The following is a 56,661-nucleotide window of genomic DNA, read 5'->3' as shown; positions in this document are numbered from 1 at the left end:
GCGCCGCCGACCACCGCGAGCAGCTGCAGCTGATCCCCGAGCACCGGCCGGGCCCGCCGCAAGGCGTCCCGTACGGCGGCACACTTGCGCATCCACGCGAGGTCGTCGATGGCCCGCCCGCCCCGCCCGGTGACCACGGACGCGTCGGTCCCGCACAGCGCCGCGACCAGCACGGCCGCCACGGTGGTCCCGCCGACGCTCACATCGCCGAGCACCACCAGATCCGTACCGGAGTCCGCCTCCTCGTCCGCGACGGCGACCCCCGCCAGGAATGCCGCCTCCGCCTCCTCCGGGGTGAGCGCGTCCTCGACGTCGATCCGCCCCGACCCGCGCCGCACCCGGTGCCGTACGACGTCCTCCGGCAGCCCCGCCGGATCGCAGTCCAGCGCCATGTCGACCACGCGCACCGGCACACCCAGCCGGCGCGCCAGCACCGCCGCCGGGCTCGCGCCCTCCAGGACGGCCCGCACCAACTGCTCGGCGCTGCCCGCGGGCCGCGCCGACACGCCGAGTTCGGCGACCCCGTGGTCGCCCGCGAACAGCACCACACGCGGGTGCTCGATCGGCCGCACCGGCACCGCGGACTGCGCCGCCGCCAGCCACTCACCCAGGTCGTCGAGGCGGCCCAGTGCTCCGGGCGGCACGATCTGGCGCTCCCTGCGCGCCTCGGCGTTCCGGCGCACGCCTCCGTCGGGGCGCTCGATCAGATCGGTGAAGTCGTCGAGATTAAGCGAGCTCATTCGCCGAACAGTACCGGCAGCGATCGAACACGTCCGCGCCACGTCGTTGCGCCCCGGATCACGATCCACTACGTACCGTTTGTGTCGGATTGTCGTACGGTCCGGTCGTCCGTCCCACCGTCCCCCCACCCCGCCGTCCCCCGGAGCGCCCATGCCCCCCACACCACCCCCGATCGCCGCACGCCGCGCCGCCTACGCGGCCGAACTCGCGCGGGGCACCGACCGGTTCCACGAGCCGCGCCGGGGGGACTGCCCCTGGTGCGGCTCGACACGGCTGCGCACCCGGCTGCGTACGCCGGACCTGGTGCAGCGCAAGCCCGGTACGTTCGTCGTCGACGAGTGCGAGGACTGCGCCCACGCCTTCCAGAACCCCCGGCTCACGGCGGAGGGCCTGGCCTTCTACCACCGGGACTTCCACGAAGGACTCGACGGCCTCACCGACCGGCTCCTGGGTGACCGCGGCAGCCGGGGACGCCACCGGTCCGCCGCCCGCGCACTGCTGCCGCACGCCGACCCGGAGAGCTGGCTCGACGTCGGCACCGGACACGGGCACTTCCCGGCCGTCGCCAAGGAGGTCCACCCGTACACGGCCTTCGACGGGCTCGACCCCACTCGGCGGGTCGAGAAGGCGCGGGCGGCCGGGCGGGTCGAGGAGGCGCACCGCGGCCGGCTCACCGACCCCCGGATCGCCGGGCGGCTGCGCGCCCGCTATGACGTGGTGAGCATGTTCCACCATCTGGAGCACACCCCCGACCCGCGCGAGGAGCTGCGCGCCGCCCTGGTGGTCCTGCGGCCCGGCGGGCACCTCCTCGTCGAAGTCCCCGACCCCGACTGCGCGTTCGGGGCGCTGCTGGGCAAGTGGTGGGTGTCGTACGGCCAGCCGCGCCACCTCCACCTCATGCCGCTGCCCAACCTGCTGGGCGAACTGGAGTCCCTGGGCTGCGAGATCGTCGCGACGGACCGCCGCGAACCGCACATCCCCTACGACCTCGCGGGCGCCCTCGCGCTGGCCCTCGGCCGTGTCCTGCCCGACCCCGACGCCCCCTGGCGGCCGACCCCGCCGACGCCCGTCCGGCGCACCCTGCACACGGTGCTGACCCGGGCGTCCGTCCCGCTGCTCGCCTCGGCCTGCGCCCTGGACCAAGCGCTGGCCCCGGTCTTGCGCCGCACCCGTTTCTCGAACGCGTACCGCATCATCGCCCGCAGACAGGTGTGAGCCGGGGCTGAGTCGGAGTTGAGCCAGGGCCGAACCGGAGTTGATCCAGGGCTGAGCCGGAGTCAGCCCCGCAGCGCCAGCGCCTGCCCCGCCACCACCAGCAACACCTGCTCGCACTCCGCCGCGAACCCCGCGTTCAGCCGGCCGAGTTCGTCGCGGTAGCGGCGGCCGGAGGCGGTGGCGGGGACGATGCCGGAGCCGACCTCGTTGGAGACGGCGACGAGGGTGCGGCGGGTGCCGCGGACGGCGGAGGTGAGTTCCTCGGCGCGGGCCCGCAGCGCGCGTTCGCCGCCGCCGGCCCACTCCGCGTCGTCCCAGGCGTTCACGGAGTCCATCGCGTCCGTGAGCCACAGGGAGAGGCAGTCGATGAGGAGGGGAGGGCCGGACTCCTCCAGGAGCGGCACCAGGTCGCAGGTCTCGACGGTGCGCCAGGAACCGGGCCGCCGCTCACGGTGGGCGTGCACACGCGATGCCCACTCGTTGTCCCCGCCCCGGGACCCGCCCGTCGCGACGTACAGCACCTCGGGGAAGGCCTCCAGACGCCGTTCCGCCTCCACCGACTTGCCCGAACGCGCCCCGCCGAGCACGAGCGTGCGCCGCGGCACGTCCGGTACGTCCTCGTACACGCCCACGTCGAGCGTCGTCCCGTCCGGCACCGCCCGCGCGCCCGCCGCCGCGAGCCGCCGCCGCAGTTCGGGGCCCGGCGGCACATCGTGGTCGAGGTGGACCGCGATCACGTCCGTCGCCGGCCCGACGGCCCCGACCGCGCGCAGCTTCGCCAGGGCGTCCGGGCGCCCCACCACATCGGCGACCACCATGTTGTACGAGTCGCCGTTCTGCTCCAGCCCGGCGGGCGCCGCGCCCGGCGGCAGATACAGCAGCCGCTGCCCGTCCGGCCCGGTCACCGCGTATCCCGTGCCGGGCGCGTCCATAGGCACCGCCCGCACCCGGTGCCCGGTCAGCAGCGCCAGCTCGCTGCCGTCCGGAACCCGCACGGGCTGCGGCAGCCCCGCCGGCACCTCGACCGGGGGCCCGCCGTGCGGATGCGAGAGCAGTACCTGCCGTACGCCGCCCAGCGAGTGCCCCGCGCGGGCCGCGGCGAACGCGGCACCGGGCGTGAGGTCGAGCAGCAGCGTGCCGTCCACGAGCAGCGCGGTGGCCGCCCGCGCGTCCTCGCCGAGCGCGGTCGCGCAGGCCGCGCAGGGACAGTCGGGGCGGGGCAGGCCCTCGGGGGCGCCGGTGCCGAGCAGAGTCAGTTCCACGCCCTGATTTTCCCGTGCTGACGTAGGCGGCGCGCGTTCGGGTGCAGCGCCGGCCCCACGACCCGCAACTTGTCCCACGACTCGCGATCTTCTGTCCCCCGCCCAGCGGAGCGCCTACGCTTCGGGCAGGAGCCGGATCTTGTCGGGCTTTCGCTGTGCAGTGTGTTCATACCTGGGAGGCGTACATGACGGCATGGACGTGGCGGTTCGAGAAGTCCGACGGGACAGAGGTCCAACCCGCGGTGCAGCCCGAGGAGTTCACCACGCAGGGGGACGCGGAGTCCTGGATCGGCGAGGTGTGGAAGGACCTCCTGGAGGGTGGCGCGGACCAGGTGTTCCTCTTCGAGGACAGCACGCAGATCTACGGGCCGATGAGCCTGCACGCCGAGCCTGAGTAGGCCGGTGGGGGTTGCCGGGACCGCTTCCGGCAACCCCGTTACACGTTCACGTACGGACAGGGGCCGATCAGCCGCGTACCCCGCAGAGATGCAGCAGGGCCGCCACTCGGCGATAGGGGTCCGTCCGCCCGGCCCGCTCCTCCGCCGCCAGGAGGGTCTTGATGTCCTCCGGGTTCTCCGGAATCGCCGCCCCGTCGGGCGCGGTGTCCGTGAAGACCCGCACGCCGTACCAGGCGTGCAACGACGCCCCGATCCCCGCGAGCGTCGACGTCAGCGTGGCGAGCCGGTCGGCGCGGACGGCGAGGCCGAGCCGGTTGACGTACGCGTCGGTGTCGAACGCGGCCAGCGCCGACGTCCAGTCACCGGACAGCCCGGGCCGCATCGCCAGCGCGTCGGCGTTGCGGACCAGCAGCGAGAGCAGCCCGCCCGGGGCCAGCATCCGCGCCAGTCCCGCGAGCAGCGGGTCCGGCTCCTCGACGTACATCAGTACGCCGTGGCACAGCACCACGTCGAAGCTGCCCGGCAGAAAGTGCACGCCCGTCTCGCGCCCGTCGCCCTCGATGAGCCGTACCCGGCTTCGGATGCCCTCGGGCTCGGCGGCCAGCGCCTCCCGGGCCACGGCGAGCATCTTCGCGTCCTGCTCCAGGCCGGTCACCTGATGCCCGGCGCGGGCCAGCCGCAGCGCCTGTGTGCCCTGGCCCATCCCGACGTCGAGCACCCGCAGCCGCTGTCCGACCGGGAAGCGGCCGGCTATCTGCTCGTCGAGCTGCCGGGCCACCAGCTCCTGCCGTACGACATCACGCAGCCCGCCCAGCTTGCTCAGCCAGGCATCCGCCGCGCCACCTGAGAAAGACGTCGTGCTCAGGGCCGCTCTCCGCGCTTGACCTGCGGCTTCGGGAGCCGGAGTCGACGCATCTGGAGGGTGCGCATCAGCGCGTAGGCGACCGCGCCCTTCTTGGGCACGTCGGGGAAGCGGGCGGCCAGCTGCTTCTTCAGGCGGATCGCGATACCGATCGAGTCGGCCACGATCATCACGATCACCACGAGCCACAACAGCAGCGCGATGTTCTGCAGCGAGCCCACCCGCACCATGCTCAGCACGAGGATGACCACGGCCATCGGCAGGAAGAACTCCGCGATGCAGAAGCGCGAGTCCACGAAGTCGCGTGCGAACTTCCGCACCGGCCCCTTGTCACGGGCGGGCAGATAGCGCTCGTCGCCGTTGGCCAGCGCCTGGCGCTGGCGCTCCATCTGGCTACGGCGCTCGTCGCGCTGCCGCTTGGCCGCCTCCTTGCGCGTCGTCGGCGTCTGGGCGACGCTGCGGCGCTGGGTCTGGGCCTCACTGCGCTTGGGCGTGGGGCGGCCCTTAGGGGCCTGCGGGTCACGGGTCTGCTTGGAGTCGGTCACCGCCGCCTTGTCGGCGGGGGCCTTCTCTTCCTTGGCACGGCTACGGAACACAAAACCCAAGGGTACGGGGTGCGGCGGCATGGACGTCGTTCGAGTGGGGAACGATCCGGCAACACCGTGCGTCTGTAGTGGGACAGAGGGGACGTTGTGTACGGGCGGACCCCGAGTCCCACCTACTCCCTACGCCGGAGCGGTGCCGTACTCAGTCGTCCTTGGGGATGAGCGCATCAGTCCCCGAACAGTGCGGTAATGGATGCAGGGCCCGTACTGTGGGTTCTGTTGCAGTACCTGGAGCTGGAGTCCGTCAGAAGGGGGCGCGCGAAGCCCATGAGCGGTGTCATGAAGCGTATGGGGATGATCTTCCGCGCGAAGGCGAACAAGGCCCTTGACCGGGCCGAGGACCCGCGCGAAACCCTCGACTACTCGTACCAGAAGCAGCTGGAGCTGTTGCAGAAGGTGCGCCGCGGCGTCGCGGATGTGGCGACCAGCCGCAAGCGCCTCGAACTGCAGCTGAACCAGCTCCAGAACCAGTCCACCAAGCTGGAGGACCAGGGCCGCAAGGCGCTGGCGCTCGGCCGCGAGGACCTGGCCCGCGAGGCGCTCTCCCGCCGCGCCGCGCTCCAGCAGCAGGTGACGGACCTGGAGACACAGCACCAGACCCTGCAGGGCGAGGAGGAGAAGCTCACCCTCGCCGCGCAGCGCCTCCAGGCGAAGGTGGACGCCTTCCGCACCAAGAAGGAAACGATCAAGGCGACCTACACGGCGGCCCAGGCGCAGACCCGCATCGGAGAGGCCTTCTCCGGCATCTCCGAGGAGATGGGCGACGTCGGCATGGCGATCCAGCGTGCCGAGGACAAGACCGCGCAGCTGCAGGCCCGCGCCGGCGCGATCGACGAACTGCTCGCCTCCGGTGCGCTCGACGACCAGTCCGGTCTGGCCAAGGACGACATCCAGAGCGAGCTGGACCGGCTCTCCGGTGGTACGGATGTAGAGCTGGAGCTGCAGCGCATGAAGGCCGAGCTCGCTGGTGGCTCCTCGCCACAGCAGGCGATCGAGGGCGGTACGGGACAGTCCCAGTCACAGTCCCAGCCGCAGGACACCCCGCGCTTCGACAAGCAGTGACCCACGCCTAGGCGCCTGAGGAGGGCGACATGATCGTACGGATCATGGGGGAGGGGCAGGTGAGGCTGGACGACGGCCACCTCACCGAGCTGAACAAGCTGGACGACGAACTGCTCGCCGAGATGGAGAGCGGTGACGAGGCGGGCTTCCGTCGCACCCTGACCACCCTCCTGGACCAGGTCCGCCGCTTCGGCGCTCGGCTCCCCGACGACGCCCTCGAACCTTCGGAACTCATCCTCCCGTCTCCCGACGCGACCCTCGAAGAGGTCCGCGAGATGCTGAGCGGCGAGGGCCTGATCCCCGGCTGACGCCCTTCCCGCCGGGGGCCGCCGCGCGGGTGGGTTCTTTTGCGGCTGGGGGCCAGGGGGCGCGGCGCCCCTGGAGGCCCGGTTGGAGGCCCGGTGGGGCAACCGTTCCGCCCCCCGCAAGGGCCCCGTACCGTAAACCGGGTGAGCACCCTAGAGCGCACGAAGTGCAGACTCCGCGCGTACCCGATGGCCCTGGACGCCACCCTGGCGACCGGCGTACTGGTCTCCATGATGGCCAGCTCCTTCATCGACCCCCACGGCGAGAACGGAGCGACCTGGGGTGCCCACACCCCGAACACCCTCAGCCTCACCCTCATGGTGCTCAGCGCGGCCGCCCTCGTCCTGCGCCGCCGCGCCCCCAGGACGATCCTCGTCACCACAGGCGCCCTCTCCGCCGTGGAACTGGTGGCCAGCGACCCCAGGGCCCCGGTGGTGATGTCCGCCGTCGTGGCCCTCTACACCGTCGCCTCGGCCACGGACCGCCCCACCACCTGGCGCGTCGGCCTGCTCACGATGACGGTGCTGACGGCCTGCGCGATGCTCGTCGGCCCCCTGCCCTGGTACGCGCAGGAAAACCTCGCGATCTTCGCCTGGACGGGCATGGCCGCCGCCGCGGGCGACGCGGTACGCAGCCGCCGCGCCTTCGTCCAAGCCATCCGTGAACGCGCCGACCGGGCCGAACGAACCCGTGAGGAGGAGGCCCGCCGCCGGGTCGCCGAGGAACGCCTGCGCATCGCCCGCGACCTGCACGACGTCGTCGCCCACCACATAGCCCTCGTCAACGTCCAGGCCGGTGTCGCGGCCCACGTCATGGACAAGCGCCCGGACCAGGCGAAGGAAGCCCTCGCGCACGTCCGCGACGCCAGCCGCTCGGCGCTGAACGAACTGCGCGCCACCGTCGGCCTGCTGCGCCAGTCCGGCGACCCCGAGGCCCCCACCGAACCCGCCCCGGGCCTCGCCCGCCTCGACGAACTCGCCGACACCTTCCGCAACGCGGGCCTCCCCGTCGAAGTCGCCCGCGCCGACCACGGCACCACCCTCCCCGCCGCCGTCGACCTCGCCGCGTACCGCGTCATCCAGGAAGCCCTCACCAATGTGCGCAAACACGCGGGCCCGGAGGCGAAGGCCGAGGTCAGCGTCGTACGCGTGGGGCCGAACGTGGAAGTGACCGTCCTCGACAACGGGCCCGGGCAGGACGACGGACCGGAAGAGGGCGGCGGGCACGGGCTGCTCGGGATGCGTGAGCGGGTCACCGCGCTCGGCGGTACCTGTACCACCGGTCCCCGCTACGGAGGCGGCTTCCGGGTCCATGCCATCCTTCCCGTCAAGAACCGCACGCCTGCCCTGGGGGACTCCGCATGACCATCCGTGTCCTGCTCGCCGACGACCAGGCGCTGCTGCGCAGTGCGTTCCGTGTCCTCGTCGACTCCGAGCCCGACATGGAGGTCGTCGGCGAGGCGTCCGACGGCGCGGAGGCACTGCGGCTCACCCGGGAGGCGCGTGCCGACGTCGTCCTGATGGACATCCGGATGCCCGGCACCGACGGGCTCGCCGCCACCCGGCTGATCAGCGCCGATCCCGGGCTCGCGCACGTACGGGTGGTCATGCTGACGACCTTCGAGGTCGACGAGTACGTGGTGCAGTCGCTGCGGGCCGGGGCGTCCGGCTTCCTCGGGAAGGGCGCGGAACCGGAGGAACTGCTGAACGCCATCCGGATCGCGGCGGGCGGCGAGGCGCTCCTGTCCCCGGCGGCCACCAAGGGGCTGATCGCCAAGTTCCTCGCGCAGGGCGACGGTTCGGACGAGGCGCGGGACCCCGCCCGCGCCGAGCGGCTCGAAGCGCTCACCGGCCGCGAGCGCGAGGTGCTCGTCCAGGTCGCGGGAGGGCACTCCAACGACGAGATCGCCGAGCGGCTCGAAGTCAGTCCGCTCACCGTGAAGACACACGTCAACCGGGCCATGGCGAAGCTCGGCGCGCGCGACCGGGCCCAACTCGTCGTCATCGCGTACGAGTCGGGGCTGGTACGGCCAAGGGTGGAGTGAACTCCACCGGGTCGTACCGCGCCCGCAGTGGGTTCCGCGTAAGGGAATGGACCCAGGGGCTACGGATCGGCTCCGGGTGATGTTCATCGCCCAGCCGCTCGCGGTGGTCGTCATCGGCGGCCTGACCGCAAGGAGCGCGGGCGAAGAAGCGGGCGGCGAAGGCCGGCACGCCCGCGCGGCCGACGGAGGCCGGGGCTGGGGCCGGGGCCGGGGAGCCGGAAACCGGCAAGGTCCGAGTCGTGGCCGTGAGAACGACAGGGTGCCCCCTCGGCGGAAGGGGCACCCCATCGGCGTACTCGCAGAGCGCGGGCGCGGGCGCGGGTTACGGCAGCGCCAGCATCCGCTCCAGTGCCAGCTTCGCGAAGGCCTCCGTCTCCTTGTCCACCTCGATGCGGTTGACGAGGTTGCCCTCGGCGAGGGACTCCAGGGTCCAGACCAGGTGGGGGAGGTCGATGCGGTTCATCGTCGAGCAGAAGCAGACCGTCTTGTCGAGGAAGACGATCTCCTTGTCCTCGGCAGCGAAACGGTTCGCCAGGCGGCGGACGAGGTTCAGCTCCGTGCCGATGGCCCACTTGGAGCCGGCGGGAGCGGCCTCCAGGGCCTTGATGATGTACTCCGTGGAGCCGACGTAGTCCGCCGCCGACACGACCTCGTGCTTGCACTCGGGGTGGACGAGGACGTTCACGCCGGGGATGCGCTCCCGGACGTCGTTCACCGAGTCCAGCGAGAAGCGGCCGTGGACCGAGCAGTGGCCGCGCCACAGGATCATCTTGGCGTCGCGCAGCTGCTCCGCGGTGAGGCCGCCGTTCGGCTTGTGGGGGTTGTAGAGGACGCAGTCCTCCAGGCTCATCCCCATGTCACGGACGGCGGTGTTGCGGCCGAGGTGCTGGTCGGGGAGGAACAGGACCTTCTCGCCCTGCTCGAACGCCCACTCAAGGGCCCGCTGGGCGTTGGAGGAGGTGCAGATCGTGCCGCCGTGCTTGCCGGTGAACGCCTTGATGTCGGCGGACGAGTTCATGTACGAGACGGGCACGACCTGCTCGGCCACCCCGGCCTCGGTCAGCACGTCCCAGCACTCGGCGACCTGCTCGGCGGTGGCCATGTCGGCCATGGAGCAGCCGGCGGCCAGGTCGGGGAGGACGACCTTCTGGTCGTCGGAGGTGAGGATGTCCGCGGACTCCGCCATGAAGTGCACGCCGCAGAAGACGATGTACTCGGCCTCGGGGCGTGCGGCGGCGTCCCGGGCCAGCTTGAACGAGTCGCCCGTGACGTCCGCGAACTGGATGACCTCGTCGCGCTGGTAATGGTGGCCGAGTACGAAGACCTTGTCCCCGAGCTTTTCCTTGGCCGCGCGGGCGCGCTCCACCAGGTCCGGGTCGGACGGCGAGGGCAGGTCGCCGGGACACTCGACGCCGCGCTCACTCCTCGGGTCGGCCTCACGGCCGAGCAGCAGCAGGGCGAGGGGCGTCGGCTGTACGTCGAGCTCCTGGGTCTGGGCGGTGGTCACGACACGCACCCTTTCTGTTCTGCGGCTCGCTTGGATCACGGGGGCGATCCAGCGGGACATGCCTTTTCGTCGAATTGACGCTATCTATCATAACCGGTTCACGTCACTTTGACGACGTCCATAGCGTCGATGTGACGTGAATCCCGGACGGTTGCCCGACGGTTGTCCACAGGCCGCTGTTCGCGTTCTTGCGCATGTGCGAGCATGAGAGGAGAGAACGGAAAGACAACGGCAAAGACAGACTCTCGGCCCGGAATGAATCCGCGGCCCCGCCGGTTGCAACCGTCGGCAAGCAGTCTCCGTACAACCCGGGAGAGAAGCAGATGTCCGTATCGGACGAGACCACCACCGTGAGCGACGGCATCATCCTGTCCGACGCCGCCGCGGACAAGGTCAAGGCCCTGCTCGACCAGGAAGGCCGCGACGATCTGGCGCTGCGCGTCGCCGTTCAGCCCGGCGGCTGCTCCGGCCTGCGGTACCAGCTCTTCTTCGACGAGCGCTCCCTCGACGGCGATGTCGTCAAGGACTTCGGTGGCGTCAAGGTCGTCACCGACCGCATGAGCGCTCCGTACCTGGGCGGCGCGTCCATCGACTTCGTTGACACCATCGAGAAGCAGGGCTTCACGATCGACAACCCGAACGCGACGGGCTCCTGCGCCTGCGGCGACTCCTTCAGCTGAGCCCGGCCCGGCCGGGTCCGTAGCCGTCATGGCTCACGACTCATGGCTCACGACTCGTGGCACACGGCTGAACGTGTACGAAGGCGGCGTCCCCCTCCGACAGGGACGCCGCCTTCGCGTATCCGCGGCCGCTACTGCACCTGGGGCGACTTCGGCATCTTCGGCGTGTCCAGCGAGGCGCCCCGCGCCTTCCCTTCCGGGATCTGCTTGCCGTCCGATCCGACGACCTCACGGTCGCCGAGCGGCTTGTCCAGGTGCACCGTCTTCTCGTAGACCTTGGCGATCATGATGCAGATCTTGCCCTGCCAGGGGGTCTCGGTCACCGTGACCGTCACCTTGTCCGAGGTCTCGCTCGCCGAGGCGGAGTAGTCCGCGCACACCCCGCCCGTGAAGCTCACGGTCAGGTCCTTGCCGTCGGCGGTGTAGCCCTGCACCTTGACGGCACGGGACGTCGGCGCCGCGCTCGGCCGCGGGCTGGGAGTGACGGTCGGCGTCGGCGTCGCGGTGGGCTCCGGCGAGGTCAGATACTTCGGGTCGACCGCCGGATGCGTCACCGTGAAGGCGGAGGCCGTGCCCGTCGGCCGTACCTCGAACAGCCAGGACGGCACCAGCGTCTGGTGCCCGGACACGAAGTGCGAGGCCAGCCCGAAGACGGCCTTCTCGACCGCCACCGACTCCCGCTTCGGCAGTGCGGTCGACGCCTCGCACGGCATCTCGTCACGGTCCTTCACCGGTACGGCGCTGGCGCAGCCCCCGGGTCCCTTGCGCCCGCCGCCCGGTGCCGACACCGAACCCGACCCGTTCATCAGGTCCAGGGTCTTCTGCGCGCTGATCACGGGGTACGTGTCCCCTTTCTCCGGTGCCTTCAGCAGGCCGCTGCCGCCCACCACCTGGCCGTCCGTGGCGACCTGGATGCCGGTGGTCCAGCCGTACGTGGGCAGGCCGCCGACCTCGGGGTCCGCGTTCACCACCCGTACGGCGCCCATGAGCCCGCTCGCGTCCAGCTTCGCGTCGTCCTGACCCAGCGCCTTCAGTACGGGAGCGGCGGCCTTCTTCGCGGCGGCCTCGCTCACCGCGTGGCTGCTCGGGGAGCCGGGGTCGCTCGTGCAGACGGCGCCCTTGCAGTTGTCGGTGCCGGGCGCGTACCGGCTGAACGTCCAGGTACCGGGAGCCCGCTGGTTGACCTGGAGGCTCGGCCCCGAGCCGTCCTTGTCCTGGCCGACCTGCCAGGTCTCGCCGGTGAGCTTCGGGGTGCCCGTGAGGTCGAGGGCCTTCGCGAGCCGGGCCACCTCGGCCGCCGTGACCTTCCCGTTCGCCGCGTAGACGGGCGCGGAGTCCGGGCCGCCGGGGAGCTTGCCGTCCGCGTGGTAGGTCGCGCCGTAGGGGTTGGGCTCGCCGGGCGCGATGCCGCCCGTGCCACCCGTACCGCCCTTGGTGTAGCCGTCGAGAGCGAGCGGCGGGGGAGTGCCGTCGCCGCCGGGGGCCGCGGAGCCGGTGCGGCCGCCCCCGCCGCCGGAAGCGGTCGCGGCGAAATACGCCCCGCCGCCCCCGACGAGCAGAACCGCGGCCGCGACCGAGGCGACGGCCACCGGGGAATGCCGCCTGCGCGGCTTGGCCGGCTCGGCACCACCCTCGGCGGGTTCGGTCGCTTCGTCGTCGGGTCGCTCGGTGCTCACCGCATCGCTCCTTCTGGTCGTACACCGCATCCCCTCTACGGGGGACGGCGATGGGACGCAGCGGGGGAGCGCACGGTTCCCTGCGGACGCGCTGTCGGGCGCGCCCTTTCGCTTGTCGCGTTCGCTTGTCGCGTTCGCCTGTCTCTTCCGCCGCCCTCTCAGTCGCCGTAGTCGGACATGGCGTCCAGCAGGCGGGCGGAGGCGGGCGGCACGGTCACACCGTGGATGCGCGACGGGGACACGGGGAAGTCGGGGCGGGAGGTGATCGGGTCCGGTGCCGCCCAGTGCCGGGCCGTCCGGGCGCCGTCGCCGCGCAGTGACGCCAGACCGCCTTCGAGGTCGTGCGGAGCGGAGCCGTGGACCTTGAGGTTCGTCATAACGGAACCGTATGCATGCCGGGCATCACGAAGAAAGATCTACTATCGGGTAGTTTTGGCCGCTTCAGTGGGCACGTGTCGACCGGGTAGCGTGAACTGTCAATCCCCTCCCCCCGCAGGAGCGTGTCCTCGCCGTGCGTATCGCAGTCACCGGCTCCATCGCCACCGACCACCTCATGACCTTCCCCGGCCGTTTCGCCGACCAGCTGGTCGCGGACCAGCTGCACACGGTCTCCCTGTCCTTCCTGGTCGACAACCTCGACGTACGCCGGGGTGGTGTCGGCGCGAACATCGCCTTCGGCATGGGACAGCTGGACACCCGGCCGATCCTGGTCGGGGCCGCGGGTTCCGACTTCGACGAGTACCGGGCGTGGCTGGACCGCCACGGCGTCGACACCGACTCCGTACGGATCTCCGAGGTGCTGCACACCGCGCGCTTCGTGTGCACCACGGACTCCGACCACAACCAGATCGGCTCCTTCTACACGGGCGCGATGAGCGAGGCCCGGCTGATCGAGCTCAAGGCCGTCGCGGACCGGGTGGGCGGGCTCGACCTCGTCCTCATCGGTGCGGACGACCCGGAGGCGATGCTGCGCCACACGGAGGAGTGCCGTTCGCGGTCCATCCCCTTCGCCGCCGACTTCTCGCAGCAGATCGCCCGGATGAACGGCGACGAGATCCGGATTCTGCTGGACGGGGCGACCTACCTCTTCTCGAACGAGTACGAGAAGGGGCTCATCGAGTCGAAGACCGGCTGGAGTGACGAGGACATCCTGTCGAAGGTCGGCCACCGGGTGACGACCCTCGGGGCGCAGGGCGTGCGCATCGAGCGGGCCGGCGAGGAGCCGATCGAGGTCGGCTGCCCGGAGGAGGAGCGCAAGGCCGACCCGACGGGCGTCGGCGACGCGTTCCGCGCCGGGTTCCTCTCCGGCCTGGCCTGGGGCGTCTCCCTGGAGCGTGCCGCCCAGGTCGGCTGCATGCTCGCCACGCTGGTCATCGAGACGGTCGGCACCCAGGAGTACCAGCTCCGCCGCGCCCACTTCATGGACCGCTTCACCAAGGCGTACGGCGACGAGGCGGCGACGGAGATCCAGGCCCACCTGGCCTAGGCGCCCACCTGTCCTGGGCGACCGTCGGGAGTGCAGGGTGCTCCGCCCCCTGCACTCCGGGTCCCCGGGAACGTCCCCCTCCCTACACCGCCCGCCTCACCACATAAGCCACCCCGCGCTCCGCGGCCTCCTCCCCCACGAACTCCTGGCCCCGCATCTCGCACCATGCCGGAATGTCCAGCCGGGCCGCCTCGTCGTCGGAGAGGACGCGGACGGTGCCGCCCACGGGCACGTCCCCGATGACCTTGGCCAGTTCGATGACCGGGATGGGGCAGAGCTTGCCGAGGGCGTTCACGACGAGGGCGTCGGAGGGGGAGGGGAAAGAGAGAGGTGAGGGGGAGGCCGGCGTCGGGGCTGTCGGGGCGCCGAGTTTCTCGCGCACGTCCGAGACCGCACCCGGCAGCACCGACAGGAACCGGTCGACGTCCTCGGACGGCGTACCCGGGGGCAGCGACACGCGGACGTTGCCCTCGCTCAGAACGCCCATCGCCTTCAGGACATGGCTGGGGGTGAGTGTGCTGCTCGTGCAGGAGGAGCCGGAGGAGACCGAGAAGCCCGCGCGGTCCAGTTCGTGGAGGAGGGTCTCACCGTCGACGTACAGGCAGGAGAAGGTGACGATTCCCGGCAGCCGCCTCATTCCGTCCCCGACCACCTCCACGTCCGGGACCAGCTCCGGCACTCGTACGCGGATTCGTTCCGTCAGTTCCCTTAGGCGCGCGGCCTCCACGGCCGCCTGCGTGCGAACGGCGCGCAGCGAGGCGGCCGCGGCCACGATGGCCGGGATGTTCTCGAAGCCGGGCGCCCGGCCCGACTCCCGCTCGTCCACGGGACCTTGAGGCGCGAACCGCACCCCCTTGCGTACGGCGAGGAGACCGACACCCGATGGGCCGCCCCACTTGTGGGCACTTGCCGTCAGCAGCGACCAGTCACCCTCCACTCGGCCCCAGGGCAGCGACTGCGCCGCGTCCACCAGCAGGGGTACCCCGGCCGCCCGGCACGCCTCCGCGACCGCCGCCACCGGCTGCTCCGTACCCACCTCGTGGTTGGCCGACTGGAGGCAGGCGAGCGCGGTGTCGGGGCGCAGGGCGGTGGCGTAGGAAGAAGGCGAGACCGCGGCCGTACGGTCGACCGGGATCGTCGTCACCGAGCCGCCCGCCGCCTCGTGGACCTCTGCCGAATGGAGTACCGACGAGTGTTCGACGGCTGACACGATCAGGTGGCGTCCGACACGCCGACGGCCCGCCAGGGCGCCCTCGATCCCGGAGTGCACCGCGCGGGTGCCGGACGAGGTGAAGGTCAGCTCGTCCGGGCGACAGCCCACCGCCTCGGCCGCCGCCTCGCGGGCCGCGTCGAGAAGGAGCCGGGCCCGCCGTCCCTCGCGGTAGAGACGGGCAGGATCGGCCCAGCCCTCGTCGAGCGAGGCCTGCAGGGCCTGCCGGGCCACGGGATGGAGAGGGACGGCGGAAGCGGCATCGAAGTAGGACACACAGCAACGCTAAAGCCCCGGTCAGGGCAGCGCCTCAAAGGGGCGCGGGGAACGGCGCGACAAGCCACGACGAAGCCGCAGTCGCCGAGGGACCTGGCCGACCGAGCTGCGTGGCGCCCGAACCCCCCGTCAGAAAGCGACCCAGGGCGGGGCATCCCACCCCTTCGGAGTGACCCGCGGCGCGTTGGGCACCCTCCCCGCGCGACCCCAAATAGCGTCCAGTAGGGTTTGGTCCGCATAAACATCCAAACCCCTGCCCGTCGCAGGGCGGCGACCGACCAGCGAGAAGGCCGCAGCCAACAGCGCGGGCGAGACTCTCGGGAAGGCGCTACGTGAGTCCCAACGGCTCCGACCGCTCGCCGCGGCGCCCGATGCGGCGGAAGCTGCTGCAGGCACTGACTGCGGGCCTGGTCCTGGCGACCGCCACCGGTTGCACATACAAGGACTTCCCCCGCCTTGGTATGCCCACCCCGGCCACGGAAGAGGCTCCGCGGATCCTCTCTCTGTGGCAGGGGTCCTGGGCGGCCGCGCTCGCCGTCGGCGTGCTGGTGTGGGGCCTGATCCTGTGGAGTGTGTTCTTCCACCGGCGCAGCCGCACCAAGGTCGAAGTTCCTCCGCAGACCCGGTACAACATGCCCATCGAGGCGCTGTACACGGTGGTCCCCCTCATCATCGTCTCGGTGCTGTTCTACTTCACCGCCCGCGACGAGACGAAGCTCCTCAGCCTCAAGCAGAAGCCCGACGTCACGGTCAACGTGGTCGGCTATCAGTGGAGCTGGGGCTTCAACTACATCGCGGACGTTCCCGGTGTCACCGGCAACGCCAAGATCGACCCGAACCTGAAGGCCATTCCGGACCGGTTCAAGAAGGACTTCCCGGCGAACGCCGGCGGTGTCTATGAGGTCGGTACGCCGGGTGAGCGGAACCCGCAGACGGGCAACCCCGGTCCGACGCTCTGGCTGCCCAAGGGCAAGACGGTCCGCTTCGTCCTGACTTCGCGTGACGTCATCCACTCCTTCTGGGTGGTGCCGTTCCTGATGAAGATGGACGTCATCCCGGGCCACACCAACTCCTTCCAGGTGACCCCCAACAAGGAGGGCACCTTCCTGGGCAAGTGCGCCGAGTTGTGCGGCGTCGACCACTCCCGGATGCTCTTCAACGTGAAGGTCGTCTCCCCCGAGCGCTACGAGGCCCACCTCAAGCAGCTCGCGGCGCAGGGACAGACCGGTTACGTCCCGGCCGGCATTGAGCAGACGGGCCACGAGAAGAACCGGGAGACGAACAACCTGTGAGCATCCTCAACGAACCTCAGGGTGCCGGGGCAGCCGAAGACTCGTACGAGAACGAGCTGCCGGTGCGGCGCAAGCAGCCGGGCAACGTCGTGATCAAGTGGCTCACCACCACTGACCACAAGACGATCGGCACGCTCTATCTGGTCACGTCGTTCGCGTTCTTCTGCATCGGCGGCGTCATGGCGCTGCTGATGCGTGCCGAACTGGCGCGCCCCGGCACGCAGATCATGTCGAACGAGCAGTTCAACCAGGCGTTCACGATGCACGGCACGATCATGCTGCTGATGTTCGCGACGCCGCTGTTCGCCGGTTTCACGAACTGGATCATGCCGCTGCAGATCGGCGCGCCCGACGTGGCGTTCCCGCGGCTGAACATGTTCGCCTACTGGCTCTACCTGTTCGGCTCGCTCATCGCGGTCGGTGGCTTCCTCACCCCGCAGGGCGCGGCCGACTTCGGCTGGTTCGCCTACAGCCCGCTGTCGGACGCGGTCCGCTCGCCGGGTGTCGGCGCCGACATGTGGATCATGGGTCTGGCCTTCTCCGGCTTCGGCACGATCCTCGGTGCGGTCAACTTCATCACCACCATCATCTGCATGCGCGCTCCCGGCATGACGATGTTCCGCATGCCGATCTTCGTGTGGAACGTGCTGCTCACCGCGGTGCTCGTGCTGCTGGCCTTCCCCGTGCTGGCCGCCGCGCTGTTCGCCCTGGAGGCGGACCGCAAGTTCGGTGCGCATGTGTTCGACGCCGCAAATGGCGGAGCCTTGCTATGGCAACACCTCTTCTGGTTCTTCGGCCATCCAGAGGTGTACATCATCGCCCTACCATTCTTCGGAATCATTTCCGAAATCATCCCGGTGTTCTCGCGCAAGCCGATGTTCGGCTACATGGGCCTCATCGCCGCGACCATCTCGATCGCCGGTCTCTCCGTGACCGTGTGGGCGCACCACATGTACGTCACCGGTGGCGTACTGCTCCCGTTCTTCTCCTTCATGACGTTCCTCATCGCCGTGCCGACAGGCGTGAAGTTCTTCAACTGGATCGGAACGATGTGGAAGGGGTCCTTGAGTTTCGAGACCCCGATGCTCTGGGCGGTCGGCTTCCTGATCACCTTCACCTTCGGTGGTCTGACCGGTGTCATCCTGGCCTCGCCGCCGATGGACTTCCACGTCTCGGACTCGTACTTCGTGGTGGCGCACTTCCACTACGTGATCTTCGGTACGGTCGTGTTCGCGATGTTCGCCGGCTTCCACTTCTGGTGGCCGAAGTTCACCGGCAAGATGCTCGACGAGCGCCTCGGCAAGGTCACCTTCTGGACGCTGTTCGTGGGCTTCCACGGCACCTTCCTGGTGCAGCACTGGCTGGGTGTCGAGGGCATGCCGCGTCGTTACGCGGACTACCTCGCCGCCGACGGCTTCACCGCGCTGAACACGATCTCGACGATCAGCTCGTTCCTGCTCGGCCTGTCGATCCTGCCGTTCTTCTACAACGTGTGGAAGACCGCCAAGTACGGCAAGAAGGTCGAGGTCGACGACCCGTGGGGCTACGGCCGCTCGCTGGAGTGGGCCACGTCCTGCCCGCCGCCGCGGCACAACTTCCTCACGCTGCCGCGAATCCGTTCCGAATCCCCGGCCTTCGACCTGCACCACCCTGAGATCGCCGCTCTCGACCAGCTCGAGAACGCCGGACACGGTGCCTCGACGGGCGGGGCCCTCGCTGGTGGCAAGGAGGCCGGCAAGTGAAGGTCCAAGGCAAGATGTTCCTCTGGCTGGCCGCCTTCCTCCTCGTCATGGCGACCGTCTATGGCGTGTGGTCGAAGGAGCCGGCCGGTACCACGGCGCTCTTCCTGGCGTTCGGCCTGAGTGTGATGGTCGGCTACTACCTGGCCTTCACGGCCCGGCGGGTCGACCAGCTGGCGCAGGACAACGACGAGGCCGATGTCGCGGACGAGGCCGGCGAGGTGGGCTTCTTCAGCCCGCACAGCTGGCAGCCGCTCGCGCTCGGTGTCGGTGGCGCGCTCGCCTTCATGGGCGTCGTCTTCGGCTGGTGGCTGCTGTACTTCGGGTTCCCGATCATTCTGATCGGCCTGTGGGGCTGGGTCTTCGAGTACTACCACGGTGAGAACCGCACCCAGTAGCACGCGCGCGCCCCATTAGCACGAGCTGTACACCCGGGGAGCCCGGACACTCCGTCAGGAGAGTCCGGGCTCCCCGTTTGCCATGCCTCGTGTCCCCCGCACGGGTCACCCAACGCGCCGTGGCCGACGGGGGTTCATAGCGTGAGGTCATGAACCATGCACCGCGAATCCGCACGGTCGCCGGCTGCACCACGCTGGTGGTCGCCCTCGGCGCGGCCGCCACCGCCTGCGGCGCAGGCGACCATCCGCTCTCGGCCAGGCCGTACGACGCTGCGGGGGAGCTCTCTTTCAACGGTCCGGTCGGCAAGAGCCGGAAGGTCGACCCGGACAAGCCCCTGGAGATCACCGCCAAGGACGACGACGGGCGCATCACCGATGTGACGGCCACCGACGTGTCGGGGCGGTACGTGTCGGGCGAACTCGCCGCCGACGGCAGCCGCTGGCACAGCACCTCACCGCTGGCCGCAGGCGCCCACTACACGGTGCACGTCAGCACGGAGGACGAGGACGGTGCCCCCGGCCGCCAGGTCGTCGACTTCGAAACCACCGCGCCCACGACGAAGCGCCTCGACGTGACCTTCGGGCCCGAGGCGGGCGAGTACGGTGTCGGCCAGCCCGTCACCGCCACACTCAGTGCCCCCGTCAAGGACAAGGCGGCCCGCGCGATCGTCGAGCGCGCCCTGAAGGTCGACTCCCAGCCGGCCGTGGAGGGGGCCTGGCACTGGGTGGACGACAAGACGCTGCACTACCGCCCCAAGGAGTACTGGCCCATCCACGCCACCATCCAGGCGCACAGCAACCTCCAGGGCATGAAGGTCGCCGATCGGCTCTGGGGCGGCGATGCGAAGCCCTTGACGCTCACCACCGGGGACCGCTTCGTCGCCGTCACGGACGCCGCCGCGCACTCCATGACGATCTACAGGAACGACCAGGTGATCAACCAGATCCCGGTCACCACCGGCAAGCCCGGTTACGAGACCCGCAACGGCGTCAAGGTCGTACTGAGCAAGGAGCCCTCCGTACGGATGCGCGGTACCACCGTCGGCATCGCCGCGGGCAGCGCGGACTCCTACGACCTGCGCGTCTACTGGGCGACCCGGGTCACCTGGAGCGGCGAGTACGTGCACGCGGCGCCCTGGTCGGTGGGGGAGCAGGGGTCGGCCAACGTCAGCCACGGCTGCACCGGGATGAGCACCAGTAACGCCGAGTGGTTCTTCAAGAATGTGCGCCAGGGCGACATCGTGAAGGTCCAGAACTCCAACGGCGAGCAGATGGCCCCCTTCAGCAACGGCTTCGGCGACTGGAACCTCGACTGGGCGAACTGGCGCAAGGGCAGCGCCCTGACGGCCGACACCACCGAGGGCCCCAAGGTGACGGACCGGGCTCGCCTACGCCCGGAGAGTGCCTGAGACCGCGCCCCGAAAGGGGCGCGGGGCTCTGACATCCGGCGCCTGTGCCGCGGGGCGCGACCGGCCACCCCAGCCACCGACAACCCGTGGCCGCCGACGCGCACGGCCTCCCGAGCTCTCAGGCGCCCGAGAGAGCCTTACGGCGCAGCAGCGAGGCCAACGCAGAGGCGAACTCGACCGGATCCACCGGCAGGGTCACCGCCGCGTCCGCACGGCTCCACGTGGCCAGCCAGGCGTCCTGAGGACGCCCGATGAGCACCAGCACGGGCGGGCAGTTGAAGATCTCGTCCTTGATCTGCCGGCAGACGCCCATGCCGCCCATCGGAACCGCCTCGCCGTCCAGCACACAGACGTCGATCCCGCCCTTGTCCAACTCCTTCAGGACGGCGGCGTGCGTGGCGCACTCGATGAACTCGACCTGGGGAGCGTCGGGGGCCGGCCTGCGGCCGGTCGCCAGCCGCACCTGCCCCCGGGTGTTGGAGTCGTCGCTGTAGACCAGCACCGTGGCGGTCGGCTGCATTGTTCCTCCACGCATCTAAGAACAGCATTGGTCGGGAACTCCTGGTACCGATGGCGCGGATGCTACTCCCTCAAACACCTCGTCAACACCGGTTCGGACAGGGCTTCGATGGGCCATACGGGCTGGACACACCCCATCAACACCCCGAACGGCACCCCCGGGCGTGAGGGCGGGATAAGCGACCGACATAATGTCGGTCGTGGCGACAGCAACGACAGTAGAAACCGGGCACGCGCACCCGTCGGTCAATCGGCCGAACCTCACCAGCGTCGGAACCATCATCTGGCTGAGTTCCGAGCTGATGTTCTTCGCGGCCCTCTTCGCGATGTACTTCACCCTGCGATCGGTGACCGGGCCGGATCACTGGAAGGAGATGGCGAGTCATCTCAACATCCCGTTCTCGGCCTCCAACACCACGATCCTGGTGCTCTCCTCCCTGACCTGTCAGCTCGGCGTCTTCGCCGCCGAGCGCGGGGACGTGAAGAAGCTCCGGATGTGGTTCAGCGTCACGTTCGTGATGGGTGCGATCTTCATCGGTGGTCAGATCTTCGAGTACACCGAGCTGGTCAAGAAGGACGGGCTCTCGCTCTCCTCCGACCCGTACGGCTCGGTGTTCTACCTGACCACCGGCTTCCACGGCCTGCACGTGACGGGTGGCCTCATCGCCTTCCTGTTCGTCCTCGGCCGCACTTACGCGGCCAAGAGGTTCACTCACGAGCAGGCGACCGCCGCCATCGTCGTGTCCTACTACTGGCACTTCGTCGATGTCGTCTGGATCGGCCTCTTCGCCACGATCTACTTGATCAAGTAACCGGGCGGCGTCCGCGGCGAACCGATCGCACGCGGCGAACCGATCCATTTCCAGAAGCATCGACGCAGAAGATCCTGACACCGGGGTAATCCGTGAAAAAGCTCTCCGAACGACGACGCCATCCGCTGGCGGCGGTCGTCGTCCTACTCCTCGCGCTGGCGGCAACCGCGTCGGTGTACTCCTTCCTCGCGCCCGCGAGCAAGGCGCAGGCCGACACAACCGCGCAGTCTCTTGCCATCGAAGAGGGCAAGAAGCTTTACTCCGTGGGCTGCGCAACCTGCCACGGGACCGGCGGTCAGGGGTCCTCCGACGGACCGAGCCTGGTGGGTGTCGGCGCCGCGGCGGTCGACTTCCAGGTCGGCACCGGCCGTATGCCGGCCCAGCAGCCGGGCGCACAGATCCCGGCCAAGAAGGTCATCTACTCGCAGGCCGAGATCGACCAGCTCGCGGCGTACATCGCCTCGCTGGGTGCCGGTCCCTCGGTGCCGACGAAGAGCCAGGTCAGCCCCGAGGGCGCGGACATCGCCAAGGGCGGCGAGCTCTTCCGTACCAACTGCGCGCAGTGCCACAACTTCACCGGAAAGGGCGGCGCGCTGACGCACGGCAAGTTCGCGCCGAGCCTTGAGGGTGTCGACCCGAAGCACATCTACGAGGCCATGCAGACCGGCCCGCAGAACATGCCGTCCTTCCCCGACACCACGCTGTCGGAAAAGAACAAGAAGGACATCATCGCGTACCTCGGCGCGGTCAACGGTGACAACACCGAGAGCCCGGGCGGTCTGGAGCTGGGCGGCCTCGGGCCGGTCAGTGAAGGCCTCTTCGGCTGGATCTTCGGTCTTGGCGCCCTGGTCGCCGTCGCCGTCTGGGTCGCCGCTCGGACCGCAAAGGCCAAGAAGTCATGAGTAGCCAAGACATTCCAGAAGAGAACCTGCCCGCTGAGCAGGTCGACGAGCACGGTCATCGTGCGGTAGCCGTCACGGACGAGACGAACCCGTTCGCGGACCCGGGCCTGCCGCCCCACGAGCACCGCGTCCAGGACATCGACGAGCGGGCCGCCAAGCGGTCCGAGCGCGTCGTCGCCATGCTGTTCACGCTGTCGATGCTGGCCACCGTCGGCTTCATCGCCTCGTACGTGGCGATCCCGAACGACAAGTCGATCTACGTCTTCCCGATCGGGCACATCAGCGCGATGAACTTCGCGCTGGGGATGACCCTCGGTGTGGCGCTGTTCGCGATCGGCGCGGGCGCGGTCCACTGGGCCCGCACCCTGATGTCCGACATGGAGATCCCCGCCGAGCGTCACCCGATCGAGGCGCCGCCCGAGGTCAAGGCCCAGGTCCTGGCCGACTTCAAGCAGGGTGCCAAGGAGTCCGCGCTCGGCCGCCGCAAGCTGATCCGCAACACGATGTTCGGCGCGCTGGCCCTGTTCCCGCTCTCCGGCGTCATGCTGCTGCGCGACCTCGGCACGCTGCCCGGCGACAAGCTGCGCCACACGCTGTGGTCCAAGGGCAAGCTGCTCGTCAACATGAACACGAACGAGCCGCTGCGTGCCTCTGATGTCGCCGTCGGCTCGCTCACCTTCGTCAAGCCCGAGGGCCTGGAGGAGCACGACGAGGACTTCCAGGTCCAGATCGCCAAGGCGGCCGTGATGATCGTCCGGCTCCAGCCGGAGAACATCAAGGACAAGCGCGAGCTCGCCTGGTCGCACGAGGGCATCGTGGCGTACTCGAAGATCTGCACCCACGTCGGTTGCCCGATCTCCCTGTACGAGCAGCAGACGCACCACGTGCTCTGCCCCTGCCACCAGTCCACCTTCGACCTCTCCGACGGTGCCCGAGTGATCTTCGGCCCGGCCGGTCACGCCCTGCCGCAGCTGCGCATCGGTGTGAACGAACAGGGCTACCTCGAAGCGCTCGGCGACTTCGAAGAGCCCGTCGGTCCTGCCTTCTGGGAGCGCGGATGAGCACTACCACCACCTCAGACTCGCGCTCGCGCGAGAAAGCACCCGCAGGTGAGCGGGTAGCCGACTGGGCCGACGGCCGCCTGGGGATCTACTCCCTGGCCAAGGCCAACATGCGCAAGATCTTCCCCGACCACTGGTCGTTCATGTTGGGTGAGGTCTGCCTCTACAGCTTCATCATCATCATCCTCACGGGTGTGTATCTGACGCTGTTCTTCCACCCGTCGATGAACGAGGTCACGTACCACGGCAGCTATGTCCCGTTGCAGGGACAGCTGATGTCCGAGGCGTTCAACTCGACCATGCACATCTCCTTCGAGGTGCGCGGTGGTCTGCTGATCCGGCAGATCCACCACTGGGCGGCGCTGATCTTCCTCGCCGGCATGTTCGTGCACATGATGCGCGTGTTCTTCACGGGTGCGTTCCGCAAGCCGCGTGAGGTCAACTGGCTGTTCGGCTTCCTGCTGTTCGTCCTGGGCATGTTCACCGGCTTCACCGGTTACTCGCTCCCGGACGACCTGCTCTCCGGCACCGGTGTCCGCTTCATGGAGGGCGCGGTCCTGTCCGTGCCGATCGTGGGCACGTACCTGGCGTTCTTCCTCTTCGGCGGGCAGTTCCCGGGCGGCGACTTCGTGTCCCGCTTCTACTCGGTGCACATCCTGCTGCTGCCGGGCATCATGCTCGGCCTGGTCGTCGGCCACCTGATCCTGGTCTTCTACCACAAGCACACGCAGTTCGCGGGCGCCGGCAAGACGAACAACAACGTCGTCGGCATGCCGCTGCTGCCGGTCTACATGGCCAAGGCCGGAGGCTTCTTCTTCCTGGTCTTCGGTGTCATCGCGGCCATCGCGGCGATCGCCTCGATCAACCCGATCTGGGCGATGGGCCCCTACCGTCCGGACATGGTGTCCACGGGCGCCCAGCCCGACTGGTACATGGGCTTCTCCGAAGGCCTGATCCGTGTCATGCCGGGCTGGGAGATCAACGTCTGGGGCCACACCCTCGTCCTGGGTGTGTTCATCCCGCTGATGATCTTCCCGCTGGTCCTGGTCGCGATCGCGGTCTACCCGTTCATCGAGTCCTGGGTCACCGGAGACAAGCGCGAGCACCACATCCTGGACCGCCCGCGCAACGTCCCGACCCGGACCGCGTTCGGCGCCGCCTGGATCAGCTGGTACTTCGTCCTCCTCGTCGGTGGTGGCAACGACATCTGGGCCACGCACTTCCACCTGTCGATCAACTCGATCACCTGGTTCGTGCGCGTCGGCTTCTTCGTCGTGCCGGTCATCGTGTTCCTCGCCACCAAGCGGATCTGCCTCGGCCTCCAGCGCCGCGACCGCGACAAGGTGCTGCACGGCCGCGAGTCGGGCATCATCAAGCGGCTGCCGCACGGCGAGTTCATCGAGGTGCACGAGCCGCTCGGCCAGGAGGCCCTGCACACGCTCACCGCGCACGAGCAGTACAAGCCCGCCGAGATCGGCCCGACGGTCGACGAGAACGGTGTCGAGCGCAAGGTGAAGGGCACCGAGAGGCTGCGCGCCAAGCTCAGCGAGGGCTTCTACGGGGAGGAAAGCCAGATCCCCAAGCCCACGGTCGACGAGTACAAGGAGATCACGAGCGGCCACGGCCACCACTGATCTTCCGGCCGGCTGGCCGGTCCTTGTTGATCGCCACGGCAAGAGCCCCCGTCCAATGCCCGGACGGGGGCTCTTTGCCGTCCCTCCGGCTGGATAGGGTGGACTCGCCCCTGCGCATAGGGGTGAGTCCACCCGTGTACGTCCACGCACGTACGAATCTACGAACCCAGGAGCGACCATGAGCGCTGTGAACCCCGCTGGAGGCAACACCGCGGCGGCCCGCTCCTGGCCCGTGGTGCTGAACGGCCTGCTCGACGGCCGCGACCAGAGCGCGGACGACACGGCCTGGGCGATGGACCGCATCATGAGCGGCGAGGCCACGGACGCGCAGATCGCCGGGTTCGTGGTGGCGCTGCGGGCCAAGGGTGAGACGGTCGAGGAGATCACCGGGCTCGTGCGGACGATGTACGAGCACGCGAACGTGATCGAGGTGCCGGGGGAGACCGTCGACATCGTCGGTACGGGCGGTGACGGCGCGAAGACGGTGAACATCTCCACCATGTCGTCGATCGTCATCGCCGGGACCGGCGCCAAGGTCGTCAAGCACGGCAACCGGGCCGCGTCCTCCGCGTCCGGCGCCTCGGACGTCCTGGAGAAGCTCGGCGTCAATCTGGAGCTGACCCCGAAGAGGGTGGCCGAGGTGGCCGAGGAAGCAGGGATCACCTTCTGCTTCGCGGTGAAGTTCCATCCGGCGCTGCGTCATGTGGCCGCGGCGCGCGGGCAGTTGGGGATCCGGACGGTGTTCAACTTCCTCGGTCCGCTGACGAACCCGGCGCGGGTGCGGGCGCAGGCGGTCGGGGTCGCGGACGCCCGGATGGCGCCGATCGTGGCGGGTGTCTTCGCCGAGCGCGGCAACTCGTCGCTGGTCTTCCGCGGCGACGACGGCCTGGACGAGCTGACCACCACCGCGACGTCCCGGGTCTGGATCGTCCGCGACGGCAAGATCACCGAGGAGCGCTTCGACCCGCGGGACGTCGGCCTCGATCTCGTCCCCGTGGAGGCGCTGCGTGGGGCTGACGCGTCCTACAACGCGGACATCGCCCGGCGCCTGCTGAACGGCGAGACGGGCCCCGTACGGGACGCGGTGCTGCTGAACTCGGCGGCGGCCCTGGTCGCCCTGTCCCCGACCGACGCACCGCTCGCGGAGCAGCTGCGGGGCGGGATGGCGAAGGCGGCGGAGGCCATTGACTCGGGGGCGGCGAAGCGGACGTTGGAGCGCTGGGTGGAGATCAGCAACGCCTAGGCGTGCGGCGGGGGCCAGGTTTGCGCCCCCGCCGCCTCTGCCCGTCCCATCCCTGGTGGCTCCGCCCCCAGACCCCCGCCAGGGGCGCTGCGCCCCTCCTGGCGTCCCGCTATCCGGACACCGGGGTTGCGGGGGGAAGACCGTGTGGCAGGATGCTGCACAAGGTCATGAGCGACAGCCATGAGGCCCCGGCCGGCTGTCCGGCAACCCTCCGTCCGTGGCGGGGTGCCCCGGGTGAAGACCAGGTCGTAGGCAGTGAGGTCTACGGCAAGCGCGGACCCCTCGCCCTCTTTCGAGTGGACACAGTCCAGGGGTCCTGGTCGTTCGAGGGAGCCTTCTGTGAGCAAGCGAATGCGATAGGGCGTAGAGCCCCGCCTCCGCATACCCCCTTTGCCTTTTTTCCTGCGTTGAGCCGTACTGGCGTACTCCCGTACCCCCCCGTGTACCCGGCTCGCGCAGCGATTCCGCCTGCCTCTCACAGGAGCTCGCCATGTCTGTCTCCACCGCTGCCGCCGACCAGTCCGTTTGTGCCCCTCTGTCCGTTCTGGGGCGAGATGTCACCGTTCCGCTCGTCACCGGTGGCGAGGTCACCTACGCCGCGCTCGACTACGCCGCCAGCGCCCCGGCCCTGCAGCGGGTCTGGGACGACGTCGCCGCGTACGCCCCGTACTACGGCAGTGTGCACCGCGGCGCCGGGTACCTCTCCCAGCTGTCCACCGATCTCTTCGAGAACGCCCGCAGGACCGTCGGCGAGTTCCTCGACTGCCGGGACGGCGACCAGGTCGTCTTCACCCGCTCCACCACCGACTCGCTCAACCTGCTCGCCGCCGCCCTTCCGGCCGACTGCCAGGTGTTCGTCTTCGAGACCGAGCACCACGCCTCGCTGCTGCCGTGGAAGGACGCGCGGGTCACGTACCTCGACGCGCCCCGCACCCCCCAGCAGGCGGTCTCGACCCTGGAGCGCGCCCTCGCCGGCCGCGACCCCCACGGCCCGGCCCTCGTCTGCGTCACCGGCGCCTCGAACGTCACCGGCGAGCTGTGGCCGGTGCGCGAGCTGGCCGCCGCGGCGCACGCGCACGGCGCCCGCATCGTCCTCGACGCCGCGCAGCTGGCCCCGCACCACCCGGTGTCCCTCCGCGACCTCGACGTCGACTGGGTCGCCTTCTCCGGACACAAGCTGTACGCGCCCTTCGGCTCCGGCGTCCTCGCGGGCCGCTCCGACTGGCTGCGCGAGGCCGAGCCGTACCTCGCGGGCGGCGGCGCCAGCCGCCAGGTCACGCGCCGCAGGGACGGGGGAGTGGACGTGGAGTGGCACGAGAGCGCGGCCCGGCACGAGGCCGGTTCGCCGAACGTGATCGGCGCCTACTCCATCGCCTCCGCCTGCAAGGCGCTCACGGAGGCCGGCTTCGACACGCTTCTCGCGCGCGAGCAGCAGCTGATCCGTGCGGTACGGGAGGGGCTCGCGGAGGTGCCCGCCGTGCGCGTCCTCTCCCTCTTCGGCGACGACGCCCCGCGCGTCGGCGTCATCTCCTTCGTCGTCGAGGGCTGGAACAGCTCCCACTTCGCCGCGGCGCTCTCCGCCGAGTACGGCATCGGGGTGCGCGACGGTCTTTTCTGCGCCCACCCGCTGGTGCGCACGCTCCTCGGCAGCGACCCGGGGACGCAGGGTGAGTGCGGGGCGCCCGAGGCGGCGCCCGGGGAGAAGTCCCTCAACGCGATCCGGGTCAGCTTCGGGGCCGGTACGCCGGACGAGCATGTGGAGCGCTTCGTGCGGGCCGTGAAGGAACTGGTCCGGGACGGCGCGCGGTGGAGCTACCGCACGGAGGACGGCCGCTGCGTGCCCGCGGTCTGAAGACGGCGGACGGCGCGTGGGGGGTCAGGCACCCTCTTCCTGGGCTCCGCTCCCCACTCACCCGCGCCTACTCACCCCTACCTAGCTGTCGAGGCCGATCGCGAAAGCCGCCTCCAGGTCGTGCTGGGAGTACGTGCGGAACGCGACGTGGGTGTCCGTCGCCTCGACGCCGGGGATCTTGCTGATCTTGCCGGGGATGACGTCCGCGAGGTCGTCGTGGGCCTTCACCCGGACCATGGCGATCAAGTCGTATGTGCCGGTGACGGAGAAGACCTCGCTGACACTGTCCAGCGCGGCGATCGACTCGGCGATCTCGGGGATCCGGTCCACGCTGGTCTTGATGAGCACGATCGCGGTGATCACGGCTGGTTTTCTCCCTCGGGTGCTGCTGCTGGGGTTTTCACTCTAGTCGGCCGACCGAACCGCACCCACGCGTAGACGAAGCCCACCGAGAAGCCCACCAGGTGGGCCAGATAGGCGACCCCGGGACCCGAGGGGCTGCGGCCCGCCGCCAGCCACTGAAGGGTCGCCCAGAAGGGCAGCACCACCCAGGCGGGGAAGCGCAGCGGCAGGAAGAAGAGGAACGGGAAGAGACTGGTCACCCGGGCCTTGGGGAACAGGTACAGGAACGCGCCGAGGACGGCGGAGATCGCTCCTGAGGCGCCGACGAGGGTCTGCTCGGAGGTGGAGTTCGCGATCGCGTAGCCCAGCAGGGCGAGATAGCCGCAGGCCACGTAGAAGACGGCGAACTGGACGTGGCCCATGCGTTCCTCGGTCATCGCCCCGAACACATAGAAGAAGAGCATGTTGCCCAGGAGGTGGAGCCAGCTGCCGTGGATGAACAGGGCCGTGGCCGGGGTGAGCAGGGCGCTCGGGGTCCCGCCGAGGAGCTCGGCGGGGATCACGCCCCAGCGCCGGAAGTAGGCACGCTGGGCGACCAGCAGCTCGTCCCCGGTGCCGTACCCCGGATTGAGTCCCGAGGCCGGGCCGATCAGGAAGATCAGACAGCACAGGATGATCAGCCCGTACGCCACCGGCGCGGACTGACCCCGCATCGCTCTGCCGACTGTCGTACCCCGTTTGCTGATCATGGACCAGAGCATGACGTAACCGGACCGATGTGCACAGAGTGCCTCGCCGCCGTGGACGGCCGAGCGTCGAGTACCCGCCAGGCCGTAGGGTAACGAGCCACACGCACCAGAGACTGGCGCTGGACGGACACTAGAAGGAAAGCGACTGCCACATGACGGTTCCCCTGCCGACCGCCGAGACTCGCTGGCGCTGCATGCTCTGCGGCAACCTCACGCGATTCGACGTGACCCGCTCCTCCAAGGTCGTCGAGTATGTGCACCTCGACCTCGCCGGTGAGCCGAACGTCGAGGAGCGTGAGGTGGTCAGTGAGACCATCGAGTCGGTGCGCTGCCGCTGGTGCAACGCGGTGGATCAGGTGGAACTGGTGGACAGGCCGGGCGCCGGCTCCTGAGGGAGCGGGCCCCGCACAGACATTGGGGTGACGGATGGTGGAGACCACAGGCGGGGAGCCGGACGACGGCACCGCTGAGGTGCTCGACCGTCCGCTGCCCGACGGCGTGCGCCGACGTGTCGTGCAGATCGTGTCGGACGGGTTCGGCGGGTTGACCATCGCCGAATTGCCCGCCCAATTGCGGCAGTATGCGCGGTTCGCTCCCAACCGGCGGGCGAAGTTCGCCGGTAACGCCATGGCTGCCGCGCTGGAGACCGACCCGCTGTTCAGGCAGCGTATCGCCGAGAAGCTCAGAGAGGCGCAGCCGGAGCTCGCCGGCGCCCTCGACTCGGGCGCGCCGCCACCGGCCGCGGATCCGCTGGACGTGGCGGCCGCGGCCTATGTGCTGCGCCCCGTCGGCTGGGTGAAGTTGGTGACCGCGGCGGGCGAGGAGGCCCTGCGGGCGGACGCCGAGCGGGCCGACGAGGAGAGCCGGGCCGAGCTGGAGCGGCTGCGCGAGGAGCTCGCGGAGGCGCGCGGGCAGACCAGGGCCGAAACCGAGCGGTTGCGTACGGAGTTGGAGTCGGCGAAGAAGGAAGCCGAATCGCTTCACCGTAAGTTGCGCGGCGCCCTCAGCGACGTCAAGCGGGGCGAGGCCGCGCTGCGCAAACTGCAGGGCGAGATGGACACCGGGCGGGCGGAGGGGCAGGCCCAGGTGTCCGCCGCCGAGAGCGAGACCCGGCGGCTCAAGGCGCGGCTCGCGGAGGCCGAGGCGGCCTTGGAGGCCACTCGCAAGGCGGCCCGCGAGGGACGCAGCGTCGAGGACATGCGCGTACGCCTGCTGCTCGACACCGTGCTGGACGCGGCGCAGGGGCTACGGCGCGAACTCGCGTTGCCACCCGTTTCCGTACGGCCCGCGGAGACCGTGGACGCGGTCGAACCGGGACGGATGACACCAAAGGACATCGCCACCCGTGCGCTGTCCGAAAACGATCCCGCGATCCTCGACCAGCTGCTCGCGCTCCCGCAGGCGCATCTGGTCGTCGACGGCTACAACGTCACCAAGACCGGCTATCCGCAGATGCCGCTCGAGAAGCAGCGGCTGCGGCTGCTCGGACAGCTGTCGCAGCTCGCCGCGCAGACCGGGGCCGAGGTGACCTGTGTCTTCGACGGGGCCGAGCTGGCCGCGCCCGTGCTGCTCGCGCCGCCGCGCGGGGTGCGGGTGCTGTTCTCCAAGCCGGGTGTCACCGCGGACGAGTTGATCCGCCAGCTGGTGCGCGCCGAGCCGCCAGGGCGGCCCGTCATCGTCGTCTCCACCGACCGTGAGGTGGCCGACGGGATCGCCAAGGCGGGCGCGCGGCCGGTCGCCTCGGTGGTGCTTCTCAAGCGATTTTCGCGCAGTTGACCTTCTGGGCCCTACGTCCCATAGGGCTCGTAAGTCCCATGCATAACATCTGGGCGTGATGCCCGAATTGGCGAAACCTTCACGCAACGTAGCGTCAAGCCCGGATCACTGCACGTGAGTTGAGTGTAAAGAATGCGCTGGGTGACAAAGAATTATCAGGTTTGGATTTGAACTGATCACAGGAAGGTCACTAGGGTCGGGGCTCGAACCTCCACTCGGGTGATCACTCATCGGGAGTGACGGTGGGGGGACACCGCCCGTCGGCGACTCGGCAGGCGGCTGGAGGAAGAAGGAGCTCGCCTTCGTGGCGTCCCACCGTCGACCCAAGCAGCCGAGCCGCACCCGTGTGACCGTGCTCACCACCGTCGCCGCCGCTGCCGTGGCCCTCAGCGCCAACGCCGCCAACGCCGCGCCCAGCGAGAAGCTGAGCAAGGACGAGGTCAAGGCCAAAGTCGACCAGCTCTACCAGGAGGCCGAGCAGGCCACCGAGAAGCTCGACGGGGCCAAGGAGAAGCAGGACAAGCTGGACAAGGAAATCAGCACCCTGCAGGACAACGTGGCCCGCGGTCAGGACGAGCTCAACACCCTGCGCGACGGCCTCGGTTCGATGGCCAGCGCCCAGTACCGCACCGGTGGCATCGACCCCTCCGTGCAGCTCTTCCTCTCCTCGGACCCGAGCGACTACCTCGACAAGGCGTCCACGATGGACCAGCTGAGCAGTCAGCAGGTCGAGGCGCTGAAGAAGGTCCAGGAGAAGCAGCGCGAGCTCGCCCAGGAGCGTCAGGAAGCCTCCGCGAAGCTCAAGGACCTCTCCGACACCCGTACGGAACTCAAGAAGAAGAAGCAGGAAGTCCAGGGCAAGCTCGCCGACGCGCAGAAGCTCCTGAACACCCTGACGGCCAAGGAGAAGGCCGCCCTCGACGAGCAGCAGGCCCGCGCCAGCCGCGCCAGCGCGCGCAGCGTCCTCAACGGCCCCATCGAGGCCGGCTCCGGGCGCGCCGGCGCCGCGTTCTCCGCCGGACAGACCAAGGTCGGCAGGCCGTACCAGTGGGGCGCCACCGGCCCCAGCGAGTTCGACTGCTCGGGCTTCACCTCCTGGTCGTACGCCCAGGCCGGTGTCTCCATCCCGCGTACCTCGGAGTCGCAGGCGAACATCGGCACCCGCATCTACTCGCAGAGCGATCTGCAGGTCGGCGACCTGGTCTTCTTCTTCAGCGACATCCACCACGTCGGTCTCTACGCGGGCAACGGCCAGGTGCTGCACGCCCCGCGCACCGGAACGGACGTGCGCTACGAGTCGATGAGCACCATCGGCGGGGCGTTCCAGTTCGGCGTCCGGGTCTGATCCGGCTCACCGAACCCTCCGAAGTCCCCCTCGAAACCCTCCGAAGTCTCCCTCGAACCTTCCGGAGTTCCCCTCGCCACGCCGCCCGAACGGGCGAATCGCGGTAACTCCCGCTGACCCCACGCCCCGTCGGTGACCTGCGTCTCCGGCGGGGCGTCGTGTTGTATGCCCGCCGAGGTCTTTGGTCGGTGTGTAGTCGCACGGCTACTGTCTGGCGCGTTTCCCCCCAACTCCGGGGGACCGTCAGTGGAAGGGAGAGCGGCTACTCGTGGGGTCCCATCGCCGCCGTGCACCGTCCGGGTTCGACCGGGGCGTCAGCGCCGCGGGCATCGCCGGCATCGCCGGCAGAGTCTTCTGGGTGGTGTCCGTCGCGGCCGCCGCACTGGGGGCCGTACCGGCCGCCGCAGCACCGAAGGACGACACCCGGGCCGAGGTGGACCGCCTGTACACCCAGGCGGAGAAGGCCACCGAGGCGTTCGACAAGGCCGACGAACGCGCCGGCGCACTGCGCGAAGAGGTGAGTACGGAACAGGACCGGATCGCCCGGCAGCAGGAGCGCATCAACACCATGCGGGACGCGCTCGGTTCGCTCGCCGGGGCGCAGTACCGGGCGGGCGGCCTCGACCCCTCCCTGGCGCTGCTCTTCTCCGACGACCCCGCCGAGTACCTGGAGCGGGCTGCGGCGCTCGACCGGATCAACACCCACCAGGCAGGCGAACTCAAGGACCTTCAGTTCGCCATGCGCGACCTCGCCCAGGAGCACGAGGAGGCGACCGCCAAACTCGCCGAGCTGGAGAAGAGCACCGAGGCCGTCGCCCAGCACAAGCGGACCGTGGAGCGGAAGCTGGCCAAGGCGCGGCAACTGCTCAACGCGCTGCCGTCCGCCGAGCGCGCCGCCTTCGACCGGCCCTCCCGCTCCGGACGCGCCGACATCCCCGGTCTCGGCAGTGCCGCAGCCGGCCTCGGCAGTGCCGCGCCCGCCTCGGGACGCGCCGAGACCGCCCTCGCCGCGGCCCGCTCCGCGCTCGGCCGCCCGTACGTGTGGGGCGCCAACGGGCCCGGCGGCTTCGACTGTTCGGGCCTCATGCAGTGGGCGTACCGGCAGGCCGGGGTCGGGCTGCCGCGCACCTCGCAGGAACAGCGGTACGCCGGACGGCAGGTGCCGCTCTCCCAGGCGCAGCCCGGTGACCTCGTCACCTACCGCTCCGACGCCAGCCATGTCGCGATGTATGTGGGCAACGGCCAGGTGATCCACGCGCCCTATCCCGGAGCGCCGGTTCGCTACGACCCGGTGGGCATGATGCCGATCTCGTCCGTCACACGGGTCTGAGACGCGGGCCTGGGACGCGGGTCTGGGACACCGTTCTGGGACACGGGTCCGAACGCTCGGCCCGGGCGCCGTACGATCGGGAACGTGGCTGGTCGAGGGCGTGCGTCGCGGGCGGGGTGTGCGCTGATGTGTTCCCTGACGCTGCTGCTCGCCGTGCTGACCGGCTGCGGCGGGCGGTCGGCCCCGGACACCGCGTCCGCCGATGTGCAGCGGGTCCTGGACCGGCGGGCCGTCGCGGTCCTGGACCGGAACGAGTCGGCCTACCGGGCCACCGGGGAACCGTCCGGGTCGGTCGCGGAGTTCACACGGCTGCGCGCCGTCCCGCTGGCCGCCTGGTCGTACCGCCTGACGGACCTGCACCACTCCGGCGACCGGGCCACCGCCGACGCCGAGCTGCGCTACCGCATCCAGGGCTACGACAAGGCGCCCGTCAGCACCGCGCGCACCCTGCGTCTGACCCGCGGCGGCGGTGCCTGGCGGGTCGCCTCCGACGAGCCCGCCGAGAAGACCGGTCAGCAGCTGTGGGAGCAGGGGGCGGTGACGGTCGTCCGGGGCGAGCACAGCCTCGTCCTGGGGGTCGGACAGTCCGGCGAACGTCTGCGCGCGTACGCCGCTCTCGCGGACCACGCCGTGCCCGCCGTCTCGTCGGCGTGGGGCACGGACTGGTCGGGGCACGTCGTCGTGCTCGTACCGAAGTCGCTGGAGGGCATGGCGGGGCTGCTGGGCGCGCCGGCGTCCGGGTACCGGGGGATCGCGGCGGTCACCACCGGCGAGGTGGGAGGCTCCGCGAAGGCGCCCGCGGACCGGGTCATCGTCAACCCCGAGGCCTACGGCGTCCTCGGTGACTTCGGCAAGCAGGTCGTGCTCACCCACGAGACGACGCACGTCGCCACCCGCGCCCACACCACCGCGGCAACGCCCCTGTGGCTCTCCGAGGGCTTCGCGGACTGGGTCGGCTACCGCGGCAGCGGCCGTACGGCGGCCCAGGCGGCACCGGAGCTCGAACGGGCCGTGCTCGACGGGCATGTGCCGGCCGCTCTGCCGGACGACAAGGACTTCGGGTTCACCGGGGACGCGGCGCGGCTGGCGCGGGCGTACGAGGGCGGCTGGATGGCCTGCCGCCTCATCGCCGACCGCTGGGGCGAGGCCCGGCTGAACGAGTTCTACCGGGCCGTCGGCGACCACAAGAAGCGGGCCGGGGCGGTCGAGGGCGCGCTGCGGGACGTGCTGCACACGACGCCGCAGAAGTTCACGGAGCAGTGGCGGGCGTATCTGAAGGCGCGGCTCGGCTGAATCAGCGCCCCGTCGTGTCCAACTGGGCGATGCCGCTGCGTGGCCCTGGCGGTGGGCCCGCGCGCCCTGCGCCGGAACGCGCTGCTGCGCGAGGCCGCGGCGGTACGGCCCTCGGAGGCGACCGGCGCCGCACTCCGCCGCACCCTGCGCACCGGCCTGCCGATGTCCGCCGACTTCACCGTGCGGCAGGGCGGGGCGCTGGTCCCGGTCGCGATCGTGGCCCGGCTCGGGGTGACGGCCGTCGCCGCGTACTCCATCGCGTACAAGGTCATGTACCTCGCGACCATGGCCTTCTGCTCGGTGCGGCAGACCGCCTCGATCCACACCGCGCCCGGCGTCAGGAGGAGCGCAGGGTCTCCTTGGTGCGGGCGGCCTGAGCGGGCAAAGTCGGGGCCGGGTCGGACACGGTGCTCCGCCACAGTTCCAGGGCGGCGAGCAGCGCGGCGATCACCAGGAGGCCGTTGCGGAGGAAGAGCAGGGTGATGCCGAGCGAGTCGCTGGACACGACGTGCGAGAACCAGAACGGGAACTCCAGGACGGTCACGAAGCACGCGCTCAGCACCAGCCCGACCGGCAGGGTCATCCGGCTGCCCCGGAAGCACAGGCAGACCGCGCCGATCCCGACCAGCCACACCATGTACTGCGGGCTGATCACCCGGCTGGTGGCCGTGAACATCAGCACCGCCACGAACGCGGCGTCGGCGAGCGTGTGCGACCGCAGATGCCTGGCGCACAGCCGCCACAGCAGCAGCCAGCCGAAGGCGACCGCGGAGAGGACGAGGGCCGCCGTGCTCACCACGTCGACGCCCGGGCCGAGGAACTCCACCGAGCCGTAGTTCAGCAGCACCTGCCCGTTCCAGCCGAAGTGCCGGGCCACGTGGAAGACGAGGGAGCCCAGCGACTCCACCTCGGTGCCGCGATTGCGCTGGAAGGTCAGGAAGGAGAAGGCGCCGGGCATCGCCAGCCCGAACAGCACCGCGATCCCCCCGGCGGTGACCGCCGCCGCGGCCCACGCGCGGCGCTTCACGGCCCCGACGAGCAGCAGCACCGGCCACACCTTCACCAGCGCACCGAAGCCCGCGAGAGTTCCCATCACACGCGGATGGCGGGCCCCCGCGAAGAGCGCCGCGACCGCCAGGGCCGTCACCATCAGGTCGTAACGGGCATAGACCGTCGGTCCCAGCAGCGGGACGCCGATCGCCCACACCCAGGCGCCGCGCAGCGTCTTGCCGGGGCGCAGACCGGCGTACTGGAGCAGCCCGAAGACCATCAGGTCGGCGAGGAAGGCCAGCACGAAGAAGGCCGACGGGTAGTCGAGGAAGGGCAGCAGCGCGGGGGAGAGGATCGCGAGCGAGGCGGCCGGCGGGTACTGCCAGGTGACGTCGTCGAGCGGGAAGGCGCCGGTGCGCAGGATCTCGTACCAGCCCTGGTAGATCACCGAGACGTCGCTGGTGACGTCCGGGCCCGGGAAGACGAACACCTTGAAGACGAAGAGCAGCAGCACCAGCCTGGTCAGGCCCCAGGTTCCCAGCAGCGCGTACGGAAACCTCTCCCCCCTACTGCCTGTCATGCCCACCTGACCCTCGTTCGTCGGCTGCTTGTCCGGTTGTGCGGAAACATGATGACGCACCGGGCTGTGCGAGGGCCATGAAGCGCGGCCGTACGGCACTGTGAGTACCGGCCGGATACAGCTTCGCCCTTCCGTACCGCCCGCGTGCGGTTTCACTGGTTTCGGTAGGGTCGAGCGCGATGCACAAGACCCTGATCGTGACCAACGACTTCCCGCCCCGGCCCGGCGGCATCCAGGCCTTCCTGCACAACATGGCGCTGCGCCTGGACCCCGAGCGGTTCGTCGTCTACGCCTCCACCTGGAAGCGCGGCCGCGAGGGCGCCCTGGCGACGGCCGCCTTCGACGCCGAGCAGCCCTTCACCGTCGTCCGGGACCGCACGACGATGCTGCTGCCGACACCGGGCGCCACCCGGCGCGCCGTCGGGCTGCTGCGCGAGCATGGCTGTACGTCGGTGTGGTTCGGGGCGGCGGCCCCGCTCGGCCTGATGGCGCCCGCGCTGCGCAGGGCGGGCGCCGAGCGCCTGGTGGCCACCACGCACGGTCACGAGGCCGGCTGGGCCCAGCTGCCGGCCGCGCGCCGGCTGCTGCGCCGGATCGGCGAGTCCACGGACACGATCACCTACCTCGGCGAGTACACGCGCTCGCGCATCGCGTCCGCACTGACGCCCGAGGCCGCGTCCCGCATGGTCCAGCTGCCGCCGGGGGTCGACGAGAAGACCTTCCACCCCGGCTCGGGCGGCGACACGATCCGCGCCCGTCTCGGCCTCACCGACCGCCCGGTGGTGGTCTGCGTCTCCCGCCTGGTCCCGCGCAAGGGCCAGGACACGCTGATCCTCGCCATGCCCCGCATCCTCGCCAAGGAGCCGGACGCGGTGCTGCTGATCGTCGGCGGCGGCCCGTACGAGCAGGACCTGCGCAAGCTGGCGTACGACACCGGGGTCGCCGACGCGGTCCGCTTCACCGGCGCGGTCCCCTGGTCGGAGCTGCCGGCCCACTACGGCGCGGGCGACGTCTTCGCGATGCCCTGCCGCACCCGCCGCGGCGGCCTCGACGTGGAGGGCCTCGGCATCGTCTACCTGGAGGCCTCCGCGACCGGCCTTCCCGTCGTCGCCGGCGACTCCGGCGGCGCCCCCGACGCGGTCCTCGACGGTGAAACGGGCTGGGTGGTCCGTGGCGACTCCCCCGACGACTCGGCCGACCGCGTCATCACCCTCCTCGGCGACTCCGAACTCCGCCGCCGCATGGGCGAACGGGGGAGGGAGTGGGTGGAGGAACGGTGGCGCTGGGACCTCCTGGCGGAACGCCTGAAGGAGTTGCTCTAAGGGGCTGGGGCTGGGGCTGGAGGCTGGTTGCGTCTGGGGGGACTGCAGCGCCCCGGCAGGGGCGCGGGGAACTGCGCGCCCAGCCACAACTCACCCGCACCCGTTCCACTCACCGCAGCGCCCCGATAAGGGGCGCGGGGAACTGCGCAATCAGTTACAACCCACGCGCACTCGTCACACTCCCCGCAGCGCCCCCTGAAATCCCGGCAAAACCCCTAGGCGGAAGCAAATAATCCGCCGATGCTGCGCCCATGACAGAAAAACTGACTCATCATCAGATGAGTAACCGTCAGTTGGCCGCCCGCCATCTGACCAGACGCCAGATCCTCGGCATGGTCGCCCTCCAGACGGCCGCCGCGGCCGGCCTCACCCGCGTAGGCCTCCAGTCCGCCCACGCCGCCGAGCCCGCCGCGGTCGACACCGCCCCCGCGATCGTCATCGGCTCGGGCTACGGCGCCGCCGTGGCCGCCCTCCGTCTCGGCCAGGCCGGCATCCGCACGCTCGTCATAGAGATGGGCAAGCTCTGGAACTCGCCCGGCTCCGACGGCAAGGTCTTCTGCTCCACCAGCGCCCCCGACGAGCGCTCGATGTGGTTCCGCACCCGCACCGAGGCCCCGCTCGCCACCTTCCTCTGGCTGGACGTCGTCAACAAGGACATCAGCCTCTACCCCGGAGTCCTGGACCGGGTCCACTACGACAACATGTCCGTGTACGTCGGCCGAGGCGTCGGCGGCGGCTCGCTGGTCAACGGCGGAATGGCCGTCACACCCCTCCAGTCGTACTTCTCGGAGCAGTTCCCCACCGTCGACGCCGCCGAGATGTACAACACCTACTTCCCGCGCGCCCGCACCATGCTCGGCGTCAACACGGTCGACCCCACCTGGTTCGAGTCCACGGAGTGGTACCAGTTCACCCGCACCTCCCGTAAGGCCGCCGCCAACACCGGCCTGAAGACCACCTTCGTCCCGAACGTCTACGACTTCGCCTACATGCAGCGCGAGGCCGCCGGCACCGCCACCAAGTCGGCGCTCGCGGCCGAGGTCATCTACGGCAACAACTACGGCAAGAAGAGCCTCGACAAGACCTACCTCGCCGCCGCGCTCGGCACCGGCAACGTCACCATCCACACTCTGGAGAAGGTCCGGGCGATCAGCCGGGCCACCGACGGCACGTACACCCTGACCGCCGACCGGATCGACACCACCGGCGCGGTCGTGGAGACCAAGCAGTACAGCTGTACGTACCTCTTCCTGGGCGGCGGCAGCCTCGGCACCACCGAACTCCTCGTCCGGGCCCGGGAGACGGGCACGCTGCCCGCACTGGACGCCGGCGTGGGCACCGGCTGGGGCACCAACGGCAATGTGATGACGGGCCGCGCCAACCACATCTGGGACACCGTCGGTGCCAACCAGTCGACCATGCCGGTCATGGGCATCGACGACTGGGCCAACACGTCCAACCCCGTCTTCGCCGAAATCGCCCCGCTGCCCATGGGGTTGGAGCACTGGATCAGCCTCTACCTCGCGATCACCAAGAACCCGGAGCGCGCGTCCTTCACGTACGACGCGGCGACGGACTCCGCCAAGCTCGGCTGGACCGCCGCCCAGAGCGCGGTCTCCGTGAGCATGGCCAAGAAGCTCTTCGACCGGATCAACTCGGCCAACGCGACGATCTACCGCTACGACCTCTTCGGCAACAACAAGACCTTCGCCGACGACTTCTGCTACCACCCGCTCGGCGGCTGTGTGCTGGGCGAGGCCACGGACAACTACGGCCGGGTCAAGGGGTACCCGCACCTGTACGTCACCGACGGCTCGCTCGTGCCGGGCTCGATCGGTGTGAACCCGTTCGTCACGATCACCGCGCTCGCGGAACGCGGCATGGCGCGGATCCTCGCCGAGGACACCGCGCCATGAGACCCGCCCAGTCGGACCGCTAGCCGCGGTAGATCGCCTCGATCTCGTCCGCGTAGTCCTTCGCCACCACATTGCGCTTGAGCTTCAGGGACGGCGTGAGGTGGCCCGACTCCTCCGTGAACTGGGAGGACAGAATGCGGAACTTCCGCACCGATTCCGCCTTCGACACCGCGGCGTTGCCGTCGTCGACCGCGTCCTGGATCGCGCGCAGCAGATCCGGGTCCTCGCGCAGCGACGCCGCGGTGGAGCCCGCCGGCTTGCCGTGCTCCTCGGCCCAGCGGCCCAGGAACTCCTCGTCGATCGTGACCAGCGCGCCGACGAACGGGCGCCCGTCGCCGACCACCATGCACTCCGCGACCAGCGCGTGCGCGCGGATACGGTCCTCGATCACGGCCGGGGCGACGTTCTTGCCGCCCGCGGTGACGATGATCTCCTTCTTGCGGCCGGTGATCCGGAGGTAGCCGTCCTCGTCGAGGGTGCCGATGTCACCCGTGTGGAACCAGCCGTCCGCGAGCGCCTCGGCGGTCGCGGCCTCGTTGTTCCAGTACCCCTTGAACAGGTGCTCGCCGTGCAGCAGCACCTCGCCGTCGTCGGCGATGCGGATCACGGAACCCGGCAGCGGCTGGCCGACCGTACCGATCTTCGTACGGTCCCAGGGGTTGAAGGCGGTGGCCGCGCAGGACTCCGTCAGGCCGTAGCCCTCCAGGACCGTGAAGCCGATGCCGCGGAAGAAGTGGCCCAGGCGCTCACCGAGCGGAGCGCCGCCGGAGATCGCGTACTCGCCGCGACCGCCCAGCACCGCGCGCAGCTTGCTGTAGACGAGCTTGTCGAAGGTCCTGTACTTGATCTTCAGACCGATCGACGGGCCCGAGGGGGTGTCCAGGGCGCGGCTGTACGCGATCGCCGTGTCCGCCGCCTTGTCGAAGATCTTGCCCTTGCCGTCCGCCTGCGCCTTGGCACGCGCCGAGTTGTAGACCTTCTCGAAGACGCGGGGCACACCGAGGATCAGCGTCGGCCGGAACGCGGCCAGCTCGTCGGTGAGGTTCTTGATGTCCGGGACGCAGCCCAGCTTGATCGGCGCCATCATGGGCGCGACCTGCACCAGCCGCCCGAAGACGTGCGCGAGCGGGAGGAAGAGGAGGACGGAGCACTCGCCCGTACGGAACAGGGGGCGCAGCCGCTCCACGATGTTGCCGCACTCCGCGAAGAAGGCGCGGTGGGTGAGGACACAGCCCTTGGGACGGCCGGTCGTACCACTCGTGTAGACGATGGTCGCCGGGTCGTCGGCCCTGGCGAGCGAGCTGCGCTCCTCGACGGTGGCGTCGCTGACGTCCTGACCGAGCCGCCCCAGCTCCTCCACCCCGCCGGCCTCGATCTGCCAGACGTGCTTGAGAGCGGGCAGCCGGTCGCGCACCGACTCCACGCAGGCCGCGTGCGTGTCCAGCTCGACGATGCAGGCACTCGCGCCCGAGTCGCCGAGTATCCACTGCACCTGCTCGGCCGAACTGGTCTCGTACACCGGCACGGTGATCGCGCCCGCGCTCCAGATCGCGAAGTCGAGCAGCGTCCACTCGTAGCGGGTACGGGACATCAGGCCGACCCGGTCGCCGGGCTGTATGCCCGAGGCGATCAGGCCCTTGGCCGCGGCCCGCACCTCGGCGAGGAAGGCGGTGGCGGTGACGTCCGTCCAAGAGCCGCCCACCTTGCGGGCGATGACGGCGACGTCGGGATGCTGCGCGGCGTTTCTGCGGACGATGTCGGTCAGATTTCCGTCCGCAGGGACCTCATACAAAGCCGGAAGGCTGAACTCGCGCAAGACTGCTGCTCCTCATAGGGCGCCGACGCCACGACGGTGTGTGATGCGACGGAGCGGTCCAAGGCTCGGGCAGGTACCCAGGAACATCATTGTTGAAATCCTGAGCACGACTGGACTGCCCGGACGTTACCCACCGGTACGGCTGTTTCGATAGGGGGTCCCGGCGAGATGTTCGCTGCGTCACACAGGCCGACGCGTCACACGGGGTGGCGCGTCACACCGGTTGGCGTTCCTTTGCGCACAGTAGTCCACGCTCTTCTTGGCATGCCAGTAACCGCAGGTCCGACCGCCTCTATTCACGTTTGCCCCACACGCCTACGCTTGATCGCCATGGCACCCACACCGGTCGGCAACCACAGGACGCGCATTCATGTGGTCAGTGACGTGCACGGCAACGCCCGTGACCTGGCCCGGGCCGGCGACGGCGCGGACGCTCTGCTCTGCCTCGGTGACCTGGTGCTGTTCCTCGACTACGCCGACCACGCGCGCGGCATCTTCCCCGACCTGTTCGGGGAGGCGAACGCGGACCGGATCGTCGAGCTGCGCACCGCCCGCCGTTTCGCGGAGGCGCGGGAGTTCGGGCGGCGGCTGTGGGCCGAGGCCGGGGTGGACCACGCCGCGGCCATCGAGACGGCGGTGCGCAAGCAGTACGCCGAGCTGTTCGCCGCGTTCCCCACGCCGACGTACGCGACGTACGGCAATGTCGACATGCCGCCGTTGTGGCCGGAGTACGCCGGACCCGGCATCACCGTCCTCGACGGTGAGCGGGCGGAGATCGGCGGCCGGGTCTTCGGTTTCGTGGGGGGAGGGCTCAGGAGCCCCATGCGGACGCCCTACGAGCTCGACGACGAGGAGTACGCGGCGAAGATCGAGGCGGTCGGCGAGGTCGACGTGCTGTGCACGCACATTCCGCCTGAGGTGCCGGAGCTGGTGTACGACACGGTGGCGCGGCGCTTCGAGCGCGGTTCCCGTGCCCTGCTGGACGCGATCCGCCGCACCCGGCCCCGTTACTCCCTCTTCGGCCACGTCCACCAGCCGCTCGCCCGCCGGATGCGGATCGGTTCGACCGAGTGCGTGAACGTCGGTCACTTCGCTTCGTCGGGCCGCCCGTGGGTCCTGGAGTGGTGAAGGTGAACCGGGTGAGGTGACCGGGTGCGGTGAACCGGGTGCGGTGAACCCCAGGTGGGGTGGCAATGGTTCGGCGGGCGCGCGGTAGCCTTCACGCTGCACACACGTGCGCACCACCCTCCCTCACCGGACCGCATCTGGAGGAGCCACGGCGATGGCGGAACACACCAGCTCGAGCATCACGATCGAGGCGGCACCGGCTGACGTCATGGCGGTCATCGCCGACTTCGCCCGCTACCCGGACTGGACCGGCGAGGTGAAGGAGGCCGAGGTGCTCGCCACGGACGAGCAGGGCCGCGCCGAGCGGGTACGCCTCGTCATGGACGCCGGTGCCATCAAGGACGACCAGACCCTGGGCTACACCTGGGCCGGTGACCACGAGGTCTCCTGGACCCTGGTCAAGTCCCAGATGCTCCGTTCCCTGGACGGCTCGTACCTCCTCAAGCCCGCGGGCGCCGGCGCCACCGAGGTCACCTACCGGCTCACGGTCGACGTCAAGATCCCCATGCTGGGCATGATCAAGCGCAAGGCCGAGAAGGTCATCATCGACCGGGCGCTGGCGGGCCTGAAGAAGCGGGTGGAGTCGGGGGAGCAGCCGGGGGAAGCGGGCTGAGGGCGCTCCGCACCCTGTTGTCCTGCCGGCCCGCATTTTCGGCCCGTCCGGCGTTCGAGGACGAGGCCGTTCAGGCCGATGGGGGGGTCTGGGGGCCCAGCCCCCAGGGATGGGAAGGGCGCCGGCGGCGGGGGCGCTCGACGCAGGTAGCGTTCACTCAATGCGCACCATCCTGATCACAGGCCAGGGCGGCACCGGCCGTACGACGATCGCGGCGGCCACCGCGCTGAAGGCCGCCCGCCAGGGCACCCGCACCCTCCTGCTCACCGCCGACCGCACCGACACCCTCGGCGCCGTACTCGGCGTGCACACCGGCGCGGAGCCCACCGAAGCCGCGCCGCACCTCACCACCTGGCGCCCCGACGCGAACGCACGCTTCCGCGAGGACCTCACTGCCTTCCAGGACCGCGCGACCACCGCCCTGGACCTGCTCGGCGCCGCCCGCCTGGACGCCGAGGAACTCACCCCCCTGCCCGGCGCCGAGGAACTCGCCCTGCTGCGCGCACTGCGCGACGCGGCGACCTCGCAGGCGTACGACCTGCTGGTCGTGGACCTCCCGCCGGCCCCGCAGGCGCTCGCCCTCCTCGCCCTCCCGGAGGAGCTGCGCCGCTATCTGCGCCGTCTGCTCCCGCCGGAGCGCCACGCGGCCCGCGCCCTGCGCCCCGTCCTCGGCCGCCTCGCGGGCGTTCCGATGCCCGCCGAGTGGCTGTACGAGACGGCGGCGCGCTGGGACATCGAGCTGGCCGCGGTGGAGGCGGTCGTCGAGGACCGCGCCACGACCGTACGGCTGGTCGCCGAGCCCGGCCCGGCCGGCACCGACGCCGTACGCGCCGCCACCACCGGCCTCGCCCTGCGCGGCCTGCGCGTCGAGGCGCTGCTCGCGAGCCGCGTGCTGCCCGCCGCCACCGCGGACACCTGGCTGGGCGCCCTCGCCGCCCAGCAGCGCAAGGCGCTGGACGACTGGCAGCAGACGTACGCCGTCCACGAGGTCCCGCACCTCGGCCGCGACCCGCGCGGCACCGACGACCTCGACGCGCTCCCCGTGCCCGGTGTCAACCCGGCGCCCACCCCGGTCGAGTGGCCTGTCGCCGACCAGCCCGCCGACGACGGCGGCGACCGGGTCCTCGTATGGCACATCCCGCTGCCCGGCGCGATACGTGAGGAACTGGACCTGGTCCGGCGGGGCGACGAACTCGTCGTCACCGTGGGGCAGTTCCGGAGAATCGTGCCGCTGCCGTCCGCCCTGCGCCGCTGCACCGTGGCCGGCGCGGCCCTGCGCGAGGGCGAACTGAGGGTGCGGTTCGCGCCGGACCCGGATCTGTGGCCGCGCGGAAAATGACCGAGTCCCCCTCTGTGGCCGAGTGGACGGTGAACCGCGTACCCCCGTTCGGGTACCGTCGAAGGGAAGAACCGTAGGCAGGAGTCCGCCATGAGCGAAGAGCGCCCCACACCCGACGCCGCTCAGCAGGAGGCGGTCGACGAAGTGCGCGCGACCGACGCCGACGCCTGGGCGAAGGCGTGCGCCGAGGACCTCGCGGCGGAGAAGGCCCGCCGCCGGGCCCAGTACGGCCCACCGCCGGGCTCGGCCGCCGAGGAACTGCGCAAGCTCGTCGACACCGTCGCCGACAAGCTGTCCGGACTGAACTCGCCACTGTTCGGCGTGGTCGCCTCGGGCACCGCCCAGCAGATGGTCAGCCAGGTCGTGCAGCAGGCCAAGGCGGTCGTCGAGCCGGTCATCGAGCGCAACCCGGATGTTTTCGACCACCTCGCGGCCGCGGGCTCCGAGCTGCTCGCCGCCTACCGCTCGGCCGTCGAGGCCCAGGAACGCCGCTGGACGACCCGGGACACGGACCCTCGCGACGAGGGAACCGGTCCGGGGGAGCGGATTGACTTGGACTAAAGACCCCTCGGGTACGGTTGGCCGTAGCGGGGCTCGACCGAAACTGAGGGATTCATGGGACTCACCATCGGCGTCGATATCGGCGGCACGAAGATCGCGGCCGGTGTGGTCGACGAGGAAGGCAATATCCTCTCGACCCACAAGGTGCCGACCCCCACCACGCCGCAGGCCATCGTGGACGCCATCGCCGCCGCCGTTGAGGGCGCGCGCGCGGGTCACGACATCGTCGGTGTCGGCATCGGTGCCGCCGGATACGTGAACCGCCAGCGCTCGACCGTTTACTTCGCGCCCAACATCGACTGGCGGCAGGAGCCGCTCAAGGCCGAGGTCGAGGCGCGCGTGGGGCTGCCGGTCGTCGTCGAGAACGACGCGAACGCGGCAGCGTGGGGCGAGTACAAGTTCGGCGCGGGCAAGGGCCACCGAAACGTCATCTGCATCACGCTGGGCACCGGCCTCGGTGGCGGCATCATCATCGGCAACAAGCTGCGCCGCGGGCACTTCGGTGTGGCCGCCGAGTTCGGCCACATCCGGATGGTGCCGGACGGTCTGCTGTGCGGCTGCGGCTCGCAGGGCTGCTGGGAGCAGTACGCCTCCGGCCGCGCCCTCGTCCGCTACGCCAAGCAGCGGGCCAACGCGACCCCCGAGCACGCGGAGATCCTGCTCGCGCTGGGCAACGGCACGCCCGACGGCATCGAGGGCAAGCACATCTCGGTGGCCGCGCGGCAGGGCGACCCGGTCGCGGTGGACTCCTACCGCGAGCTGGCCCGCTGGGCCGGCGCGGGCCTCGCCGACCTGGCCTCGCTCTTCGACCCGTCCGCCTTCATCGTCGGCGGCGGCCTCTCGGACGAGGGCGAGCTGGTTCTCGACCCCATCCGTAAGTCGTACAAGCGCTGGCTCGTCGGCGGCAACTGGCGCCCGGTGGCCGACGTGATCGCCGCCCAACTGGGCAACAAGGCCGGTCTCGTGGGCGCGGCGGACCTGGCCAGGGAGCCCGACCCGATCATGTAACCGACGTGATCACGCAGTACACACACCACCGCCCGCCGCGCCCTTCCGGGGCACGGCGGGCGCCTCTTTGGAGGCGCGGGGCTGTGACATCACGCGGCTCCGCCGCGTGGGCGCGACCAGCCGCGAACGACTCGCGGTCAGCGAACGACTCGCGGTCAGCGAACCACCCGCAGTCAGCGAACCACCCGCAGCTTCCCGTCCCTCCCCGCGCCGCGTCGACGTATCTTGATCCGCATGGCGACGACCCCGCTGCCCCACTCCCACACCGACCCCGACGGCTCCGCAGTCATCCGAGTGCTCAGCTACAACATCCGCTCCATGCGAGACGACACCGACGCCCTCGCGCGGGTCATCACCGCCTGCGCCCCCGACCTGGTCCTCGTCCAGGAAGCCCCCCGCTTCTTCCGCTGGCGCAAGAAGCTGGCCCGGCTCGCGGCCGCGTCGGGCCAGGTGATCCTCTCCGGCGGCGCGACGGCCTCCGGCCCCGCGCTGCTCTGCTCGCTCCGGGCCACCGTCGAACGCACCGAGGACGTCCTGCTGCCCCTCACCCCCGGCCTGCACCGCCGCGGCTTCGCCACCGCCGTCGTCCGCTTCGGCGGCGCCCGGCTCGGCGTGCTGAGCTGTCACCTCTCGCTCCAGAAGGACGAGCGCCGGGAGCAGGGCGGCCGGCTCCTCGACCGCCTCGCCGCCCTGGGCACCCCGCACGCCCTCGCCGGCGGCGACCTCAACGAACGCCCCGACGGCCCCACCTTCACCCGCCTGGCCACCACCCTCCAGGACGCCTGGGCCACCCGCCCCTGGGGCGCGGAACAGACCTCGACCCCCACCGAACCCCACCAGCGCATCGACGCGATCTTCACCACGAAGGGCATCGAGGTCCTGGGCTGCGGGGTCCCGCTGGGACACCCCGGCGTGACGGAGACAGACCTGAGGGCGGCCACGGACCACCTGCCCGTCCTGGCCGCCCTCAGGATCCCGGCCGCCTAAGAGATATCCCGTAATGCCTGGTGGGGCGCCCTTCCCTATGGTGGGTGCCGGGTGCTTCGTCAGGCGGTGACCTCCGGTTTCAGGTTGTGGAGCGCGGCGATGTCGGCGAGAGCGTGATCGATGCCCTCGCCGCGTCGGCGGCACTGGCGCAGGATCTGGTGGTCCTTGAGGCGTGCCAGGGTGTGCTCGGCCACCGCCCGGCGCTTCTTGAACCTTTGGTAGTTGCGGTCCTTGACGATTTTTCCGTCGGGTCCACGCTTCGGGGATCTGATTTTCCTTAGATATCCGTAGTGATTCGTCATCTGTCGGTGTCCTGCCCTGTGCGGGTTTCGTGTGTGAGTGTGTGGGTCGAATGCGTGACCCTTTCCCGGGATGGTCGTTGATCGGATGACAGCATCACGGACGGGGAGGGGGACCGGTGAGTCGGAAACTGCCGCTCGCCGGGGGCGAGACGTCCCGCACCGCCTGTGCCCGGGGCGTGCTGCGCACGGGGGTGGACGAGAATACCGGCGAACGCGCCGGCGTACCGGTCGAAGAGCGCGGCGAACTGCTCGGGCTCGTCCCGCGACCGCTCGATCACGCGGGCGGCGCTCCGTTGCGCCTAAACCGGCGCCGCTCTCACGGACGTGGTTGCTCGCCGTTGGGGTTCCTCAATTGACGGTTGCGGTGTTCGTCTTTCGTGTATGGCCGAGTACGGCTGACAGGCGAACGGCTTGTTTTCCCCGCTCCCGAACAGCGCGAGGGCCCGCCCGGAAGGTCTCCGGGCGGGCCCTGGATGCAGTGTGGCGGGCGTCAGGCGACTGTCCGTGGGACGGGCGGCGGGCTCAGACCACCGCGCCCCGCCCCGGATCGCCCTCGTCCTCGTCGTCGGACTTCATGCGGGCCACCAGGGTGGCGAAGCCGCCGAGGAAGCCGCCGATGCCGACGGTGGCGAGCCACCACGTCATGTCCCAGCCGAGGAGGACGTCCAGCAGGAGCAGGATCGGGCCGCCGATGACGGCGAGCCAGGCGAACTTGGCCGTGGTGTCGGCGGCGGGCAGCGGGGGCGGCTCCGGCGGGACGAAGTGGCCCTCGTCGTCCTCGTCGAAGTCGTCCTCGGTGGGCTCGGGTGCCTGGTAGTCGCGCGGGCCGCCGACGCCGGGCGCGAAGGCGACGGAACTGCCGAGTGGCTTTGCCGCGGCGGGCGGCTCCCCGGCCTTGTCGTCCTTGTCGCCCTTCTCGCTGTTCTCGCCTTTTTCACCCTTCGTGCCCTTCTCGGGCTTCTCGGGTGTGCCCCCGGCGTCGGGGCCGTCGTTCGTCACCGGGTCGAGCAGGGCCAGGTCCTCGATCGACTTGAACGGTTTCGCGCCGGGTGGGTCCGGCGGTTCCTCGCCGTACCCCGCGACGATGGCCTGCCATGCCGCGTCCTCGTCGAACGGCACCCTTTGCTCGTCACCGAGAGGCTCGCCGACGGGTACGTCCTTCTCGTCGGGCTCGCCGCGCTCCGCGTCGTGCTCAGCCACCAGTGGCCGTCCCTTCCTGCTGACTCACCTGGCCCGTGTCGGACCGCTTGCCGACACTGGGCGCGAGCCGGCCGATGAACGCGTAGCTCTCCTCGAAGATCCGGTCCGCGTCATGGTCCAACGTCGCCACGTGGTAGCTCTGTTCCAGCAGGATCTCTGTCACATCCGTGGACGACACCCGGCCGAGGACGCGGGCCGAGTCGGCGGGCGGCACCACATGGTCCTGGGGGCTGCGCAGCAGCAGCATCGGCTGGGTGACCTGGGGCAGCTCGCCGTCGGCCATCCGGTAGAAGTTCCGCATGGAGTGCGCCGCCTGCAGCGGAACCCGGTCGTAGCCCACCTCCGCGACGCCCTCCTTGGCGATGTCGCTCGTGATGCCGCTCACCGACCGGACGAAGTGGCGCAGCACCGGGAGGGCGTGAGCGGCCGCTCCATGCACCTTGTTCGCCGGATTGACGACGACGATGCCGCTCACCTCGTCCCCGTGCTTCGCGGCGAGCCGCAGGGTCAGCGTGCCGCCCATCGAGAGGCCGAGGACGAACACCTGGGTGCAGCGCTCCCGCAGGGCGCGCAGCTCGCGGTCCACCTCCGCGTACCAGTCCTGCCAGCCGGTGAGCTGCATGTCCTCCCAGCGCGTGCCGTGCCCGGGCAGCAGAGGCAGCGCGACGGTCAGACCGCGCTCGGCGAGATACTCCGCCCAGGGGCGCAGCGACTGCGGGGAACCGGTGAAGCCGTGGCAGAGGAGGACGCCGACCTCTCCGCCCTCGTGGCGGAACGGCTCGGCTCCAGGGAGGACCGGCACCTTCGGTCTCCTGTTCATCAGATTCATCGGACGGGTGGAAAAGAAGCGGGCGGAACGTGGACAGGACGCGACCCCGAGACTTCGAGGCGTACTTCACCGTACGCGACCGCACTGACACCGACCAGGGTCGTCGGGGCCTTTGACGGTGCATCGGGATAAGGTCTGATCGACGACACAGGAGGCATTCGGTTGATCTACGGCGCCATGAAGTTTTCCATCGGAGGACCGCTGAAGCTCGCCTTCAGGCCCTGGGTGGAAGGCCTCGAGAACATACCCGCCGAGGGCCCCGCCATCCTGGCAAGCAATCATCTGTCGTTCTCGGACTCGTTCTTCCTGCCCGCGGTCCTCGACCGCAAGGTGACCTTCATCGCGAAGGCCGAGTACTTCACGACGCCCGGCATCAAGGGCAGGATGACCGCCGCCTTCTTCAAGGGCGTCGGCCAGCTCCCGGTGGACCGCTCCGGCGCGCGCGGCGCGGGCGAGGCGGCCGTCAAGAGCGGCATCGACGTCATCGAGCGCGGTGAGCTGTTCGGCATCTACCCGGAGGGCACACGCTCGCCCGACGGGCGGCTGTACCGCGGCAAGCCGGGCGGCCTCGCGCGCGTGGCGCTCGCCACCGGTGCCCCGGTCGTCCCGGTCGCGATGATCGACACCGAGAAGATCCAGCCGCCGGGCAAGGTGATGCCCAAGCTGATGCGCCCGGGTATCCGCATAGGCAAGCCGCTCGACTTCAGCCGCTACAACGGCATGGAGCACGACCGTTTCGTGCTGCGCGCGGTGACCGACGAGGTCATGTACGAAATCATGAAGCTCTCCGGCCAGGAGTACGTCGACATCTACGCGACGGCCGCCAAGCGACAGATCGCGGAGGCGGCGAAGGCCGAGAAGCAGGTGCTCAAGGAAGCCGAACAGGCGCAGAAGGATGCCGCGAAGGCGGCCGAAGCCGAAACCGAAGAAGGACGGGCCGGCTCCTAGACGCTTGCGTCGGGGGACGGTGGGGGTGGGGGACATGGCCAAGCGCGAGAGAGTCATGAGGATGTCGGTCGAGCAGCCGCTGTGGCGTGCGCTCACCGCCTACCGCGTGCTGACGATGCTGTACGCGATCGGGCTCTTCGCCACCGCGTCCGCCAAGTTCGCCCATCCCTGGGTGGCCGTCGGGTACTACGCCGTCCTGTTCGTCTGGACACTGGCCACCCTGCCCCGGGTCGCAAACGCGGCGAGCTGCACCAAGCGCTTCCTCGCTGTCGACCTGACCATCGCGCTCACCGGCATCATGCTCACGTCCGTCGCGGACACCCACCACCGCATAGTGACCGGCGGCCCCACGCTCCCGTCGATATGGACCGCCGGCTCCGTCCTGGCGTTCGCCATCAAGGGCGGCTGGCGCTGGGCGGCCTTCGCCTCCACGCTCGTCGCGGTCGCCAACATCGTCGAGCGCGGCGCCCCCACCCGCGACACGATCCACAACGTGATCCTCGTCTGGGTCGCCTCCATCGCCATCGGATACGTCGTCGAGGTCGCCCGCGCCTCCGAACTCACCCTCGCCCGCGCCCTGGAGATCGAGGCCGCCACCCGTGAGCGCGAGCGCCTCGCCCGCGACATCCACGACGGGGTCCTGCAAGTACTCGCCATGGTGCAGCGACGGGCCTCCGCGCTCGGCGGCGAGGCCGCGGAGCTGGGCCGGATGGCGGGCGAGCAGGAGGTGGCGCTGCGCACGCTGGTCTCGGGCGGCCTGGTGCCCGTCTCCCGGGTGTCCGAGGACGCCGCGCTGGGTGCGGTCGTACGCGCCGTCGAGGAACCGGACGACGACCAGGACTCCGTGGGTCCCGTCGACCTGCGCGCGCTGCTCGCCCCGTACGCCACCGCGCGCGTGACCCTCTCCGAGCCCGGCGCCCCGGTGCTGCTCCCCCCGGCCGCCGCCCGGGAGTTGGCCGCCGCCGTCGGTGCCGCCCTGGACAATGTCCGGAGGCACGTCGGCGAGGACGCCCGGGCCTGGATCCTGATCGAGGACGAGCCGGACGAGGTGGTCGTGACCGTCCGCGACGACGGCCCGGGCATCCCGGAGGGGCGGCTCGCCCAGGCCGAGGGGGAGGGGCGGCTCGGCGTGGCCCTGTCGATCCGCGGCCGGCTGCGCGACCTCGGCGGCGCGGCCGAACTGATCTCGGTGCCGGGCCAGGGCACGGAGGTCGAGCTGAAGGTGCCGAAGGTTTCCAAGGTTTCCAAGGACTCACGGGGGAAGGCGGAGCAGCGATGACGGGGGTCACCGGCGTGGTGGGGCAGGACCCGATCAAGGTCATGGTGGTGGACGACCACCCCATGTGGCGCGACGCGGTCGCCCGCGATCTGGACGCGTCCGGCTTCGCCGTGGTCGCCACCGCGGGGGACGGCGAGCAGGCGGTGCGCCGCGCCCAGGCCGTCGCGCCCGACGTCCTGGTGCTCGATCTGAACCTGCCCGCCAAACCCGGCGTGCAGGTGTGCAAGGAGCTGGTCGGCGCCAACCCGGCCCTCCGGGTCCTCGTCCTGTCGGCGAGCGGCGAGCACGCCGACGTCCTGGAGGCGGTGAAGTCCGGCGCGACCGGCTATCTGCTGAAGTCGGCGTCCACGGAGGAGCTGATCGACGCGGTGCGCCGCACGGCCGTCGGCGACCCGGTGTTCACGCCGGGCCTCGCGGGCCTGGTCCTCGGCGAGTACCGCCGGCTGGCCTCCGAGCCCGCCCCCGCCGCGGGCGCCGACGAACCCAAGGCCCCGCAGCTCACCGACCGCGAGACCGAGGTGCTCCGCCTGGTCGCCAAGGGCCTGAGCTACAAGCAGATAGCCGAGCGCCTGGTCATCTCCCACCGTACGGTCCAGAACCATGTGCAGAACACCCTGGGCAAGCTCCAGCTCCACAACCGGGTGGAGCTGGTGCGCTACGCCATAGAGCGCGGTCTCGACGAGGCGTAAACCCTGCTTGACCCACCATCGAGTGAAGGCAGCTGATCAACACCCGCACAATTCACTGGAATTGCCCTTACCGCCCATACCGCAGTGACCTGGATCACATTAACGTGAGTTCCATCAGGCAACCGCGGTGAAGGGACTTTTCCATGCGGGTCGGAGTACTGACCGGAGGCGGCGACTGCCCCGGACTCAACGCCGTCATCCGGGGCATCGTCCGCAAGGGCGTGCAGGAGTACGGATACGACTTCGTCGGCTTCCGGGACGGCTGGCGCGGACCGCTCGAGAACGACACCGTCCGGCTGGACATCCCCGCCGTGCGCGGCATCCTGCCCCGCGGCGGCACCATCCTCGGCTCCTCGCGGACGAACCCGCTCAAGCAGGAGAACGGCATTCGCCGTATCAAGGAGAACCTCGCCAAGCAGGAGGTCGAGGCGCTCATCGCGATCGGCGGCGAGGACACGCTCGGCGTCGCCGCGCGCCTCACCGACGAGTACGGCGTGCCCGTCGTCGGCGTACCGAAGACCATCGACAACGACCTGTCCGCCACCGACTACACCTTCGGCTTCGACACCGCCGTCGGCATCGCGACCGAGGCGATCGACCGCCTGCACACCACCGCCGAGTCGCACATGCGCGTCCTCGTCTGCGAGGTGATGGGGCGTCACGCGGGCTGGATCGCCATCCACTCCGGGCTCGCGGGCGGCGCGAACGTCATCCTCATCCCCGAGCAGCGCTTCGACGTCGACCAGGTCTGCGCCTATGTGACCTCGCGGTTCAAGGCCTCGTACGCGCCGATCGTGGTCGTCGCCGAGGGCGCGATGCCCCAGGACGGCCAGATGGTCCTCAAGGACGAGTCCCTCGACTCCTTCGGCCACGTACGCCTCTCCGGGGTCGGCGAGTGGCTGGCCAAGGAGATCGAGAAGCGCACCGGCAAGGAGGCCCGCACGACGGTTCTGGGCCACATCCAGCGCGGCGGCACCCCCAGCGCCTTCGACCGCTGGCTCGCCACCCGCTTCGGGCTGCACGCCGTCGAGGCCGTCCGCGACGGCGACTTCGGCAAGATGGTCGCCCTGCGCGGCACCGACATCGTCCGCGTCCCGATCTCGGAGGCCACGGCCAAGCTGAAGACGGTCGACCCGAAGCTGTACGAGGAGGTCAGCGTCTTCTTCGGCTGACGCTGACGTTCCCCTTCCCCGCGCTTCCGCCCAAGCCCTCCAAGCCCTCCAAGCCCTCCAAGCCCTCCAATCCCCTCGATCCCGCCGACCGCACGGGCCTCCCGACACCCGTGCGGTCGGCGTACGCGGTTCTCGGGGGCGTACACACCCGCACGCCGGATCGGGGGCGCCGTCGGCCAAGCCGGCGACGCGCTCAGTACGCAACGTCCTCGACTACCGTGCCGGCCGCCGCTCGGACAACGTGCTGATGCCCCGCGGCTGACCGAGCAACTCCCGTACGACGGCGGTCCCGTTCAGCGTCAGCACCGACTCCGGATGGAACTGAACGCCCGCGAACCCCGGCCCGCGCAACGCGTGCACCTCACCGCTGTCATCGCGGCTGACCTCGACGCCATGGGCCGACAGCCCGGCCGCCGTCTCCTCGTCGCAGCGCGCCACGAAGCTGTTGTAGAAGCCGACGGTCTCGGGCCGCCCGAACAGATCGATCTCCGTCTGCGCGCCCTGGTACGGGACCTCCTTGCGCACGATCTCCAGGCCCAGCTCCGCCGCGATCAGCTCATGCCCGAGGCAGACACCGAGCACGCCGTGCTCGCGCTGCCCCCGCATCACCTCGGCGGTGAGCTCCCGCAGGAACCGCATTTTGGGATCGTTCACGTCCGAGGGGTCACCCGGGCCGGGGCCCAGCACCAGCGGCCCCTCGTGCGCCCGCACCGCCTCCCGCAGCCCCGGCGCGTCGTACCGCCGCACGGTCACCTCAAGGCCCGAGGACCGCAGCACATGCGCGAGCATCGCCGTGAAGGTGTCCTCGGCGTCCACGACCAGCGCATGCCCCTCCAGGTCGCACGCCTGCTCCTGCATCCGCAGCCAGAACGGCGCGAGCGAGGCCCGCCGCCCGTCCAGCGCCGCCCGCACCCGCGGATCGTCGGCCAGCCTCGGCCGAACGCCCTCCGCACGCGGCCCGGCTCCGACGACCCCCAGCGCCGCCAGCACCCCCGCCGCCTTCGCATGCGTCTCGGCGACCTCGCCCGCCGGATCCGATCCCCGTACGAGCGTGGCGCCGACCGGCACCCGCAGCCGACCGTCCGCGTCGATGTCGGCGGTCCGGATGAGGATGGGGGAGTCGAGGGTCTGGGCACCGCCCGCATCCCGGCCGACGAGGGCCAGCGCACCCGCGTAGTAGCCCCGGCCGCCGACCTCGTGCCGCTCGATCACCCGGCACGCGTTCTGCACCGGCGATCCCGTGACGGTCGCCGCGAACATGGTCTCCTTCAGCACCTCGCGCACATCCAGCGAGGACCGGCCCCGCAGCTCGTACTCGGTGTGCGCGAGGTGGGCCATCTCCTTCAGCCGCGGCCCGATCACCACCCCGCCCATGTCACCGACCGTGCACATCATCTTGAGCTCCTCGTCGACGACCATCGAGAGTTCCTCGATCTCCTTGCCGTCGGCGAGGAAGCCGAGCAGGTCGTCCGCGGAGGGCCCCTCGGCGGGGTAGCGGTACGTTCCGCTGATCGGGTTCATCACGACGGTCCCGCCGGACATCCGCACGTGCACCTCGGGGCTCGCCCCGACCAGCGCCCTGTCCCCGGTATGCACGACGAACGTCCAGTAAGCGCCGCGCTCGCCGATCAGCAGCCGCCGGAACAGGGCCAGGGCGTCGGCCTTCCCGAACCCCGGGATCTCGCCCTCGTACGTACGCCGGATGACGAAGTTCGCGCCCTCGCCGCGCCCGATCTCCTCCTCCAGTACACGCCCGACGATCCCGGCGTACTCCTCGTCGGCGACGTCGAAGCCCCCGCCGGTCACCCGCACGTCGTGCGTCGGCAGCTGCGCCAGCGCCTGTTCCAGCGGCAGTACGTGCGTCTCCTCAGGGGTCAGCACCGCGAGCGGGGTGCCGTCGTCGCGGACGTCGAAGCCGCGCTCGCGGATCTGGCGGTACGGGACGAGCGCGAGCCCCTCGTCGGGGAGGTCGGCGAGGCGGTCGCAGGTGCTGACCGGGCCGAGCAGCAGCTCCACGGTGTCGTGATCGTGACCGGGGGTGCGGCGGCGCAGCAGGGCGAACGGACGGGGATCGTCCAGCAGGTCGAGCAGGTTCATCGGTCCTGTTCCTTCTCTCGGAGTCCTGGATCTCGGAGAGGAACGACCTGTGTCCGCAAACACCGAAGGCCGCCCCTCGGGCGGCCTTCGCGAAGTCTTGCGTACGCGCAGTCAGTGGGCCGCCGGATGAGCGGTCCACCACCAGTTCTGGTTCGAGTGCGCGAACATGCGCCGCACCTTACCCGACGTCGGGAGTCGGGCAACAGCGTGAACCGTCCGCGCAGGGCGTTCCTAACGCTCGGTCACCGGCCATGCATGGCATGGCCCAGAAAGTCCGACCGAGGAGTGAGCCATCCACGCAGCCCGTTCACCCCAGCTTCGCCGCAGGCGCCCCCGAGCGCTCATGGTGTGCGCCGCGGCCGCGGTCCTCGCCGCCGGCCTGCCCGGCGCCGCGCGCGCCGTCGAATCCGACGACACGACCAAGGTCACGTACCGCGGCCACGAGTTCACCGTCCCCGCCTCCTGGCGGGTCGTGGACCTGGACGACGATCCCGAAGCCTGTGTCCGCTTCGACCGGCACGCCGTGTACCTCGGCACGCCCGGCGACCAGCAGCAGTGCCCGGCGAGGGCGAGGGGACGTACCGAAGCGCTCCTGATCCAGCCCTCCGCCGTCACGAGGAGCACCGCCACCGAGAACCGCACGGCCCGTATGTTCCGGGTCACCGCCGACCGGATCGCGGTGACCGCCACGTACGCGGAGGACCGTACGAGAATCCGGGGCATCCTGCGCGGCGCCGGTATGCCCGTCCCCGCCGCCCAGACCAAGCCGACGGAACCGACGGGGTCGACCGCGGGAGCGCCCGCCGCGGCGCCGCTCCCCGCCGACGCGACGTCCTACAGCGGCGAGGGCTTCGACGCC

54 protein-coding genes, 1 pseudogene and 1 riboswitch (2 of these 56 only partly in view) are annotated in these 56,661 nt (G+C 70.3%); of the genes and pseudogenes, 37 read left to right on the top strand and 18 right to left on the bottom strand.

Translation table 11 applies throughout. The features are described from left to right. Window positions 1-740, bottom strand: the 5' portion of a protein-coding gene (gene cobT / locus OG747_RS11870) for a nicotinate-nucleotide--dimethylbenzimidazole phosphoribosyltransferase (RefSeq protein WP_405879284.1). The gene continues 343 nt to the left of window position 1, outside the view; 740 of the gene's 1,083 nt are visible here — the first part of the coding sequence; its start codon is at window positions 738-740; the stop codon falls past the left edge of the window. A 151-nt stretch (window positions 741-891) separates the two neighbouring features. Between cobT and OG747_RS11865 the strand changes: the two genes are divergently transcribed. Next, window positions 892-1,956 carry a class I SAM-dependent methyltransferase gene (locus OG747_RS11865; protein ID WP_405879282.1) on the top strand — a complete coding sequence of 355 codons (1,065 nt, stop codon included), beginning with the start codon at window positions 892-894 and terminating at the stop codon, window positions 1,954-1,956. Between the two features lie 62 nt (window positions 1,957-2,018). Here OG747_RS11865 and OG747_RS11860 read toward each other — a convergent pair whose 3' ends face one another. After that, window positions 2,019-3,218 carry a bifunctional adenosylcobinamide kinase/adenosylcobinamide-phosphate guanylyltransferase gene (locus OG747_RS11860; protein WP_405879281.1) on the bottom strand — a complete coding sequence of 400 codons (1,200 nt, stop codon included), beginning with the start codon at window positions 3,216-3,218 and terminating at the stop codon, window positions 2,019-2,021. Between the two features lie 185 nt (window positions 3,219-3,403). On the opposite strand from OG747_RS11860, the gene OG747_RS11855 reads away from it, so the two are divergent. Continuing rightward, entirely contained in the window at window positions 3,404-3,616 is a 213-nt protein-coding gene (locus OG747_RS11855) for a hypothetical protein (protein ID WP_405879280.1), read from the top strand. A gap of 67 nt (window positions 3,617-3,683) precedes the next feature. On the opposite strand, the gene OG747_RS11850 is transcribed toward OG747_RS11855, so the two are convergent. Together OG747_RS11850 and OG747_RS11845 are read right to left on the bottom strand one after the other, a co-directional pair. Then, window positions 3,684-4,394, bottom strand: coding sequence for a class I SAM-dependent methyltransferase (locus OG747_RS11850; protein WP_405879279.1), 711 nt, complete (start codon window positions 4,392-4,394; stop codon window positions 3,684-3,686). Window positions 4,395-4,477: 83 nt separating this feature from the next. Next, window positions 4,478-5,104: a DUF3043 domain-containing protein gene (locus OG747_RS11845; protein WP_405879278.1), complete on the bottom strand. Its 627-nt coding sequence runs from the start codon at window positions 5,102-5,104 to the stop codon at window positions 4,478-4,480. Window positions 5,105-5,350: 246 nt separating this feature from the next. Here OG747_RS11845 and OG747_RS11840 point away from each other — a divergent pair, with 246 nt between their 5' ends. The 4 genes from OG747_RS11840 (at window position 5,351) to OG747_RS11825 (ending at window position 8,495) form a co-directional block, all read left to right on the top strand. Then, window positions 5,351-6,145, top strand: a complete 795-nt coding sequence (locus tag OG747_RS11840; RefSeq protein ID WP_405885512.1) for a PspA/IM30 family protein — start codon at window positions 5,351-5,353, stop codon at window positions 6,143-6,145. 29 nt (window positions 6,146-6,174) lie between these two features. Beyond that, window positions 6,175-6,453 carry a hypothetical protein gene (locus OG747_RS11835; protein WP_405879277.1) on the top strand — a complete coding sequence of 93 codons (279 nt, stop codon included), beginning with the start codon at window positions 6,175-6,177 and terminating at the stop codon, window positions 6,451-6,453. 141 nt (window positions 6,454-6,594) lie between these two features. After that, a complete protein-coding gene (locus OG747_RS11830; protein ID WP_405879276.1) occupies window positions 6,595-7,815 on the top strand; it encodes a sensor histidine kinase in 1,221 nt (406 codons plus the stop codon). Further along, complete coding sequence (locus tag OG747_RS11825; RefSeq protein WP_405879275.1) at window positions 7,812-8,495, top strand: response regulator; 684 nt, start codon at window positions 7,812-7,814, stop codon at window positions 8,493-8,495. Before OG747_RS11830 ends, OG747_RS11825 begins: the two co-directional genes overlap by 4 nt. 322 nt (window positions 8,496-8,817) lie before the next feature. Here the strand turns inward: OG747_RS11825 and nadA are convergent, their stop codons facing one another. After that, complete coding sequence (gene nadA, locus OG747_RS11820; RefSeq protein ID WP_266414701.1) at window positions 8,818-10,002, bottom strand: quinolinate synthase NadA; 1,185 nt, start codon at window positions 10,000-10,002, stop codon at window positions 8,818-8,820. Between the two features lie 323 nt (window positions 10,003-10,325). Between nadA and OG747_RS11815 the strand changes: the two genes are divergently transcribed. After that, window positions 10,326-10,682, top strand: coding sequence for a HesB/IscA family protein (locus OG747_RS11815; RefSeq protein ID WP_405879274.1), 357 nt, complete (start codon window positions 10,326-10,328; stop codon window positions 10,680-10,682). A gap of 131 nt (window positions 10,683-10,813) precedes the next feature. Here the strand turns inward: OG747_RS11815 and OG747_RS11810 are convergent, their stop codons facing one another. Further along, window positions 10,814-12,358: a hypothetical protein gene (locus tag OG747_RS11810; protein ID WP_405879273.1), complete on the bottom strand. Its 1,545-nt coding sequence runs from the start codon at window positions 12,356-12,358 to the stop codon at window positions 10,814-10,816. Between the two features lie 158 nt (window positions 12,359-12,516). Then, complete coding sequence (locus OG747_RS11805; RefSeq protein ID WP_405879272.1) at window positions 12,517-12,735, bottom strand: hypothetical protein; 219 nt, start codon at window positions 12,733-12,735, stop codon at window positions 12,517-12,519. 134 nt (window positions 12,736-12,869) lie between these two features. On the opposite strand from OG747_RS11805, the gene OG747_RS11800 reads away from it, so the two are divergent. Next, on the top strand, window positions 12,870-13,844 hold the full coding sequence (locus tag OG747_RS11800; protein WP_405879271.1) for a carbohydrate kinase family protein: 975 nt from the start codon (window positions 12,870-12,872) through the stop codon (window positions 13,842-13,844). An 82-nt stretch (window positions 13,845-13,926) separates the two neighbouring features. Here the strand turns inward: OG747_RS11800 and OG747_RS11795 are convergent, their stop codons facing one another. Beyond that, the gene (locus OG747_RS11795; RefSeq protein WP_405879270.1) at window positions 13,927-15,330 is read right to left on the bottom strand and encodes a cysteine desulfurase/sulfurtransferase TusA family protein; all 1,404 of its coding nucleotides are present in this window, start codon (window positions 15,328-15,330) and stop codon (window positions 13,927-13,929) included. A 332-nt stretch (window positions 15,331-15,662) separates the two neighbouring features. Between OG747_RS11795 and coxB the strand changes: the two genes are divergently transcribed. From coxB to OG747_RS11775, 4 genes are all read left to right on the top strand, one after another. Further along, on the top strand, window positions 15,663-16,622 hold the full coding sequence (gene coxB / locus OG747_RS11790; RefSeq protein WP_405879269.1) for a cytochrome c oxidase subunit II: 960 nt from the start codon (window positions 15,663-15,665) through the stop codon (window positions 16,620-16,622). Next, entirely contained in the window at window positions 16,619-18,364 is a 1,746-nt protein-coding gene (gene ctaD, locus OG747_RS11785) for a cytochrome c oxidase subunit I (protein ID WP_405879268.1), read from the top strand. Before coxB ends, ctaD begins: the two co-directional genes overlap by 4 nt. Further along, window positions 18,361-18,759: a cytochrome c oxidase subunit 4 gene (locus OG747_RS11780; protein WP_405879267.1), complete on the top strand. Its 399-nt coding sequence runs from the start codon at window positions 18,361-18,363 to the stop codon at window positions 18,757-18,759. Before ctaD ends, OG747_RS11780 begins: the two co-directional genes overlap by 4 nt. A gap of 149 nt (window positions 18,760-18,908) precedes the next feature. Beyond that, complete coding sequence (locus tag OG747_RS11775) at window positions 18,909-20,168, top strand: Ig-like domain-containing protein (RefSeq protein ID WP_405879266.1); 1,260 nt, start codon at window positions 18,909-18,911, stop codon at window positions 20,166-20,168. 118 nt (window positions 20,169-20,286) lie between these two features. Here the strand turns inward: OG747_RS11775 and OG747_RS11770 are convergent, their stop codons facing one another. Beyond that, the gene (locus tag OG747_RS11770) at window positions 20,287-20,688 is read right to left on the bottom strand and encodes a hypothetical protein (RefSeq protein WP_405879265.1); all 402 of its coding nucleotides are present in this window, start codon (window positions 20,686-20,688) and stop codon (window positions 20,287-20,289) included. A 190-nt stretch (window positions 20,689-20,878) separates the two neighbouring features. Between OG747_RS11770 and OG747_RS11765 the strand changes: the two genes are divergently transcribed. The 6 genes from OG747_RS11765 (at window position 20,879) to OG747_RS11740 (ending at window position 28,191) form a co-directional block, all read left to right on the top strand. After that, the gene (locus OG747_RS11765) at window positions 20,879-21,499 is read left to right on the top strand and encodes a heme-copper oxidase subunit III (protein WP_060902037.1); all 621 of its coding nucleotides are present in this window, start codon (window positions 20,879-20,881) and stop codon (window positions 21,497-21,499) included. Between the two features lie 92 nt (window positions 21,500-21,591). Further along, on the top strand, window positions 21,592-22,401 hold the full coding sequence (locus OG747_RS11760; RefSeq protein WP_405879264.1) for a c-type cytochrome: 810 nt from the start codon (window positions 21,592-21,594) through the stop codon (window positions 22,399-22,401). Further along, window positions 22,398-23,462: a Rieske 2Fe-2S domain-containing protein gene (locus OG747_RS11755; protein WP_405879263.1), complete on the top strand. Its 1,065-nt coding sequence runs from the start codon at window positions 22,398-22,400 to the stop codon at window positions 23,460-23,462. The genes OG747_RS11760 and OG747_RS11755 overlap by 4 nt, the downstream gene beginning before the upstream one ends. Beyond that, entirely contained in the window at window positions 23,459-25,096 is a 1,638-nt protein-coding gene (locus tag OG747_RS11750) for a cytochrome bc complex cytochrome b subunit (RefSeq protein ID WP_405879262.1), read from the top strand. The genes OG747_RS11755 and OG747_RS11750 overlap by 4 nt, the downstream gene beginning before the upstream one ends. A gap of 178 nt (window positions 25,097-25,274) precedes the next feature. Continuing rightward, window positions 25,275-26,339 (top strand): anthranilate phosphoribosyltransferase, encoded by a 1,065-nt coding sequence (gene trpD, locus OG747_RS11745; RefSeq protein WP_405879261.1) that lies wholly within the window; start codon window positions 25,275-25,277, stop codon window positions 26,337-26,339. 163 nt (window positions 26,340-26,502) lie between these two features. Continuing rightward, a riboswitch (SAM riboswitch) is annotated at window positions 26,503-26,619 on the top strand. A gap of 210 nt (window positions 26,620-26,829) precedes the next feature. Continuing rightward, the gene (locus OG747_RS11740; RefSeq protein ID WP_405879260.1) at window positions 26,830-28,191 is read left to right on the top strand and encodes an aminotransferase class V-fold PLP-dependent enzyme; all 1,362 of its coding nucleotides are present in this window, start codon (window positions 26,830-26,832) and stop codon (window positions 28,189-28,191) included. Window positions 28,192-28,272: 81 nt separating this feature from the next. Here the strand turns inward: OG747_RS11740 and OG747_RS11735 are convergent, their stop codons facing one another. Both OG747_RS11735 and OG747_RS11730 read right to left on the bottom strand, forming a co-directional pair. Further along, the gene (locus OG747_RS11735; RefSeq protein ID WP_101405598.1) at window positions 28,273-28,554 is read right to left on the bottom strand and encodes an Lrp/AsnC family transcriptional regulator; all 282 of its coding nucleotides are present in this window, start codon (window positions 28,552-28,554) and stop codon (window positions 28,273-28,275) included. Continuing rightward, on the bottom strand, window positions 28,551-29,282 hold the full coding sequence (locus OG747_RS11730) for a rhomboid family intramembrane serine protease (protein WP_405879259.1): 732 nt from the start codon (window positions 29,280-29,282) through the stop codon (window positions 28,551-28,553). Before OG747_RS11730 ends, OG747_RS11735 begins: the two co-directional genes overlap by 4 nt. Before the next feature lie 152 nt (window positions 29,283-29,434). Here OG747_RS11730 and OG747_RS11725 point away from each other — a divergent pair, with 152 nt between their 5' ends. From OG747_RS11725 to OG747_RS11700, 6 genes and pseudogenes are all read left to right on the top strand, one after another. Continuing rightward, the gene (locus OG747_RS11725) at window positions 29,435-29,674 is read left to right on the top strand and encodes a hypothetical protein (RefSeq protein WP_405879258.1); all 240 of its coding nucleotides are present in this window, start codon (window positions 29,435-29,437) and stop codon (window positions 29,672-29,674) included. Between the two features lie 34 nt (window positions 29,675-29,708). Beyond that, window positions 29,709-31,058 carry an NYN domain-containing protein gene (locus tag OG747_RS11720; protein ID WP_405879256.1) on the top strand — a complete coding sequence of 450 codons (1,350 nt, stop codon included), beginning with the start codon at window positions 29,709-29,711 and terminating at the stop codon, window positions 31,056-31,058. Between the two features lie 304 nt (window positions 31,059-31,362). Next, complete coding sequence (locus OG747_RS11715) at window positions 31,363-32,403, top strand: NlpC/P60 family protein (RefSeq protein ID WP_405879255.1); 1,041 nt, start codon at window positions 31,363-31,365, stop codon at window positions 32,401-32,403. A gap of 268 nt (window positions 32,404-32,671) precedes the next feature. After that, the gene (locus tag OG747_RS11710; RefSeq protein ID WP_405879254.1) at window positions 32,672-33,733 is read left to right on the top strand and encodes an NlpC/P60 family protein; all 1,062 of its coding nucleotides are present in this window, start codon (window positions 32,672-32,674) and stop codon (window positions 33,731-33,733) included. A gap of 126 nt (window positions 33,734-33,859) precedes the next feature. Beyond that, window positions 33,860-35,026 (top strand): hypothetical protein, encoded by a 1,167-nt coding sequence (locus OG747_RS11705; protein WP_405879253.1) that lies wholly within the window; start codon window positions 33,860-33,862, stop codon window positions 35,024-35,026. Between the two features lie 21 nt (window positions 35,027-35,047). Further along, window positions 35,048-35,356 (top strand): annotated as a pseudogene (locus OG747_RS11700) (MATE family efflux transporter); the annotation flags it as partial. Window positions 35,357-35,363: 7 nt separating this feature from the next. Here OG747_RS11700 and OG747_RS11695 read toward each other — a convergent pair. Continuing rightward, the gene (locus OG747_RS11695) at window positions 35,364-36,596 is read right to left on the bottom strand and encodes a glycosyltransferase 87 family protein (RefSeq protein ID WP_405879252.1); all 1,233 of its coding nucleotides are present in this window, start codon (window positions 36,594-36,596) and stop codon (window positions 35,364-35,366) included. Window positions 36,597-36,775: 179 nt separating this feature from the next. On the opposite strand from OG747_RS11695, the gene OG747_RS11690 reads away from it, so the two are divergent. Further along, window positions 36,776-37,918: a glycosyltransferase family 4 protein gene (locus OG747_RS11690; protein WP_405879251.1), complete on the top strand. Its 1,143-nt coding sequence runs from the start codon at window positions 36,776-36,778 to the stop codon at window positions 37,916-37,918. A 332-nt stretch (window positions 37,919-38,250) separates the two neighbouring features. Beyond that, a complete protein-coding gene (locus OG747_RS11685; RefSeq protein ID WP_405885511.1) occupies window positions 38,251-39,834 on the top strand; it encodes a GMC oxidoreductase in 1,584 nt (527 codons plus the stop codon). A 19-nt stretch (window positions 39,835-39,853) separates the two neighbouring features. Here the strand turns inward: OG747_RS11685 and OG747_RS11680 are convergent, their stop codons facing one another. Next, window positions 39,854-41,650, bottom strand: coding sequence for an AMP-dependent synthetase/ligase (locus tag OG747_RS11680; RefSeq protein WP_405879250.1), 1,797 nt, complete (start codon window positions 41,648-41,650; stop codon window positions 39,854-39,856). 330 nt (window positions 41,651-41,980) lie between these two features. Here OG747_RS11680 and OG747_RS11675 point away from each other — a divergent pair, with 330 nt between their 5' ends. From OG747_RS11675 to OG747_RS11650, 6 genes are all read left to right on the top strand, one after another. Then, the gene (locus OG747_RS11675; RefSeq protein ID WP_405879248.1) at window positions 41,981-42,778 is read left to right on the top strand and encodes a metallophosphoesterase; all 798 of its coding nucleotides are present in this window, start codon (window positions 41,981-41,983) and stop codon (window positions 42,776-42,778) included. Between the two features lie 154 nt (window positions 42,779-42,932). After that, entirely contained in the window at window positions 42,933-43,391 is a 459-nt protein-coding gene (locus OG747_RS11670; RefSeq protein ID WP_405879247.1) for an SRPBCC family protein, read from the top strand. Window positions 43,392-43,551: 160 nt separating this feature from the next. Then, entirely contained in the window at window positions 43,552-44,730 is a 1,179-nt protein-coding gene (locus OG747_RS11665; protein WP_405879246.1) for an ArsA family ATPase, read from the top strand. Between the two features lie 90 nt (window positions 44,731-44,820). Beyond that, window positions 44,821-45,291: a DUF5304 domain-containing protein gene (locus OG747_RS11660; protein ID WP_405879245.1), complete on the top strand. Its 471-nt coding sequence runs from the start codon at window positions 44,821-44,823 to the stop codon at window positions 45,289-45,291. 54 nt (window positions 45,292-45,345) lie between these two features. Beyond that, entirely contained in the window at window positions 45,346-46,299 is a 954-nt protein-coding gene (locus tag OG747_RS11655) for an ROK family glucokinase (protein WP_405879244.1), read from the top strand. Between the two features lie 234 nt (window positions 46,300-46,533). Next, window positions 46,534-47,286 carry an endonuclease/exonuclease/phosphatase family protein gene (locus OG747_RS11650; RefSeq protein ID WP_405879243.1) on the top strand — a complete coding sequence of 251 codons (753 nt, stop codon included), beginning with the start codon at window positions 46,534-46,536 and terminating at the stop codon, window positions 47,284-47,286. 59 nt (window positions 47,287-47,345) lie between these two features. Here the strand turns inward: OG747_RS11650 and OG747_RS11645 are convergent, their stop codons facing one another. The 3 genes from OG747_RS11645 to OG747_RS11635 all read right to left on the bottom strand — a co-directional run bounded on the left by OG747_RS11645 (window position 47,346) and on the right by OG747_RS11635 (window position 49,590). Next, on the bottom strand, window positions 47,346-47,588 hold the full coding sequence (locus tag OG747_RS11645) for a hypothetical protein (RefSeq protein WP_405879242.1): 243 nt from the start codon (window positions 47,586-47,588) through the stop codon (window positions 47,346-47,348). A 522-nt stretch (window positions 47,589-48,110) separates the two neighbouring features. Further along, the gene (locus OG747_RS11640) at window positions 48,111-48,788 is read right to left on the bottom strand and encodes a hypothetical protein (RefSeq protein WP_405879241.1); all 678 of its coding nucleotides are present in this window, start codon (window positions 48,786-48,788) and stop codon (window positions 48,111-48,113) included. After that, window positions 48,781-49,590, bottom strand: a complete 810-nt coding sequence (locus OG747_RS11635) for an alpha/beta hydrolase (protein ID WP_405885510.1) — start codon at window positions 49,588-49,590, stop codon at window positions 48,781-48,783. Before OG747_RS11635 ends, OG747_RS11640 begins: the two co-directional genes overlap by 8 nt. Window positions 49,591-49,794: 204 nt before the next feature. On the opposite strand from OG747_RS11635, the gene OG747_RS11630 reads away from it, so the two are divergent. The 4 genes from OG747_RS11630 (at window position 49,795) to OG747_RS11615 (ending at window position 53,705) form a co-directional block, all read left to right on the top strand. Continuing rightward, entirely contained in the window at window positions 49,795-50,565 is a 771-nt protein-coding gene (locus OG747_RS11630) for a lysophospholipid acyltransferase family protein (RefSeq protein WP_405879240.1), read from the top strand. A 34-nt stretch (window positions 50,566-50,599) separates the two neighbouring features. Beyond that, on the top strand, window positions 50,600-51,844 hold the full coding sequence (gene macS / locus OG747_RS11625; RefSeq protein WP_405879238.1) for a MacS family sensor histidine kinase: 1,245 nt from the start codon (window positions 50,600-50,602) through the stop codon (window positions 51,842-51,844). Between the two features lie 41 nt (window positions 51,845-51,885). After that, window positions 51,886-52,533 (top strand): response regulator, encoded by a 648-nt coding sequence (locus OG747_RS11620; protein WP_405885509.1) that lies wholly within the window; start codon window positions 51,886-51,888, stop codon window positions 52,531-52,533. Between the two features lie 143 nt (window positions 52,534-52,676). Then, a complete protein-coding gene (locus OG747_RS11615) occupies window positions 52,677-53,705 on the top strand; it encodes a 6-phosphofructokinase (RefSeq protein ID WP_405879237.1) in 1,029 nt (342 codons plus the stop codon). A gap of 213 nt (window positions 53,706-53,918) precedes the next feature. Here OG747_RS11615 and OG747_RS11610 read toward each other — a convergent pair whose 3' ends face one another. Together OG747_RS11610 and OG747_RS11605 are read right to left on the bottom strand one after the other, a co-directional pair. Then, window positions 53,919-55,802, bottom strand: a complete 1,884-nt coding sequence (locus OG747_RS11610; RefSeq protein ID WP_405879235.1) for an anthranilate synthase family protein — start codon at window positions 55,800-55,802, stop codon at window positions 53,919-53,921. 111 nt (window positions 55,803-55,913) lie between these two features. Then, window positions 55,914-55,970: a trp operon leader peptide gene (locus tag OG747_RS11605; protein WP_101392327.1), complete on the bottom strand. Its 57-nt coding sequence runs from the start codon at window positions 55,968-55,970 to the stop codon at window positions 55,914-55,916. A gap of 175 nt (window positions 55,971-56,145) precedes the next feature. Here OG747_RS11605 and OG747_RS11600 point away from each other — a divergent pair, with 175 nt between their 5' ends. Next, window positions 56,146-56,661, top strand: the beginning of a protein-coding gene (locus OG747_RS11600) for a glycoside hydrolase domain-containing protein (RefSeq protein ID WP_405879234.1). It continues 657 nt past the right edge of the window; 516 of the gene's 1,173 nt are visible here — the first part of the coding sequence; its start codon is at window positions 56,146-56,148; its stop codon lies beyond the right edge, outside the window.

The organism is Streptomyces sp. NBC_01384 (genome assembly GCF_045040035.1).
Lineage (GTDB): Bacteria > Actinomycetota > Actinomycetes > Streptomycetales > Streptomycetaceae > Streptomyces.
Note: the sequence above shows the minus strand (reverse complement) of the source record. Positions and strands in the feature narration are given on the sequence as shown.

Bases quoted from the DNA above. Each gene is read 5' to 3' on its own strand.
- OG747_RS11865 (WP_405879282.1), top strand. From the start codon at position 892: ATGCCCCCCACACCACCCCCGATCGCCGCACGCCGCGCCGCCTACGCG.
- OG747_RS11855 (WP_405879280.1), top strand. From the start codon at position 3,404: ATGACGGCATGGACGTGGCGGTTCGAGAAGTCCGACGGGACAGAGGTC.
- OG747_RS11845 (WP_405879278.1), bottom strand. From the start codon at position 5,104: ATGCCGCCGCACCCCGTACCCTTGGGTTTTGTGTTCCGTAGCCGTGCC.
- OG747_RS11840 (WP_405885512.1), top strand. From the start codon at position 5,351: ATGAGCGGTGTCATGAAGCGTATGGGGATGATCTTCCGCGCGAAGGCG.
- OG747_RS11835 (WP_405879277.1), top strand. From the start codon at position 6,175: ATGATCGTACGGATCATGGGGGAGGGGCAGGTGAGGCTGGACGACGGC.
- OG747_RS11825 (WP_405879275.1), top strand. From the start codon at position 7,812: ATGACCATCCGTGTCCTGCTCGCCGACGACCAGGCGCTGCTGCGCAGT.
- OG747_RS11815 (WP_405879274.1), top strand. From the start codon at position 10,326: ATGTCCGTATCGGACGAGACCACCACCGTGAGCGACGGCATCATCCTG.
- OG747_RS11805 (WP_405879272.1), bottom strand. From the start codon at position 12,735: ATGACGAACCTCAAGGTCCACGGCTCCGCTCCGCACGACCTCGAAGGC.
- OG747_RS11775 (WP_405879266.1), top strand. From the start codon at position 18,909: ATGAACCATGCACCGCGAATCCGCACGGTCGCCGGCTGCACCACGCTG.
- OG747_RS11770 (WP_405879265.1), bottom strand. From the start codon at position 20,688: ATGCAGCCGACCGCCACGGTGCTGGTCTACAGCGACGACTCCAACACC.
- OG747_RS11765 (WP_060902037.1), top strand. From the start codon at position 20,879: ATGTCGGTCGTGGCGACAGCAACGACAGTAGAAACCGGGCACGCGCAC.
- OG747_RS11755 (WP_405879263.1), top strand. From the start codon at position 22,398: ATGAGTAGCCAAGACATTCCAGAAGAGAACCTGCCCGCTGAGCAGGTC.
- OG747_RS11750 (WP_405879262.1), top strand. From the start codon at position 23,459: ATGAGCACTACCACCACCTCAGACTCGCGCTCGCGCGAGAAAGCACCC.
- trpD (WP_405879261.1), top strand. From the start codon at position 25,275: ATGAGCGCTGTGAACCCCGCTGGAGGCAACACCGCGGCGGCCCGCTCC.
- OG747_RS11740 (WP_405879260.1), top strand. From the start codon at position 26,830: ATGTCTGTCTCCACCGCTGCCGCCGACCAGTCCGTTTGTGCCCCTCTG.
- OG747_RS11730 (WP_405879259.1), bottom strand. From the start codon at position 29,282: ATGATCAGCAAACGGGGTACGACAGTCGGCAGAGCGATGCGGGGTCAG.
- OG747_RS11725 (WP_405879258.1), top strand. From the start codon at position 29,435: ATGACGGTTCCCCTGCCGACCGCCGAGACTCGCTGGCGCTGCATGCTC.
- OG747_RS11720 (WP_405879256.1), top strand. From the start codon at position 29,709: ATGGTGGAGACCACAGGCGGGGAGCCGGACGACGGCACCGCTGAGGTG.
- OG747_RS11705 (WP_405879253.1), top strand. From the start codon at position 33,860: ATGTGTTCCCTGACGCTGCTGCTCGCCGTGCTGACCGGCTGCGGCGGG.
- OG747_RS11695 (WP_405879252.1), bottom strand. From the start codon at position 36,596: ATGACAGGCAGTAGGGGGGAGAGGTTTCCGTACGCGCTGCTGGGAACC.
- OG747_RS11690 (WP_405879251.1), top strand. From the start codon at position 36,776: ATGCACAAGACCCTGATCGTGACCAACGACTTCCCGCCCCGGCCCGGC.
- OG747_RS11685 (WP_405885511.1), top strand. From the start codon at position 38,251: ATGGTCGCCCTCCAGACGGCCGCCGCGGCCGGCCTCACCCGCGTAGGC.
- OG747_RS11675 (WP_405879248.1), top strand. From the start codon at position 41,981: ATGGCACCCACACCGGTCGGCAACCACAGGACGCGCATTCATGTGGTC.
- OG747_RS11670 (WP_405879247.1), top strand. From the start codon at position 42,933: ATGGCGGAACACACCAGCTCGAGCATCACGATCGAGGCGGCACCGGCT.
- OG747_RS11665 (WP_405879246.1), top strand. From the start codon at position 43,552: ATGCGCACCATCCTGATCACAGGCCAGGGCGGCACCGGCCGTACGACG.
- OG747_RS11660 (WP_405879245.1), top strand. From the start codon at position 44,821: ATGAGCGAAGAGCGCCCCACACCCGACGCCGCTCAGCAGGAGGCGGTC.
- OG747_RS11655 (WP_405879244.1), top strand. From the start codon at position 45,346: ATGGGACTCACCATCGGCGTCGATATCGGCGGCACGAAGATCGCGGCC.
- OG747_RS11650 (WP_405879243.1), top strand. From the start codon at position 46,534: ATGGCGACGACCCCGCTGCCCCACTCCCACACCGACCCCGACGGCTCC.
- OG747_RS11645 (WP_405879242.1), bottom strand. From the start codon at position 47,588: ATGACGAATCACTACGGATATCTAAGGAAAATCAGATCCCCGAAGCGT.
- OG747_RS11630 (WP_405879240.1), top strand. From the start codon at position 49,795: ATGAAGTTTTCCATCGGAGGACCGCTGAAGCTCGCCTTCAGGCCCTGG.
- macS (WP_405879238.1), top strand. From the start codon at position 50,600: ATGGCCAAGCGCGAGAGAGTCATGAGGATGTCGGTCGAGCAGCCGCTG.
- OG747_RS11620 (WP_405885509.1), top strand. From the start codon at position 51,886: ATGGTGGTGGACGACCACCCCATGTGGCGCGACGCGGTCGCCCGCGAT.
- OG747_RS11615 (WP_405879237.1), top strand. From the start codon at position 52,677: ATGCGGGTCGGAGTACTGACCGGAGGCGGCGACTGCCCCGGACTCAAC.
- OG747_RS11610 (WP_405879235.1), bottom strand. From the start codon at position 55,802: ATGAACCTGCTCGACCTGCTGGACGATCCCCGTCCGTTCGCCCTGCTG.